Origin of the sequence: Hydrogenophaga sp. OTU3427 (genome assembly GCF_038440225.1) — a bacterium.
Taxonomy (GTDB): domain Bacteria; phylum Pseudomonadota; class Gammaproteobacteria; order Burkholderiales; family Burkholderiaceae_C; genus Hydrogenophaga.
On sequence record NZ_JASATI010000001.1, the window covers coordinates 113,019 to 166,979 of the forward strand.

Here is a 53,961-nt window from a genome sequence, read left to right on the forward strand (position 1 = left end):
CCAGCGCGTCGGCGATCTTCTTGCCCGGAAAGTCGTAGCGCACCAGCACCCAGGCCACGAGCAGGCCAAAGACCACGTTGACGGCGGCCGCGAACAGCGAGGCACCGAAGGTGAGCCGGTAGGACGCCAGCACACGCGGCGCGGTGACGGCCTCGACGAACTGGGGCCAGGTCAGCGAGAAGGTCTTGAGGACCAGCGCCGAGAGCGGGATCAGCACGATCAGGCTCAGGTAGAAGACCGTGTAGCCCAGCGTGAGGTTGAAGCCGGGCAGCACGCGCTTGGCCGCGCGCTTGCGCGGCGGCGCGTCCAGCGCCTCCGATCCGTGCAGGGCCAGGGTGACGGAAGACGACATTTATTTGCCCGCGGTGTAGAGCTTGTCGAACTGGCCGCCGTCGTTGAAGTGCACCTTCTGCGCTTCGGCCAGCGAGCCGAAGTAGTCGTTCACGGTGAACAGCTTCAGGGGCTTGAAGGCCTTGGCGTATTTCTTCAGCACGGCTTCGTTGCGCGGGCGGATGTTGTGCTTGGCGGCGATCTCCTGGCCCTCTTCCGAGTACAGGAAGTCGATGTAGGCCTTGGCTTCGGCGGCCGTGCCCTTCTTGTTCACGGTGCGCTCGACGATGGCCACCGGGTTCTCGGCCACGATGCTGGCGCTGGGGTGGATGGCGTCGACCTTGCCGGCGCCGAATTCGTTGTCCACCGACACCACCTCGGACTCGAAGGTCACCAGCACGTCACCGATGTTGCGTTGCAGAAAGATGCCGGTGGCATCGCGCCCGCCACGCGCCAGCACCGGCACGTTCTTGTAGAGCTTGCCCACGAACTCGGCGGCCTGGGCGTCGCTGCCGCCCTTGCTGCGCACATAGCCCCAGGCGGCCAGGTAGGCCATGCGGCCGTTGCCCCCGGTCTTGGGGTTGACCACCACCACCTGCACGCCAGGCTTGATCAGGTCGTCCCAGTCCTTGATGCCCTTGGGGTTGCCGTTGCGCACCAGGAACAGCATGGTCGAGGTGGTGGGCGACGCGCCATTCGGGAATTTCTGGCGCCAGTCCTTGGCCACCACGCCCTTGTCGGCCAGGAAGTCGACGTCGGTGGTGGTGTTGAAGGTCACGACATCGGCTTCCAGGCCGTCGGCCACGGCGCGCGCCTGGGCGCTGCTGCCGGCGTGCGACTGGTCGACCTTGATGTCCTTGCCCGTGGTTTTCTTGTGGTGGGCCACGAAGGCGGTGTTGAAGTCCTTGTAGAACTCGCGCGCCACGTCGTAGGACACGTTGAGCAAGGAGGTCTGGGCACCGGCCAGCGAAGAGGTGGCCAAGGCGAGGGCGGCGAGGGTCGCGCGCAGCGAGGAAACGGACATCGTGACTCCAGAGGGAATATCGGGGATGGAGCGATTCTGAAGACCTCCTTCCCAAAGGCAAACGACTTTGTTCTTGTTTCTTTATATCTAAATGGGCATAAAGAAAGCGGGCGGCCGTGGTGGCCGCCCGTGGTGTGACGTGCGCGGGGTTCAGAGCTTGGCGATGGACACCTCGGTCGACTTGACCAGCGCGACCACGTCGGAGCCGACCTTCAGGCCCAGGTCGTCAACGGAGCGGGTGGTGATGACCGAGGTGACGATGCCCCAGGGGGTTTCGACGTCGACCTCGGAGACGACGTCGCCGCGGATGATTTCCTTGACCTGGCCCTTGAACTGGTTGCGGACGTTGATGGCTTGGATGGACATGAAAAACTCCTTGAAAAAATCAGATGGCCCAGCGCAGGCCGCTGGCGGGGATGCCGGTCCAGGCGGTGTCGGGCACTGGCGGGTCGGTTTCGGGAATCTGCAGCACCCGGTCCAGGATGCGTTTCTCGATCGCGGCGAAGGCAGCGTCGCCGCGCGAGCGCGGACGTGCCAGCGGGATGCGCTCGTCCAGCGCGATCGCGCCGTCCTCGATCAGGATCACGCGGTCGGCCAGGGCCACGGCCTCCTGCACGTCGTGGGTGACCAGCAGGGCGGTGAAGCCGTGGCGCGTCCACAGGCCTTCGATCAGTTCGTGCATCTCGATGCGGGTCAGCGCGTCGAGGGCGCCCAGCGGCTCGTCGAGCAGCAGCAGCTGGGGCTGGTGCACCAGGGCGCGGGCCAGCGAGACGCGCTGGCGCTGGCCGCCCGACAGCCGCGCCGGCCAGTCCTCGAGGCGGTCGCCCAGGCCGACCTGGCCGAGCACCGCCTCGGCGTCCTGGCGGCGGGCCGACGGCAGGCCCAGGGCGACGTTGTCCACCACGCGCTTCCAGGGCAGCAGGCGCGCGTCCTGGAACATGATGCGGGTGTCCTCGTGCAGGCCCTTGACGTCCTGGCCGTCCAGCAGAAGCTGTCCGCTGGTGGCGGCTTCGAGCCCGGCCACCAGGCGCAGCAGCGTGCTTTTGCCGCAGCCGCTGCGGCCCACGATGGCGACGAATTCGCCCGGCTCGATGACGAGGTCGTTGTGGCGCAGCACTTCGCGCCGGCCGTAGTGTTTGCTCAGGCGCTGCAGCTGCAGGCGCACGCCGCGTTGTGTGTCTTGTGTCATGGTGTGTTCCTCACTTGGCCTGGTATCCGGGGTGCCAGCGCAGCCAGTAGCGTTCAAGGGAGCGGGCAAAAATGTCCGCGAACTTGCCCAAAGCGGCGTAGAGCAGGATGCCCACCAGCACGATGTCGGTCTGCAGGAATTCGCGCGCGTTCATGGTCAGGTAGCCGATGCCGGCCTGGGCCGAGATGGTCTCGGCCACGATCAGGATCACCCACATCAGGCCCAGCGAGAACCGCAGGCCCACCAGGATGGAGGACAGGGCGCCGGGCAGGATGATCTGGGTGTAGAGGCCCCAGCGGCTCAGACCGTAGGTGCGGCCCATCTCGATCAGGCCGGGGTCGACGTTGCGGATGCCGTGGAAGGTGTTGAGGTAGATGGGGAAGAACACCGCCACCGAGATCAGGAACAGCTTGGCCGCCTCGTCGATGCCGAACCACAGGATGACCAGCGGGATCAGCGCCAGGGCGGGGATGTTGCGCACCATCTGCACCGAGGAGTCGAGCAGGGTCTCGAAGAAGCGCACCGAGCCGGTCAGCAGGCCCAGCAGCAGGCCCAGGCCGCCACCGATGGCCAGGCCGGCCAGGGCGCGACCCGCGCTGACCTTGACGTGGGTCCAGAGTTCACCCGACACGGCCAGGGCCCAGAAAGCCTTGATGACCTCCAGCGGTGCGGGCAGCACGCGCGAGGACAGCCAGCCGTTGCTGGAAGCCAGTTGCCAGCCCGCGATCAGCGCCACCGGCACCAGCCAGGGCAGCAGGCGCTGGCCCAGTTGCGCCAGCAGGCCGGCCCACTGCACGCGAGGGAGGGAGAGGAATCCCCAGCCTGGCGCCTCGATGACGTCGGGCACCGGGGTGGTCTGCAGTTCACGCACGGACGTGTTCATGGTGTGGGTCTTTCAGCTTTGCGACACGCGGGGTGCGTAGGTGTTGGCGACGATCTCGCCGAAGGGTCCGTTGACGGCCTGGCCGGGCAGCTTGTCGCGCAGCTTCAGCGGCAGCAGCGGGAACACCAGTTCGGCGAAGCGGTAGGCTTCCTCCAGGTGCGGGTAGCCCGACAGCACGAAGCTGTCCAGGCCCAGGTCGGCGTATGCCTGGATGCGCGCGGCCACGGTCTGGGGATCGCCCACCAGGGCGGTGCCGGCGCCGCCGCGCACCAGACCCACGCCGGCCCACAGGTTGGGGCTGATCTCCAGGTCGGCGCGAGAGCGTCTCTTTCCGTTGCCGTGCAGTGCGGCCATGCGGCGCTGGCCTTCCGAGTCCATGCGCGAGAAGGCGGCCTGGGCACGGACCACGGTGTCGTCGTCGAGCTTGCCGATCAGGCGCTCGGCGGCCTGCCAGGCCTCATCCTCGGTCTCGCGCACGATCACGTGCAGGCGGATGCCGAACCTCACGGTGCGGCCGTGGCGTGCCGCGCGGGCGCGCACGTCGGCCACCTTCTTGGCGACCTCGGCCGGCGGCTCGCCCCAGGTCAGGTAGGTCTCCACCTGTTCCGCCGCCAACTCGTGCGCCGCTTCGGACGAACCGCCGAAGTAGACCGGCGGGTGGGGCTGCTGCACCGAGGGGTAGAGCAGGCGCGCACCCTTGACCTGCAGGTGTTGGCCATCGAAGTCGAAGGCCTCGCCGGTGTGGCTGCGCGCGATGATCTCGCGCCAGATGCGGATGAACTCGGCCGACTGTTCGTAGCGCTGGGCGTGGTCCAGGAAGACGCCGTCGCCTTCGAGTTCGGTCTGGTCGCCGCCGGTGACGAGGTTGATCAGCAGGCGCCCGCCCGAAAGGCGGTCGAAGGTGGCCGCCATGCGTGCGGCCAGCGACGGCTGGTGCAGGCCGGGGCGCACGGCCACCAGGAACTTCAGGCGCTGCGTGACCGGCAGCAGGCTGGCGGCCACCACCCAGGGGTCTTCGCAGGAGCGGCCGGTGGGGATGAGCACGCCCTCGTAGCCCAGGCTGTCGGCCGCTTGCGCGACCTGCTTGAGGTAGTCGTGGCTGACCTGGCGGGCGCCTTCGCTGGTGCCGAGGTAGCGGCTGTCGCCGTGGGTGGGGATGAACCAGAAGATGTTCATGGCGTGTTCTCAGGCCAGGCGGCCGGCGGCGGCGTCCAGCACGTTGATTTTTTTCGGGATCAGCTTGAGCTCGAAGAAGGTGTCGGCGATGACCTGCTGCTCCTGCAGGATGGCGCGGGTGATGGGCGTGGTGCCGTAGACGGTGCGGGCGACCGATTTGTCGACCACCGGCTTGGGCAGGCCCCACAGGGCCGCCAGTTCCTTGGCGGCGGCATCGCGGTGGGCGGCGGCCCACTGGTCGACCTTGTTGAGTTCGTCGATGACGAGCTTGATGACGTCGTCGTTGCGGTTGGCGTAGTCCAGCGAGGAAAAGTAGTAGCCCCGGTTGTTGACCACGCCCTGGGCGTCGGCCAGCAGGCGCGCGTCCAGCGTGACCTCGGCCGCGGCCAGGAAGGGGTCCCAGATCACCCAGGCGTCGACCGAGCCCTTTTCGAAGGCGGCGCGGGCATCGGCCGGCGGCAGGAAGACCGACTGAACGTCCGCGTATTTCAGGCCGTGCTTCTCCAGCAGCTTGGCCAGGAAATACTGCACGTTGGAGCCCTTGTTGTAGGCCACCTTCTTGCCCTTGAGGTCGGCCACGGTCTTGATGGCGGAATCCTTGGGCACCAGCACGGCTTCCAGCGCGGGGCGCGGCTGGGTGGCGGCCACATAGGCCAGCGGTGCACCGGCGGCCTGGGCAAAGATGGGCGGCGCCTCGCCCACGTCGCCGAAGTCGATGGAGCCGACGTTGAGCGCTTCGAGCTGCACCGGGCCGGCGGTGAATTCGGTCCAGCTGACCTTCACGCCCAGCGGCGCCAGGCGCTGCTCCAGCGTGCCCCGGCCCTTGAGGACCGAGAGCAGGCCTTTCTGGTTGCCGATGCGCAGCACGCGGCCGGTTTGTGCGGGGGCGGGAAACGCGGCCAGGCCGGCGGTGGCCGCCACGGTGGCGGCCGCGGCGGCGCGGGTGACGAATTGGCGGCGGTTGATGGAGGAATGCGACATGGAGAACTCCTGGATGGGGCAAAAGCGGGCCCGACGCAGCCCGGCAGGGGCGGCGTTGGACAACGGGTGTGTGTGGAGGGTGTGTGTGGACTCAGCGCGTGGCGGGGGCGCCCGCGCTGGCCAGCCGTGTGGCGTCGTGCCGCCAGACGATGTCGGCCACCTGCACCGGCTTGGGGATCAGGCCCAGGCGCTGGAAGGCGTCGGCCACGCGCTGCTGGTCCGCCACGGTGGCCGGGCTCAGCGGCGCCACCGGCGACGGCGGGCGGCGCTGCAGGAACAGGCTGACCACGCCGGCGTCCAGGCCGCTGAAGTCGGCGATCAGCTTGATCGCCTGCGGTCGCTGGGTTTGCACGAAACGGTCGGCGCGGCTCAGTTCCTCCAGCAGCACCTTGAGGGTGGGGCCGTGTTCGGTGGCGAAGGGGCGCGAGGCCAGGTAGAAGGCGTTGTTGCTGGCCAGCTCGCGGCCGGTGGCCAGCGCACGGGGGCGCAGGGACAGCTCGGTGGCGGCGTAGAACGGGTCCCAGATGGCCCAGGCGTCCACGCTCCTGCGCTCGAAGGCGGCGCGGGCGTCGGCCGGTGTCAGGTAGATGGGCTGGATGTCGTTCCAGGATAAGCCGGCCTTGTCCACCGCGCGCACCAGCAGGTAGTGGGCGCTCGAACCTTTCTGGACGGCGATCTTGCGGCCTTTGAGGTCGGCCAGCGTCTTCAGCGGCGAATCCGCCAGCACCAGCACGGCCGAGCTGTCGGGCTTGGGCGGCTCGGCGCCCACGTAGAGCAGGTCCTTGCCGGCGGCCTGGGCGAACACCGGCGGCGAGTCGCCGGTGAGGCCGAATTCCAGGCTGCCGACCGACAGGGCTTCCAGCAGCTGCGGGCCGGCCGGGAATTCCAGCCAGCTCACCTTGGTGTGTGGCAGCCGCTGTTCCAGCCAGCCGGACTGCTTGACGATGACGAGGTTGGCGGCCGACTTCTGGTAGCCGATGCGCAGCAACTCGGGCGCCTTGGCCTGGGCGTAGCTGGGCGCCGGCAGCAGCAGCAGGGCCAGCCCCAGGGCCGCGATGGCCGCGGCCAGCAGGCGCCAGATCCAGCGTTCGATGCGTTCGTCCAGCAAGGCCTGGGATGGCAGGTGGGTGTCTTCGAATTCGGGTGCGACGTGGGGTGTGGTCATGGCGTTTCTCCAGAGGACATCAGCAGCAGGGGGCAACAGCTGCCCTGGCCGCACGGGTGGCGCGGCCTGTGTGAGCGGGGTTGGAGGGCGGAGGGCCCGGGGGCCCTCCGGTTCAGACGCTACATCGCACCTGGTTGAAGGGCACCGGGGCAAAGCCGGTGGCCGCCGGCAGGCGCAGGCCTTCGCTGAAGAGCAGGTTCACCGCGTCGTCGAGCCGGGTGTGGATTTCGTCGCCGATGGTGTAGCTGCCCAGCACGTCGCGTGGCACCTGGGTGTCGGTGGCGTAGACGCCGGGCAGGATGTGCCGGGCCGAGAGCGCCTGCAGCACCGGGCGCAGCGCGTAGTCCAGCGCCAGCATGTGGTGCGGGCTGCCGCCGGTGGCCAGCGGCAGCACCACCTTGCCTTTGAGCGCGGTCTGCGGCAGCAGGTCGAGAAAGACCTTGAGCAGGCCGCTGTAGGCGGCCTTGTAGACCGGCGTGGCCACGACCAGGGCCTGGGCCCGTGCGACCTGTGCCAGCGCGGCCTTGATGCCGGGGTGGCCGGTGTCGGCCAGCAGCAGGGCGTGTGGCGCGAGTTCGCGGATGTTCAGCCGTTCGATGGCGCCGTGCCGACGTTGCAGGCGTTCGGCGACGGCATCGAGCAGGGCCACCGAGCGCGAGGGTTCGGAGGGGCTGCCGGCGATCAGGAGAATGGACATGGCGGGGTGCGGGACGGTTGGCGGGAGGTGGCGTGGCGCGGTGTCACTTCTTGGTGTAGATCTGGTCGAAGCTGCCACCGTCGGCGAAGTGGATCTTGGTCGCCTTGTCCCAGCCGCCGAAGGCGTCGTCCAGCTTGAACAGGTTGATCTTGGGCAGCTGTTTCGCGTACTTGGCCTGCGCCTTGGCCGAGGTCGGGCGGTAGAAGTTCTTGCCGATGATGTCCTGCGCCTCTTCGCTGTAGAGGAACTTCAGGTATTCCTCGGCCACGGCGCGGGTGCCCTTCTTGTCCACGTTCTTGTCGACCAGGGTCACGGCCGGTTCGGCCAGGATGCTCAGCGAGGGGTAGATGAAGTCCACCTTGTTGCCGAATTCCTTTTCCAGCAGGTAGGCTTCGTTCTCCCAGGCGACCAGCACGTCGCCCTGGTTGCGTTGCGAGAACGTGATGGTGGAGCCGCGGGCACCGGTGTCGAGCACCGGCACGTTGTTGTAGAGCTTGGCGACGAAGTCCTTGGCCTTGTCGTCACCGCCGTACTTGCGCTTGGCGAATTCCCAGGCGGCCAGGTAGTTCCAGCGGGCGCCACCCGAGGTCTTGGGGTTGGGCGTGATGACCTTGACGTCCGGACGGATCAGGTCGTCCCAGTCCTTGATGTTCTTGGGGTTGCCGGCGCGCGTGACCAGCACGATGGTGGAGGTGTAGGGCGAGCTGTTCAGGGGCAGGCGCTTCTGCCAGTCCTTGGGGATCCAGTTGCCGTTGCTGTGCAGCGCGTCGGTGTCACCGGCCAGGGCCAGGGTGGCGACGTCGGCGTCCAGGCCGTCGATGATGGAGCGGGCCTGCTTGCCCGAGCCGCCGTGCGACTGCTTGACGGTCACATCCTGGCCGGTCTTGGTCTTCCAGTGTTTGGTGAAGGCGGCGTTGTACTCAACGTAGAGTTCGCGCGTCGGGTCGTAGGACACGTTGAGCAGGGTGACCTGCTGGGCCAGCGCGGCGGTGGCCAGGCTGGTGCCCAGGGCGGCGGTGCTCAGGAAGCGGAGGGTCTGGCGGCGGGAGATCATGGAAAACATCCTTATCAGGAACATCAGGTGTTCGCATGATCTGGACATTTCCTCATTAACGGAACCAATCCTTTTTTGGTTGTTTATTACGGAATCATCTGAAGAAAAAGGCCTTGTTGCACAAGGGCTTGAGCGACCTTTTGTGGATCGTCGACACCTGCTCAGACCGCCACGACGCGGTTCTTGCCGCTTCGCTTGGCCAGGTACATGCCCTGGTCGGCGCGTTTGATGGCGTCGGCGCCCCCCTCGTCGGCCAGCAGTTGGGCCACGCCGGCGCTGAAGGTGATCAGCAGGCGCTCGTTGCCTTCGAGGAAAAACCGCTTGGTCAGCTCGCGCTGCAGCCGCGCCATGGCCTCCACGCCCTGGTCGAGCGTGGTGTCGGGCAAAACGATCACGAATTCCTCGCCGCCGTAGCGGGCCACCGTGTCCTGTGGGCGCAGCACCTGCCGCGCCACGTGGGCCAGGTGCACCAGGGCGGCGTCGCCGGTGTCGTGGCCGTGGGCGTCGTTGATCTTCTTGAAGTCGTCGAGGTCGAGCAGGGCCACGCACATGGGCGTGTCCATGCGCCGCGAGCGCGCCAGCTCGCGCTTGAGGTCTTCGTCCAGGCCCTTGCGGTTGAGGGCGCCGGTCAGGGGGTCGTGGCGCATCTGGGCGCTGGCGTGGTCCAGCTGCTGCTGCAGACGCAACACCTCGGCGTCGGTGTGTTCGGCCTTCTTGCGCAGTTCTCGCAACTCGTCGCTGGCCCGTTGCGCATCGGTGGCCATGGAGCGGGTGGCCGCGATGGCCTCCTGCAGCACCGGCGCGATGTCGCTCAGCGTGCCGGCCGACTCGAGCTGTCTGGCACAGCGGTCCAGCTTCTGGGTGAAGTCGCTGCTGTTTTCCGTCATGCGGCCGAGCCGCTCGATGAAGCCGGCCAGCATCTCCTTCATGTCCTGTTGCGCCGCCAGCGTCTGGGCCTTCACCTCGGCCTGCTTGTGGATCACGTCGCGCAGGCGGCTTTGCACCTCCTCCAGGCGCTTGAGCACCAGGGGCGGCTGGGTGGCGCTCTTGAGGGCCTCCACCTGGCCGTGCAGCCAGCGGTCGTCCAGGCTCAGCTCGGCGATGTTCTCAAACACCAGGTTGAGCAGGTTGAGCAGGGTGTTCTTGATCGCGCCCTGTTCCTCGGCCGAGAACGAGAGCCGGTAGCTGAAGTTGCCCAGCATGACCTTGAGCACCGCCGGGTCGCAGTCGGGTTGGCGCAGGTACTGGATCAGTTTGTCCGCCAGTTCGTTGACGCGCTGGTCCTCGTTGCCCACGGCGGGCAGGGTGTTGTCCACCAGACGGGCGATCTGTTCGAGCAGATCGGGCGCGATGCCGGCGCCTTCCTGCACCACGCCGGACCCCAACACCGGCCGGGCCGCGATCCCGCCCGGCTGCGCGGGCGGTTGGGGCACGCTGGCGTAGTCCACCAGGGCCTTTTCCAAACCGGCCCAGTTGCACTGGCTGACCGCTTTTTCCACCTGCAACTGCACCCGCCTCTGCGCTGGCGTGGCGGTGGGCAGGGCCGCCGCCAGGGCCATCATCTGCTCGGTGGGGAAGGGCCGTGCCGGGCGTGTGCCGGCGATTTCGTGCCAGATGCGCTGGTAGTTGTCGGGCGTGGGCGGCAGCTTGCGGGCCGTCAATTGCCTGACGGTTTCGCGGGCCAGGTCGGTGGGGGTGCGGGTGTCCATGGCGTGTTGGGGCGAGCGGTGGGGCGTTCAGTCGCCCATCACCACGCCCTCGCGGCGCGGGTCGGCGCCGCCCCACCAGATGGCCTGTCCATGGGCCTGGCCCCGGGCAATGCCTTGCAGGCCACTGGTCATGTTCATTTCGCGCACCTCGTGGCCGCGGGCCTTGAGGGCCTCGACGGTGGCGGCCGGGAAGCGTTTTTCCTCCAGCAGCGTGGGCGCGCCGGTGGCGCCGAAGTTGGGCAGGTCGATGGCTTGTTGGGGCAGCAGGCCCCAGTTGAGCACGCCGTGCAGGGTCTTGGCGGTGTAGTGGATGATCAGCGCGCCACCGGGGCTGCCGGCGCTCATGACCAGTTGGCCGCTGTCCTTGTCGAACACCAGCGAGGGCGACATGGACGAACGCGGGCGTTTGCCCGGCTGCACGCGGTTGGCGATGGGTTGTCCGTCGGCACCGGTGGGCGCGAAGCTGAAGTCCGTCAGCTCGTTGTTGAGCAGGAAGCCCTGGACCATCTGGCGCGCGCCGAAGGCGTCCTCGATGGTGGTGGTCATGGCCAGCGCGTTGCCCCGGCCGTCGACGATGCTGATGTGGCTGGTGCCGTACTCGGGCTGCTCGGGCATGGGCGCGTGGGCCGTCTTCGCGCCACCCGGGTTGCCGGGCTGGGCCGCCTTGTTGGCCTGCGGGCCGATCAGTCGCGCCCGTTGTGTCAGGTAGGCGGGGTCGAGCAGGCTCATCCAGCTGCCCGCTGGCGGGGCCACGAAGTCGGGGTCGGCCACGTACTGGGCGCGGTCGGCGAAGGCCAGGCGCGATGCCTCGGCGTAGCTGTGCAGCCAGTCGGCCGAAGGCAGGCCGTCCTGCAGCGGCAGTTGGGCCGCTGGTGTGCGGGCCAGGATCCCCAGGATTTGACCGACCGCGATCGCTCCCGAGCTGGGCGGCGGAAAACCGCAGACGCGGAAGTCGCGCCGGGGTTGGCCGGCCCCCGCGAGGTCGTGGCACAGGGCTTCGCGCTCCTTGGGGGCGTAGCCGGCCAGGTCGGCCAGGCTGAGCTGGCCCGGGTTGGTCGGGTGGCGCCTCACCTTGTCGACGATGGCCTGGGCCACCGGGCCTTCGTGCAGTGCCCGCGACCCTTGCCGGGCGATGGCATCGAGCACCTGGGCCAGCTCCGGGTTCCTGAGCACATGGCCCACCGGGTGGGGCGTGCCGTCGGCGCGGTAGAAGTAGGCCGCCGCCGTGGGGTCCTTCTTGAGGTGCGGTTCGGCGGCCAGCAAGGTGTGCAGCCGCGGGCTGACCGGGAAGCCCTGGGTGGCCAGCGTGATGGCTGGCTGGAACAGCGCCGCCCAGGGCAGCTTGCCGTGCTTCTGGTGCGCCATTTCCAGCATGCGCACGGTGCCGGGCACCCCCACCGAGCGGCCACCGACCACGGCGTCGTGAAACACCATGGGTTTGCCGTCGGCCGTCAGGAACAGCCTGTCATCGGCTGCGGCGGGCGCGGTCTCGCGGCCATCGTAGGCCGCCGTGGTGCGGCCATCGTGGTGCAGCAGAAAGGCGCCGCCACCGATGCCACTGGACTGGGGCTCGACCAGGGTCAGCACCATCTGCACCGCGATGGCGGCGTCGACCGCGCTGCCGCCGGCCTTCAGGATCTGATAGCCGGCGTCGGTGGCCAGCGGGTTGGCGGCCGCCACCGCAAAGGAGCGGGTTGCCCAGCCCGGCTTTTCGGTGTAGCCCGAGGCCGCTTCGGGCTGCCGGGGCACCTGGTAGGTGAACGGGCCGGGCCCGCTGGCACAGGCGGCCAGCAGCAAGGCGGCCGATGTGGTGGCACTGCACGCGGTCAGACGGCGCAACAGCGTGATCGGGTGGACGGGCATGTGGTTTTCCTCCTCGGAAAACCATCATAAACCGCAGATCACCCGTTGGTGCAGCGGCCCTGGTGTCAGCGGGGCGCCAGGCGGATGGCGCCGTCCAGGCGGATCACCTCGCCGTTGAGCATGTCGTTCTCGATGATGTGCTTGACCAGCTTGGCGTAGTCGCTGGGCGTGCCCAGGCGGCTGGGGAAGGGCACGCCGGCGGCCAGGGCGTCCTGCACCTCCTGCGGCATGGAGAACAGCATGGGCGTGCCGAAGATGCCAGGCGCGATGGTCATGTTGCGGATGCCGTTGCGCGCCAGGTCGCGCGCGATGGGCAGGGTCATGCCCACCACGCCGCCCTTGCTGGCGGCGTAGGCGGCCTGGCCGATCTGGCCGTCGTAGGCCGCCACGCTGGCGGTGCTGATCAGCACGCCGCGTTCGCCGGTGGCCTCGGGCTCGTTCTTGCACATGGCGTCGGCGGCCAGGCGGATCATGTTGAAGCTGCCCACCAGGTTGACCATGATGGTCTTGGTGTAGACGGCCAGTGCGTGCGGGCCGCTCTTGCCCACGGTCTTCTCGGCCGGCGCGATGCCGGCGCAGTTGACCAGGCCCATGAGCTTGCCCAGCGAGGTGGCCAGCGCCACGGCGGCCTGGCCGTCGGCCTCGTTGCTCACGTCACACTTGATGAAGGCGCCGCCGATGGCCTGGGCCACGGCCTCTCCCTTGTCGGCCTGCATGTCGGCGACCACGACCTTGGCGCCGTGGGCGGCCAACATGCGCGCCGTGCCTTCGCCCAGGCCCGATGCGCCGCCGGTGACGATGAATACCTTGCCTGCGATGTCCATGGAATGCTCCTCTGTGTGGATGGGTTGATGTGACGTTTACGTAAACGTCAATTATCACGCATGCGCCTGGCCCTGGCGCCCTGGCCTGGCAACGGCTTGGCCGACACAACTGTCAAAATACTGTTAATATGTACAGTATCAACCACTGAGCGAGGCCTTATGACCATCAAAGCCATTTTCCGCAAGCTGACCGGCCGGGGCGGCGCCCTGAACAACGCGAAGACGACCCGCGAGATCTGTGTGCTCAACGTGGTGGCCGCGAGCGCGCAGGTGTCCGTGTACGAACTGGACTGAGCGCCATCCAGGCGCCGGCGCATCAGCCGCGCGCCGCCTGCAGCAGGCCTTCCATGAAGGCCTTGTGCAAAGGGGTTTCCACCGCCTCGAGTCGCCGGATCACGCCCACGCTGCCTTCGCGCAGGTAGGGCAGGGGCAGGGGCACCAACTGGTGGTTCTTGTGGAAGCTCTCCATCAGGCGCCCCGACATCGGGGCCACCAGGTCGCCGTCCTGCAGCATCGAGAGGATGACCAGCGTGGAGCCCGACTCGACGCGGTAGCGCGGGGTCGGCTGGCCGGCCAGCGCCAGCTCGTGTTCCAGCTCCCGCCGTATCGGGCTGGTCTTGGGCGGGGTGATCCACGGGTAGCGCATGACATCGGCCCAGGCCAGCTTGCGCTTGCGTGCCAGCGGGTGCTGGGGGCCCACCACGATGCGGATGTGCTCGGGGTAGAGCAGGTCGCAGCGCAGGCCGGGCTCCAGCCGCGCCTGGTCGGTGCGTGTCACCACGAAGTCCATGCGCCCTTCGAGCAACTGTGGCATCAGCAGGTCCAGCCGGTCCTCGACCAGGCGCAGGAAGGCATCGGGGTGGCGTTTGCCCAGCAGGTGCGCCGCGCGCGGCACCACGCCCGTGGCCACGGTGGGCGTGGTGCCCACCACCAGGTTGCCGGTGATGCCGTTGCTCAGCAGCCGTATGGTGGTCTGGGTGCGGTCCAGCTCCCCGATGATGGCGCGCGCATGCTGCACCAGCGCGGCACAGTAGTCGGTCGGCTCCAGGCCGCGCGGGCCGCGCTTGAACAGCTTGACGTTGAGGTCTTCCTCCAGCTCCCCCAGCCACTTGGACAGGCCGGGCTGTGTCACCCCCATGCGGGCCGCCGTGTGGCTCACGTTGCGGTTCTCGTACAGGGCCACCAGCAGGTAGAGCTGGCGCATGCGCAGCCGTTGGGTCCATTCCATCCGCTTTATTCCACCTTGACGTTGGCGGCTTTCACCACCTCGGCGTATTTCTTGAGATCGGCCTGAATCTGGGTGCCGAACTCGGCCGGCGTGTTGCCCGCGGCGGCGATGCCCAGCGAGGCCAGCCGCTCCTTCACGTCCGGCGACTGCACAACGGCGTGGATCTCGCGCTGCAGCCGCTCGACGATGGGCCGGGGCGTGGCTGCGGGCGCCAGGATGCCGACCCAGGAACTGGATTCAAAGCCCGGCACGCCGGCCTCGGCCACGGTGGGCACGTTGGGCAGGGACGGCAGGCGGGTGGCGCTGGACACCGCGATCGGATGGAGCTTGCCTTGTGTCACGAAGGGATAGGCGCCGGCCACCGCCGTGTAGAGCATGGGCAGGGTGCCCCCGACCACGTCGCTCATGGCCTGGCCGCCCCCCTTGTAGGGGATGTGCACGAAGTGGGCGCCGGTGCGTTGCTTGAGCAGTTCGCCCGCCAGGTGGGGCGTGCTGCCGGTGCCGGCGCTGCCGTAGGACACGCCACCGGGCTGCGCCTTGGAGTAGGCCACCAGCTCGTTGAAGTTTTTCACCGGCACGCTCGGGTGGGTGACGATGATCAGCACGGCATCGCCGATCTTGCTCACCGGCGCCAGGTCCTTGAGGGTATCGAAGGGCACCTTGGCATAGACATGCGGGTTGATCACCAGCGTGCCGTCGAAACCCAGCACCAGGGTGTAGCCGTCGGGCGCGGCGGTGGCCGCCATCTGGGTGCCGATGTTGCCCGAGGCGCCCGGCTTGTTGTCCACCACCACCTGCTGACCCAGGCGCTGGCCCAGTTTTTCGGCCACGATGCGCGCGCTGGTGTCGGTCACGCCACCGGGCGCGAAGGGCACGATCAGGCGGATCGGCTTGCTGGGGTAGTCCTGCGCGGCCGCCGGCAGCGCAGCGGCGGCCAGTGTGGTCAGCGCCAGGGCGAGCAGGGCGCGGCGTGGGGTGGTGTGCATGGTGTGTCTCCGTGGTTGTGGTGAAGCATCCGGGCAGGCTGGGCATCAGCCCGTGGCGGCGCGCGCCTTGTCGCGCTGGCGGCGCAACCAGGTGATGGCGCGTCCGCCCAGCGGGCGCTGCAGCTGGGTCTCGGCGAAGTCGATGGCGTCGAGCAGGCCGTCCAGGCGGATGCCGGTGGCGAAGCCGCTGCGTTCGGCCATCAGCACCAGGTCTTCGGTGGCCACGTTGCCAGCGGCGCCGGGGGCGAACGGGCAGCCGCCGATGCCGCCCACGCTGGCGTCGAAGCGCCGTATGCCGGCCTCCAGCGCGGCCCAGGCGTTGGCCACGCCCATGCCTCGCGTGTCGTGGAAGTGCACCGCCAGCTGGTCGCGGGGCACGGCCTGCGCGATGGCGGCCAGGCGCTGCTTGACCATGCCGGGCGAGGCCGAGCCGATGGTGTCGGCGATGACCACCTCACCCGCGCCCGCGCCGTGCATGCGCAGCGCCAGCGTCACCACGGTGTCCAGCGCGGTCTCGCCCTCGAATGGGCAATCAAAGGCCACGGCCACGTAGGCGCGGGTGCGCAGGCCCAGGGCCTGCGCCGCCCGCAGCGTTTGTTCGCTGACCTCGGTGGCCTGCCGCAGGCCCATGTTGATGTTCTTCTGGTTCATGGTTTCGGTGGCCGAGAGCACCACCGCGATCTCGCGCGCGCCGGCCGCGTGGGCGCGCTCCAGGCCCTTGAGGTTGGGCACCAGCACCGAGGTGCGCAACGCGGGCAGCCGGGAGGCGATCAGCGGCACCAGCTCGGCGGCGTCGGCCATCTGCGGCACCGCCTTGGGCGACACGAAACTGGTGGCCTCCACGCTTTGCACGCCGGCCGCGGCCAGCAGCTGGATCAGCCGCAGCTTGGCGGCGGTGTCCACCGCGACCTGCTGGTTCTGCAGGCCGTCGCGGGGGGAGACGTCGGTGATGTGTATCTGTTCCATGCGGGGCTCCGGCCTTCAGGCGATGGCGCCTTCGGCCTGCAGGCGGGCCAGCCGCTCGGCGCCATAACCGACCAGGCCGGCCAGCACCTGCTGCGTGTGTTCGCCCAGGCCGGGGGGCGCCGTGAAGGCGCGGGCCTGCGCGCCCGACAGCTTCATCGGGTTGCCCGGCATCTGCACGGTTTCACCGGTCTTGAGCCGCACGTCCACCACCATGTCGCGGGCGCGCACCTGGCGGTCGTCCAGCGCCTGCTGGAAGTTGTTGACCGGGCCACAGGGAATGCGGGCCTTCTGCAGTTCCGCCTGCCAGTGGGCGGTGGGCTGGGTCCTGAACTTCTCGGTGATCAGGGCATCGATGCGCGGTTTGGACGCCAGTCGCGCGGGCTGCTTCTTGAACGCGGGGTCCATGAGCTCGGGGATGCCGGCGAACTCGGCAAAACGTTCAAAGAAGGGATCGCCGATACAGGCCAGGATGATGTGCCCGTCGGCCGTGGGGTAGCTGTTGTAGGGCACGTGCACGAAGTGGCTGTTGCCTATGCCTTCGGGCACGTGGCCCGACATCAGGTACATGGTGGCCATGTAGTTGAGCATGGAGACCTGCGCGTCCAGCATGGACACGTCCACGTGCTGGCCCAGGCCGGTGCGTTCGCGTTCGGCGATGGCCGCCAGCACGCCCATGGTGCCGAAGATGCCGCCGCCGAGATCGCCAATCGGGATGCCGCTGCGTGTGGGGCCGGTCTCGGGCGTGCCGGTGATGGACATGCCCCCGCCCATGGCCTGTACCACCTGGTCGAAGGCGGGGCGCTGGGTCTCCGGGCCGGTTTCGCCGAAGCCGGTGACCGAGCAGGTGATGATGCGCGGGTTGACCCGGGACAGCGTGGCGTGGTCTATGCCCAGGCGCTTGGGTACGCCGACGCTGAAGTTGTCGTAGACCACGTCGGCGTGGCGCACGAGGTCGAGGAAGACCGCCCGTCCGGCTTCGCTCTTGAGGTCGATGCACACGCTCTGCTTGTTGCGGTTGAGCGTGAGGTAGTAGGCCCCCATGCCGTGGCGCGAATAGTCGGGGTCGTGTTCCAGCAGGCGGCGTGTGCCCTCGCCGGTGCCGGGCGGCTCGACCTTGATGGTGCGCGCGCCCAGGTCGGCCAGCATCATGGTGCCGTAGGGGCCGGAGAGCATGTGGGTGAGGTCGAGAACGGTGATGTGTTCGAGGGCCATGGTCTTGCGTGTCGGTGGAGGGCGTCGGGTCAGGGCAGGGCGGCCTGCAGTTGCGCCAGCGTCATCACGTCGGCGTACTTGGCGTTGAGGTCGAAGAGGTTGGCCTCGTGGGGCTGCGGGTGGCGGTCGCCGCAAGCGTCGGCGACCACCACCGGAATGAAGCCGTGCTGCAGCGCGTCGACACCGCTGGCGCGCACGCAGCCGCTGGTGCTCATGCCGGCCAGCAGCACGCAGTCCACGCCCTGCGCGCGCAGCGTGCTGGCCAGCGAGGTGCCGAAGAAGGCACTGGCGTACTGCTTGGTGACCACCGGCTCGCCGGTGCCGGGCGCCAGGGCGGGCACCACCTCGCCGAGGGGGTTGCCGGCGCAGAAGACCTGGAGCGCGGGCACCTTGCGGAAGAAGATCCCGCCGTCCAGGCCGTCGGCGCGGTACTCGACCCGGGTGTGGCAGATCAGCAGACCGCGTGCCCGTGCCCACCGCAGCAGCGCCTCGGCCAGGGCGATGACCTCCGGCCGGTTGGCGAACAGCGGCGAGCCGGGCACGAAGTAGGCCTGCGCGAAATCGATCATCACCAGTGCCTGGCAGTTGCCGAAGCCGAGACGCTGGCCGAAGGCGCCGTGGCCATAGTTGGTTTGCAGGGATTCAGGGCTGGACATGGGGACGGCCTCCGAGCAGGGTGTGTTTGGCGGCGTGGATGTGGCTGCCCATGACACAGCGCGCCCAGGCGCCGTCGTGGGCGCGGAAGGCCTCGATCAGCTCCCGGTGGTGGCCGAAGCTGCGCGCCAGCTGGGCACCGGTGTAGCGGCGGAAGGTCTGCTGGACGATGGGGACCTCGATCGCGTTGGACAACATGGCGACCAGGCGCTCGTTCTGGCTGGCCTGGGCGATGAGGCCGTGGAACTCGCGGTTCAGCGGGCCGATGCGGGCGGTGTTGGTGGCATCGGTGTCGGCGCCGTGCGACTCGATGCCGTCCTGCAGCCGCTCCAGCGTGGCGATGTCGGCGGCGCCGATGCGCTCGGCGGCCAGGCCGGCGATCTCGCTTTCGATCAGCGCCCGCAGGTCGAAGATCTCGCGCACCTGACCCGCCGTCCATTCGCGCACCACGGTGCCGCTGTTGGGCTTGAACAGCGCAAAACCGTCGGCCACCAGCTGGCGCATGGCTTCGCGCACCGGTGTGCGCGAGGCGTTGAACTCGGCCGCGACATGCTGTTCGGTGATGCGGGCGCCGGGCGCGTAATGCCCGTCAATGATCTGTGCCTTGATGGCGGCGTAGATGCGGGAGGCAACGGTTTCCATCGACGATTTTCCAGGCCTTGATGGGTTTGATTGTATACATCAATACCAAAATAAGGGTAGAAATGCCCATGTTTTGGCCATTATCGAGTTTTAATGTCGACAATCGTGTTCCGATAAGGGTACGGAAAACCAATGCCCACGGTGGCGCGGGGCGCCGCCGGTTCAGGCGGGCGTGCCGGGGCGTGCTCGCGCGGTGCGCGCCTTGGCGGGCCTGCGCGGTGGTGCGTCGCCCCGCGCGAACATGGTCACGATGGCGGTCCTGAGCCACCGGTGCGCGGGCTCGGCGTCGCGGCGCTGGTGCCAGATGACACCCAGCGGCCGGATCGGCATCGGGATGGGTGGCTCCACCGAGACCAGCGAGCTGGCGTAGGGGCTCAGGTCCATCAACGAGGTGGGCAGCACGCCGATGCAGTCCGACTGGTCGATGACGGCGAGCGCCTGCGAATAGTGGTTGAGCGTCAGCACCAGGTTGCGCCGCAGGCCGTGGCCGGACAGCAGGTTGTCGTAAAGCGGTGTGTACATCCCCGGCAGGCGCACGTCGACGTGCCGGGCGTTGAGGAATTTCTGCAGCGTCAGGCGGCCCTTGGCCAGCTTGTGGTCCTTGCGCATCAGGCACGAGGAGTGGATCTGCCACAGCTCGTGGGTCCGGATGCCGCTGGCCTGGCTGGTGTCGTTGAGGTAGGCCCCGATGGCGAAGTCCACCCCCTCCTTGTCGAACATGGTCGGCAGGTTGGACACGCTGTACTGGACCAGGTCCAGGCGCAGGTGCGGGGCCTTCTGGCTCAGGAAGGCCGAGAGCCGCGGCATCACGCGTTCCACCGTGTAGTCGGACATTGCCACCGTCAATGATCCACTGTAGGTCAGGGGGTCGAAGGTGTCTGGCGAGACCGCCGTGCGCAGCGCGTCGAAGTGGGGCTGGATGACCGACCACATCTCCCTGGCCCGGGCCGTCGGGCGCACGCCGAACTGGGTCTTCTCGAACAGCGCATCGCCCAGCGACTGCCTCAGGCGGCTCAACGCGTTGCTGACCGCCGGCTGGGTGAGCGCCAGGCGGTCGGCCGCCCGGGTCACATTGCCTTCGGCCATGAGGGCGGCGAACACCCGCAGCAGGTTGAGGTCCAGCGTCCTGAAGTTGTCTTTCATGGGCGAGCCTGGCAAAGGTCGGTGGAAGAGGCCCAGTGTAGCGGGATCATTGATTTTGGTGATGAGACGATTCCATCAATCCATTAGACAAGGCCGGGCGCAGCCGCGACAGTGGCGTCCAGGCAGCAGGTCCGGGTGCGGTGCCCGGACGGTCAGCCCAGTTGGGGAACAAAAGTGTCAGTTCTGATTTTGCGTGGCGCCCGGGTGCTCGATATCGACCAGGGCGAACTCAGCGACCAGCGCGACGTGCTGGTCGAGGACGGCCGCATCCGCCGCATCAGCCGCGACCGCCTGGAGGCCGCCGGCGCCGAGGTGATCGACGTCGGCGGGCGCACCCTGATGCCCGGCCTGATCGACCTGCACGTGCACGTGACCGCGGTTCGCATGGACTTGGGCAGCCAGGTGCGCATGCCCAATGTGTTCGTGCTGCTGCGCTCGGTGCCCATCCTCGAAGGCATGCTGATGCGTGGCTTTACCTCGGTGCGCGATGCCGGTGGCGCGGAACGCGCCCTGGCCGAAGCGGTGGCCGACGGCCTGGCCAAGGGGCCGCGCCTGTTCGTGAGTGGCCGCGCCTTGTCGCAGACCGGCGGCCATGGGGACTTCCGGCCGCGCAGCGATCACCTGCCCATCGTCGACTCCTGCGCCTGCAGCTTCCGCATCGGCGCCATCGCCCGCGTGGTCGACGGCGTGGACGCGGTGCGCAAGGCGGTGCGCGAAGAGTTGCAGATGGGGGCCCACCAGATCAAGGTCATGGCCAGCGGCGGCGTGGCCTCGCCCGCCGATCCCATCGATGCCTATGGCTACTCCACCGACGAACTCAAGGCCATCGTGGCAGAGGCCGAGGGACGGCAGACCTATGTGATGGCCCACGCCTACACGCCCAAGGCCATCATCCGCGCGGTGGAATGTGGCATCCGCACCATCGAACACGGCAACCTGGTCGACGACGAGGCCGCCGCCGTGATGGCGCGCCACGGTGCCTTCGCGGTGCCCACCCTGGTCACCTACCGCGCGCTGGTCGAGCAGGGCCCCGCGCTGGGTCTGCCGCCCGACAGCGTGGCCAAGGCCCACGGTGTGCTGGACAGGGGCGTCAAGTCGCTGGAGATCCTGCAGAAGGCCGGCGTCAAAATCGGCTTTGGCAGCGACCTGCTGGGCGACACCCACTCGCGGCAGAGCGAGGAGTTCCTCATCCGCGCCGCCGTGCAGACGCCGCAGCAGGTGCTGGCCAGCGCCACCACCATCGCCGCCCAGGTGCTGCAGATGGAGGGCCAGCTCGGTGTCGTGCGCGAAGGCGCCATCGCCGACCTGCTGGTGGTCGAAGGCAACCCCCTGGACTCGGTGGAGTGCCTGGCACGGCCCGTGCAATCGCTCAAGCTCATCGTCAAGGACGGACAGGTGGTCAAACGCCAAGACCTCTGATTGCCGCCTGTTTTCTTTCAACTTCTCAAGGAAATCGCCATGTCCGCATTGAACCGCCGCCAACTGTTGGTCGCTGGAGCCACCAGTTCCCTGCTCGCCCACTGGCCCGCCCAGGCACAAACCACCGGCAGCTTCCGCATCGGTGCGCTCAACCCCATCACCGGCGCTGGCGCCAACTACGGCGGCGGCATGCAGAAGTCCATCCTGTTCGCGGCCGACGCCGTGAACGCGGCCGGTGGCGCCGCTGGCCGCAAGCTGGAGGTGTTCGCCGAGGACGACCAGACCACGCCCAACGCGGCGGTGCTGGCGGCCAAGAAGCTGATCGAGGTGAACAAGGTGCAGGCCATCCTGGGCACCTGGGCCTCGGGTGTGTCCCTGGCGGTGATGCCATTGACCAACGACGCCAACGCCATCCTCATGCACACGTCCGGCGCGGTGAGCCTGGCCGACGCGAAGACCAACGCCAAGCAGCTCGGCTTCCGCTACCAGGGCAGCTCCAAGCACCTGAGCAAGGCCTTCGTCAAGGCGGCGCAGAAGGAGGGCTTCAAGCGCCCGGCCGTGCTGGCGCTCAACAACCCGGCCACGGCGCCCCACGCCGAGGGTTTCCGCCGCGAATGGACGGCGGCCGGCGGCAGCCTGTCGGACTTCGTGCTCTACGAGCCCAACCGCACCAGCTACCGCTCCGAACTGCAGCAGGTGCTGCGTTCCCGGCCCGATGGCATCATCCTGTCCGGCTACGCGCCCGACGGCGTGATCATCATCCGCGACTGGTTCCAGACCGGCACCAAGATGAAGTGGGTGATGCCGGGTTTCGCGGCCAACACGCAGTTCATGAGCGCCCTGGGCCAGGAGGCCATCGAGGGCATCGTGGTGGTCGAGTCTGTGGTCAACGAAGGCGCCGCCGCCTACAAGCAGTTCGCCACCCAGTACGAAGCGGCGATGGGCAAGCCGGCGGCCAGCAACGTCTACGCCGCCATGTGTTTCGACATGGTCAACGTGCTGGCGCTCGCGGTGGAGGCCGCCGGCCCCAACGCCGACACCGCCACCATCGCCAAGAAGATCCACGAGGTCACCACCGGCGCCGGCCAGGCCGTGGGTTCCTTTGCCGAAGGCAAGGCCTTGCTCAAGCAGGGCAAGAAGATCAACTACGAAGGGGCGTCCTCGTCGATCGACTTCGACAACGAGAACGACGTCGATCCCACCTTCGCGGGTTTCATCATCAAGGCGGGCGTCTGGCAGAAGGCCTACCTCGTGAACCGCTGAAAAGGGATGGCCATGCAACTGGGTCTAGCCGATATCGCCAACCTGGCCTTGAACGGCATCGCTGAAGGGCTGCTGATCGCGCTGCCGGCGCTGGCCGTGACCCTGGTCTTCGGTGTGGCGCGTTTCCCCAATGCCGCCACGGGCGACCTGGTGTCGGTCGGTGGCTTTGGCGCCTTCGGGGCCTACAAGCTGTCGGGGGGCTCCTTCCTGGCCGCGGCACTGGGCGGCGTGGTCGCCGGCGTCGCGGTGGCCTGGATGTCCTGGCAACTGGTCTTCAAGCCGGTGGCCCGGCAAAGTGGCGTCACGCTGCTGCTGACCTCCATCGGCCTGGGCTTCCTGCTGCGCGCGTTGCTGGGTCTGGCGTTTGGCCACGAGCACAACATGTTCGAGATGCCCATGATGCGCGCCTGGACCTGGGGCGATGTCGCGCTCAATCCCATCGACGCGGTCGTCGGTGCCCTGTCGCTGCTGACCATGGCGGCGGTCTTTTTCCTGCTCTTCAAGACGCCGGCCGGGCGGGTGCTGCGCGCCATGGCCGACAACAACGACCTCGCCCGCGTGGTCGGCATCAACACGCGCCGCACCAACGCCCAGATGTGGGCCCTGGTCGGCGGGGTCTGTGGCATCGCCGGCCTGCTGGTGGGCATCAAGACCCTGGTGAGCCCCGAGGCCGGCGCCGAGCTGTTGCTGTCGGCCTTCGCGGCGGCGGTGGTCGGTGGCCTGGGCAACCCCCTGGGGGCCGTGGCCGGGGCGGTGCTGCTGGGGGCCTTCCAGGAGCTGTCCACGCCCTTCGTGGGCTTCACCTACAAGATCGCGCTGGCCTACGCCGTCATGCTGCTGGTGCTGCTGTGGCGCCCGCAAGGCCTGTTCAACCGCACCCAGGGAGTCCGCTGATGGAAGGCTATCTGCTCGCCATACTGATCACCACGCTGATCTATGTCCTGCTGGCGGTCGGTCTGGACTTCCAGTACGGTTTCACCGGCCTGATCAACTTCGGCTACGTCGGCTTTTTTGCCGTCGGGGCCTATGCCGCGGCCATCTGCAGCGTGCGGCTGCAGTGGCCACCCGCCGCCGGCTTTGCCCTGGCCATGGTGCTGCCCGCGCTGCTGGCCTGGCCGCTGGGGCGCATCGCGCTGCGGCTCAAGGACGACTACCTGGCCATCGTGACCCTGGGCTTCTCGGAGATCGTCCGGCTGGTGCTGATCAGCGAAAAAGAGCTGACCAACGGCGGCCAGGGCATTCCCGGCGTGCCGCGCCTGCTGGCGGTGTCGCCATCGAACTTTGTCAACGACCTGGCGCTGGCCGCGCTCATGGCCCTGGTCTGCGCGGGGGTGGTCTGGCTGCTGCGCCACGTCACCCGCAGCCCCTATGGCCGGCTGATCCAGGCCATCCGCGACGACGAAACCGCGCTGCTGGCGCTGGGCAAGAACCCGGCGCGCTTCAAGACCCAGGTGCTGATGCTGGGCGGCGCGGTCGGCGGCCTGGCCGGCGCTTTCTACGCCCACTACATCAGCCTGGTGACGCCCGATCAGTTCACGCCGGTCATCACCTTCTACGTGTGGATGGCCATCATCATGGGCGGCATCGGGCGTCTGCGCGGGGCTGTCGCCGGGGGCTTCCTGCTGGTGGCCTTCCTGGAGGGCTCGCGGGTCATCCGCGACGTCGTGCCGGGCATCTCGGAGGTCGCGATGTCCAGCGTGCGGCTGGCCGCGGTGGGCCTGGCCCTGATCCTGTTCATGCGTTTTGCGCCGCATGGCCTGTTCGGCCGCAAGCGTTGAGAGGGGGGAATCCATGAGCATCGAAGTACGCAATCTCACGCTGGCCTATGGCGAGTTCCGCGCGCTGGACGGCATGTCCGTCAGCATGCCGAGCAACAGCATCGTGGGACTGATCGGCCCCAACGGGGCGGGCAAGAGTTCGCTGTTCTCCGTCATCAGCGGCTTCATCCAGCCGCTGGAAGGCGAGGTCCGTTTCCTGGAGCAGAACCTGAGTGGCAAGGCCGCCTTCGAGCGCGCCCGCATGGGCATGTGCCGCACCTTCCAGGTGCCACGCGAATTCCGCCACCTGACGGTGCTGGAAAACATGATGGCGGCGCCGGGCGACCAGGCCGGCGAGTCCCTGTGGTCGCTGGTGTTCCGCCGCCGCCGGGTGGCGCAGGAGGAGCAGGCGCTGCGCGAGCGGGCCGAGAAATGGATGCGATTCCTGCGCCTGGACGCGGTGGCCGGCCAGCCCGCCGGGGCCCTGTCCGGTGGGCAGAAGAAGCTGCTGGAGCTGGGCCGCATCCTGATGCTGGAGCCGCGCTGTGTGCTGCTCGACGAGCCCTACGCGGGCGTCAACCCGGTGCTGATCGAGCAGATCTCGGAGCGGATCGCCGAGTTGCACGCGCAGGGCATCGGGTTTGTCATCGTCGAGCACAACCTGCACATGCTGGCCAAGCTGGCGTCCAGCCTGGTGGTGATGGACCGCGGCAAGCTGCTGGCCCAGGGCCGACCGGCCGAGGTCATGGCGGACGAGCGGGTCCGCGAAGCGTATATGGGAGCCTGACGTGACGGTATTGCATGTAGAGAACATCGGTGGCGGCTATTCGGAGGTGGACATCCTCAAAGGTGTCGAACTGCAGGTCTCGGCCGGCGAGATCGTCACCGTGGTGGGCACCAACGGTGCCGGCAAGTCCACCCTGATCAAGGCGGTGATGGGGCTGTTGCCGCGTCTGGCCGGGCGCATCCTGTGGGAAGGGCAGGACATCGCCCGCGCATCGACCGAGCGCCGGCTGACCATGGGCATCGGCTACGTGCCGCAGGTGGCCAACGTGTTCGCCAGCCTCACGGTGCACGACAACCTGCTGGTGGTGCAGGGTGTGCCGGAGGTCCGGCGGCGGGCGGCCGAGATGTTCGAGCTGTTTCCCGCGCTCCAGCCCATGGCGCAGCGCCGGGCCGGCGCACTGTCGGGCGGCGAGCGGCAGCAGCTGGCCTTTGCCATGGCCTTGATGTCGCGCCCCCGGCTGATCTGCCTGGACGAGCCGACGGCGGCGCTGTCGCCGGCCCTGGTCAAGACCGTGTTCGACCAGATCGTGCGCCTGCCCGAGCTGGGCTGTGCCGTGCTGATGGTGGAGCAGCGGGCCCGCGAAGCCCTGCAGATCAGCCAGCGCGGTTACATCATGGACCAGGGGCGGGTGGCGATGTCCGGGCCGGCGGCGGGCCTGCTCGACGACCCGCGCGCGGTGGAGCTGTACCTGGGGCACGAGGCATGAATCAACCGGTACCGGACACACGCCAGGGCCTGGAGCGCTTCGCCTGCGCCACCGAGGTGTGGCGGCGTGAAGGCCCGGGCGCGCTCTACCGCGAGGTCGAACGCGCCATGGACGAGCTCGTGGGCTACAAGCTGCTCACCATCCTGAAGCTGGAGGAAAGCCGGCTCCACCGCATGCACACCAACGACCTGGCCCGCTACCCGGTCGGCGGGCACAAGGACATCACCCACGACCGCTGGCTGACGGCCATGCTGCGCGATGGCGACCCCATCATCTCCGTTGATGAAGATGAGGTGCGGGCACGCTTCTTCGACCACGAGACGATTTTTGCCCTGGGCTGCGGATCGGCCATGAACATCCCCATCGTGGGACCGCGTGGCACCCTTGGCAGCCTCAACCTGCTGCACCAGGCGGGCTGGTTCACGCCCGAGCACGTGCTGGTGGCCAGGCCTTTCGCGCAACTGCTGGCGCTGGCCTGGTCCTGAGGCCCAAGGACTGAGGACCAAGGCGCGAGGCTCAGGGCTGGAGCTGCTGCTTCAGCACCCGGTGCAGGATCTTGCCCGTGGCGGTGCGGGGCATGTCGGCGTCGGCCATGAAGCGCACCGAGGTCGGGCACTTGAAGCCGGCCAGGCGCTGGCGGCACCAGTCGCGCAGTTCCTGGGCGGTGGCCGACTGCCCGGCGTGCAGCACCACCACGGCCAGCACCGCCTCGCCCCATTTGTCGTGGGGCACGCCGATCACCGCCACGTCTTTCACCTGGGGGTGGGCGCCCAGCACCCCCTCGACCTCCGAGGGGTAGATGTTCTCGCCGCCGCTGATGATCATGTTGCTCTTGCGGTCCACCAGCCAGATGTAGCCGTCGGCGTCGCGCCGCGCCATGTCGCCGACCGAGCACCATTCGCCGTCGAAGGCCTCGGCCGTTTTCTCCGGGTTGTTCCAGTAGCCATCGAACACGTAGGCGGTGCGCGAGAACAGCTCGCCCACCTCGCCGTCGGGCACTTCGTTGTGGTGTTCGTCCAGCAGGCGGATGGCGCCGCTGCCGGCCCATTCGCGCCCGACCGAGCCGAGCTTGACGATCTGCTCCTCGGGGCGCAGCAGGGTCACCCAGCCGGCCTCGGTCGATCCGTACAGCTCGTAGAGGCGACCATTGCGGAAGTGCTCGAGGATGGCCAGCTTGGTGTCCTTGCGGGCCGGTGCCGATGAGATCATGAGCTTGCCGACGGCGCTCACGTCGTGGCGCTGTTTCACCTCGTCGGGCAGCGCCAGCACCATGATGTAGTGGGTGGGCACCAGCGAGGTGAAGGTCACCTTGTCCTTCGCCAGCGTGGCCAGCAGGGCCTCGGGGTCGAAGCTGCGGCGGTCGTCGATGATGCAGGTCGCGCCCAGGTGGATGAAGGTGGTGCCGAAGTACAGCGAGTTGGCGTGACACAGGGGCATCACCAGCAAGGCCGTGTCGTCGCGGGTGAAGCCCATCTCCAGTGCCGTTGCCAGCGCGATCAGGGTGCTGCCACCATGGTTGCGGATGGCGCCCTTGGGGCGGCCCGTGGTGCCCGAGGTGTACATCAGCGCGCAGCGGTCCTCGGGGCGCACGCGTTCGAAGGGGTAAGCGGGGTCGCCCGACGCGATCAGCGCCTCAAAGGCCAGCCAGCCCGGGGCGGGGGGACCGTCCAGCACCACGCAGCGGCCGGGCGCCATCGGCAGGTCGGCGCGCAGCGCATCCACCGTGGCGCAGAAGTCGGACCCCGCGATCAGCGCGCTGACCTCGGCGTGGCCCAGGATGTAGGCGATTTCCGGGCCGGTGAGGCGGAAGTTCAGGGGCACGGCCACCAGGCCGGCGCGGGCCATGCCCACGTAGATTTCCATCCACTCCAGGCAGTTGTAGGCGATCACCGCCACGCGGTCCCCCGGGGCCAGGCCCAGGCCCCGCAGCCCGGCACCCAGCTTCGAGGCCCGTTCGTCCCATTCGGCAAAGCTCAGGGCGCGCCGCGAGTCGCGGGCGCCCAGCTTCCCGGGGGTCAGCCGGGCGTGGGTGGCGACGGCGTCGGCGATGGTGAGCAGGTGGCTCATGGCGGGTCTCCTGGTGGTGCGGATCGGGGTCCGGGTTCCGTTCGTCGGTCCGGTTTGGTTAATTCGAACTCTGAATTCAGAGTTCGAATATAGTAGCGACAAGCCTCCCGTTCCGGCACACGCTTCGCGAGCGCGCCGACGAACGGAGAGCCTTGCGCCCCACGACCCAGGAGACACCATGGCCGCACCTTCCATCGGCGAACAATCCGCCGCCGCCGTCATTGCCCGCTTTCTCAAACAGCGCGGCGTCCAGCGCGTCTACGGCCTCTGCGGCGGCCACATCATGCCGCTGTGGATGCGCCTGGACGCGGAGGGCATACGCATCGTTGATGTGCGTGACGAGCGGGCGGCCGTCTACATGGCCCATGCCGAGGCACAGCTCACCGGTCGCCTGGGTGTGGCCCTGGTCACCGCCGGGCCGGGCGTGACCAACGCCATGACCGGGATCGCCAACGCCCACGTGGCCCGCGCCCCGGTGCTGGTCCTGTCGGGCCTGCCGCCCAGCGCCCAGGAAAACCGTGGCGCCCTGCAGGACATCGTGCACACCGACCTGGTCCGCAGCATCACACGCTATGCCCGCACGGTGCGCCACCCGGACCTGGTGCTGCAGGAGCTGACCGAGGCCAGCGCCCGCGCGCTGGGCGAGGCGGGTGAACCCGGCCCGGTCTACCTGGATTTCCCGGTCGACACGCTGCGGGCCGATGTCGCCAGCGCCGTGCTGCTGCCCGAGCATTTCAACCCCACGCCGTTGTCCCCGCCAGCGCCGGCCGCGTCGGCCGTCGAAGCGGCCACGGAGTTGCTGTGGTCGGCCAAACGCCCGCTGTTCATCTCGGGCCGAGGGGCGCAAGGCGCTGGCGAGGCGCTGAGCGCGCTGCTCACCCGCCTGGGCGCGCCCTACCTGGACACCGGCGAGAGCCGGGGCCTGGTGGGCGACGGGCATCCCAGCGTCGTGGCGGCCATGCGCGGTGCGGTGATGGGCCAGGCGGATCTGATCGTCACGGTGGGCCGCCGGCTCGATTTCCAGCTCGCCTACGGCTCGCCGGCCGTGTTCGGCGAGGCCCGTTTCCTGCGCATCGCCGACTGCGCCGCCGAGCTGCGCGACAACCGGCGGGGCGCGGTCGAACTGCTGGCGTCGCCACGCCTGGCGCTCGAAGCCATCCTGCAGGCCGCCGGCGACCGCGTGCCCGCCACCGACACCGCCTGGGCCCGCGGCCTGCGCGAGCAGCACCTGCAGCGTTCGGACAAGCTGCTCGCCACCATGCGTGAGGCGCCCGCCGGCAGCGATGGCCTGATGCACCCGAACCGCGTGCTGGCGGCCTTGCGCGACGTGCTGCCCGCCGACGCGGTGGTGGTGGCCGACGGCGGCGATTTCCTGAGCTTTGCCCGCGTCGGCCTGCCCGCGTCCACCTACCTGGACCCCGGCTCGCTGGGCTGCATCGGCGTCGGCACGCCTTTTGGCGTGGCCGCCAGCCTGGCCTGCCCGGAGCGCACGGTGGTGGTGGCCACCGGGGATGGCGCCTTTGGCTTCAACGCCATGGAGATCGACACCGCCGTGCGCCATGGCGCGCCGCTGTTGGTGGTGGTGGCGAACAACGGCTCCTGGGCCATCGAGGTCCGCGACCAGCAGGAAACCCATGGCAAGGTGGTGGGCACCCACCTGCAGTTCGCCGACCACGCGGCCATGGCGCGGGCCTTCGGCATGCATGCGGAACGGGTGACCCGGCCCGAGGACCTGCCGGGCGCGATGGCGCGTGCCATGGCCCACCGCCCGGCCTTGCTGGACGTGGTGGTCACGCCCGAGGCCGCGTCGTCCGATGCCAAGTCGGGCCTGGCCTGGGTGCCCGACCTGCAGCCCCTGGCGGCCTGGGACGAGGCCGAGCGCCACTGGCGCCAGGGCGCCTGAGCGGCACCGGGCGGGTGGTCCGCTAGGATGTGGCACATGAGGCCGCTGTTATCCGCTCCCAGCCTTGTGGACCAGGTCCACAAGGCCATCCTGTCCGACATTGCCGATGGCAAGCTGCCGCCGGGCGCCCGCATCATCCAGGAGCAGATCGCCCAGGAGCTGGGCGTGTCGCGCCAGCCGGTCCAGCAGGCCCTGACCCTGCTGCGCAACCAGGGCGTGCTGCGCGACGCGCCGGGCCGTGGCCTGCAGGTGGCCGAGCTGGACCTCGAGCACGTGCGGCACATGTACGACGTGCGTGCCGTCATCGAAGGCCTGGCCTTCCGCAAGGCGGCCCAGACCAATGCCGTGACCGCCCAGGCCAAGGGACCGGCCTTCATCCGTGCCGGGCGTCAGGCGGTGGCCAGCGGGTCGGTCAGCGCCATGATCGAGGCCGACATGGCTTTTCACGACTTCGTCTATGGCCTGTCGGGCAACCCGATGGTGGCGCCGTCGATGGAGACCCACTGGACCAACACGCAGCGGGTGATGGGCGAGGTGCTGATGCGCGACAACAAGCCGCGCGACATCTGGGACCAGCACGAAGCGCTGCTGCAGGCGATCGCGGCCGGTGACGGCGAGCGCGCCGAGCAGCTGGCCCGCCAGCATATCCAGGAGGCGGCCGATTTCATGATCGCGCGCCTGGGCCACGAAAAAACCGCGACCTGAGCCGCGGGGCGTGCCAGTTCAGCCGGCCGTGGCCAGGGTGTTGTCGCGGGCCAGGGCGATGGCCTCGGCCAGCACGGCGCGGTCGCCCACGTGGTTGGCCAGGATCAGCACCAGCTTGGCCAGCATCATGTCGGCCTGCTCGTCGCTGAGGTCGCGCTGGGCGTTGATGAGTTCGGCGTAGAACACGTCGGGGTCGGCGATGTGGGCTTCTCGTTGGAGTGGCATGGCGTGTCTCGTGGGGGGTCAGTGCAGGGCCAGCGCGCGCGCCAGCGCGGCCTGGGCCAGCGTGGCGTCGAAGGCGCGCCAGCGCGCGGCCACGTGCTGGTCGGGGCGGATGAGGTAGACGGTGCCGGGCTGGCCATCGTAGCGCTCGGTGAGCACACCTTCGCGGTCGATGATGTCTTGGCCCACTTCCAGCACCTGGGCGGTGACACCGCCCACCGTCACCGGTGCGGCGGGACCGAAGCTCAGCAGCACGAAGCCCTGGCCCAGCTGGTTGAGCAGCCAGGCCGCGCGGCCACCCCGTTCGATGGGAGCGTCGGCGCAATTCGTGCCGGGGCGCATCTGACCCTGGAAGCTGTCGCGGTCGGGCGTGTTGAGCGAGGACGCAAGGTAGGGCGTGGGCGTGGACAGGCGCCCGCTGTTGACCAGCGGACGCGCGAAGGGCTCGGTGCGGGCCAGCTCCAGCACCGCGTTGCGCAGGCGCAGCGAGCTGCGGCTCTTGGGCGTGATGAAGTCGGTGGCGCGGGTCGAGTGGCCGATGTTGTCGTCGGCCGCGAAGGCGCGCTCCTCGTGGTACGTGTCCAGCAGCGCCAGCGGGGCGTCGCCGGCCAGCACGGCCTGGAGTTTCCAGCCCAGGTTGTCGCAGTCCTGCACGCCCGTGTTGGCACCGCGTGCGCCGAACGGCGAGACCTGGTGGGCCGCGTCGCCGGTGAAGATCACGCGGCCGTGGCGGAACTGGTCGATGCGGCGGCAGGCGAACTGGTAGACCGACACCCATTCGAGTTCGAACTCGACGTCGGCGCCCAGCATGGCCTGGATGCGCGGGATCACGTTCTCTGGCTTTTTCTCTTCCACCGGGTCGGCGTCCCAGCCCAGCTGGAAGTCGATGCGCCAGACGTTGTCGCATTCCTTGTGCAGCAACACGCTCTGGTGGCGGTGGAAGGGCGGGTCGAACCAGAACCAGCGTTCGGTCGGGAAATCGGCCTTCATCACCACGTCGGCGATCAGGAAACGGTCCTGGAAGAACTGGCCCGTGAAATCGGCCCCGGTCATGCGCCGGGTGTCGCTGTTGGCGCCGTCGGCGGCCACCACCCACTGGGCTTCCATCTTGAAGATGCCGTCCGGCGTCTTCACCGTGAGGGTGGCGTGGTCGGCGTGCTGCTCGATGGCCAGCAGCTTGTGTTTCCAGCGCAGATCCACCAGCGGTGAGTCCACGCAGGCCTGCACCAGCCGCTCCTCCAGGTGGTACTGCTGGTAGTTGATCATGGCCGGCATCTTGTGCTGCGTCTCGGGCAGCAGGTCGAAGCCGTAGGCCAGCGTGTCGCGGAAGAAGACCTTGCCGACCTTCCACTGCACGCCGGCTTCGGCAAAGGCCTCCCCCACGCCCAGGCGGTCCCAGATCTCCAGTGGGCGCTTGGCGTAGCAGACGGCCCGCGAGCCCACGCTGACGGTGTTGTTGTCGTCGATGATGACCGTCGACACGCCCCGGTGGGCCAGGTCCAGCGCCTGGGTCAGGCCGATGGGGCCGGCGCCGATGATGAGCACCGGATGGCGCTGGGGCACGCCGCTGCGCTGCTCCCCGCTCTGCACGTAGGCGTATTCGGGGTAGGTGTAGGTCTTCTGCATCTGAGGGCCTCGATTCAGTCCAGCTTGACGCCGATCTTGGTGATGACGGCACCCCACTTCTCGCGCTCGGCCCGGGCGTAGCTGGCCATGTGCTCGGGCGTGCCCGGCAGGGTTTCCAGGCCCATGGCCTGCATGCGGGCCTTGACCACGGTCTGGCCCAGCGCCTGCTGCAGCGCGCTGGCGAACCGGGCCGTGGCCTCGGGCGGTGTGCCGGTCGGCACCACCAGGCCTTGCCAGGCGTAGCCCTCGAAGCCCTTGATGCCCTGCTCGCTCACCGTGGGCACGTCGGCCATGGTGGGCACACGCGCCGGGCTGGCCACCGCGATGGCCTTGAGCTTCTTGCCGCTGATGAAAGGGTAGGCGGTGGCACTGTCCAGCCACATGGCGGGGATCTGGCCACCCACCACGTCCTGCACGCCCGGGGCGGCGCCCTTGTAGGGCACATGGGTCAGGCGCAGGCCGCTTTGTTCGCGGAACAGCTCACCCACCAGGTGGTGCGGGCTGCCCAGACCGGCCGAGCCCCAGGCGACCGGCTCCTTCTGCGCCTTGGCCCAGGTGGTGAAGTCGTGCAGGTTGTTCGCCGGCACGGTGTTGGAGACCACCAGGAACATGGGGAAACGCACCAGCAGGCCCACCGGCTGGAAGTCCTTTTCGGCGTTGTAGGTGAGCTTGGTGAACAGCGTCGGGTTGGCGGCCAGGGTGGCGAAGTCGGCGGTGAACAGGACGTTGCCGAGGTCGCGCGAGCGGGCCGTGTAGTCGGCGGCGATGTTGGTGCCGGCACCGGGCTTGTTGGTCACGATGATGGTGCGGCCCAGCTGCTTGGACATGGCCTCGGCGATGACGCGGGCGACCACGTCGGAGCCGCCGCCAGCGGCGTAGCCCACCACCCATTCGATGGGTTTGTCCTGCGCCTGGCCCGCGAGTGTGGTGGCGCCCAGGGCCAGGGCCAGCAGGGATTGGATGAAGGTCTTGCGTTGCATGGTTGTGTCTCCGGGGTGGATGAAAAAGGAGGCTCAGCCTTCCAGTGCGAGCCACATCTGGCGGTCGCGCTCGGCCGTCCAGATGCGCGGGTCGGGGTATTGCGTGGCCTCGTCATAGGCGCGGGTCACGTCGAAGGGCATGCAGTGGTTGAAGATGACCCAGTGGCCGTACTTGGGTTGCAGGGCGGCGAAGGTCTGCTCGTAGACCTGGCGCAGGTCCCGGCCCGCTGCCGCTCCAGCCTGGACGCTGGCATAGAGGTCGCGGATGAAGTCGCGCGTGCCGGCCAGGCCGGCCTGCACCTGCTCGGGCGTCTGCAGCGCGGCGCCGCGGCCGGGCACCAGTTTTTCGGGCTTGAGCGCCGCGATGTTGTCCAGCGTCTGTGGCCAGTCCTTGAAGTAGGCGTCGCCCGCGTAGGGCGTGGCGTCGAACTCGACCAGGTCGCCGCTGAAGAGAATCTTCTCGGACGGAATCCAGACCACGGTGTCGCCCTTGGTGTGGCCTCGGCCCAACTGGATCAGCTGCACTTCGAGCTGGCCCAGCCAGAGGCTCATGCGGCCCTCGAAGGTCAGGGTGGGCCAGGTCAGGCCGGCGGGCACGCTCTCGACGTTGCGGAACAAGCGCGGGAAGCGGCCGATCTCGCTGTCCTTGTCGAACTGGCCGCGCTCGACCACCAGGTCGTAGGTGTCGCGGCTGGCGATGATCTGCTCGCCGCCTTCGGCCATGTAGGCCGACGCCCCCAGCACCCGCACCGCGTGGTAGTGGCTCATGACCACGTACTTGATGGGTTTGTCGGTCACCTCGCGGATGCGGCGGATCACGTCCTGCGCCATCACCGGCGTGGCCTGGGTGTCGATCACCATGACCGCGTCGTCGCCAATGATGATGCCGGTGTTGGGGTCGCCCTCGGCCGTGTAGGCGTAGGCGTGTTCGGACAGGCGGTCGAAGCTGACCGTCTTTTCCTCGAGATCGGCGGCGGACGCGAAGGTCTTGGTGTTCATGGTGGGCTTCATTCCAAAATTTGACTATGAATAAATCGTTCGTCTAAAACGAATTAACGGATGGTAGTGAGAAAATTCGATAATGGCAAATTCATTTGCATAGGTGTAAACCCGTAGAATGGCAGAATCGCTCACCACCCACCCCATGCACACCCCTTCCTCCCTCCCTTCACCGCCGCTGGCCGCCCGTGCCGAAGACTTCGACGGCGAGGCCGACAGCGGCGCCGGCCGTGGTCCCCGGGGCATACAGAGCATTGAGGTCGGCAGCCAGTTGCTGAAGGCGCTGGCGCGCTCGGGCCGGGCCATGGCCCTGAAGGACCTGGCCCGCGCGGCCGACCTGACGCCAGCCAAGTCGCACCCCTACCTGGTGAGTTTTTGCAAGGTGGGCCTGATCGAGCAGGACCCCTTGAGCGGCCACTACGGGCTGGGCCCGCTGGCCATGCAGCTGGGCCTGATCAGCCTGCAGCAGATCGACCCGGTGCGCCTGGTGATCGCCGAATTGCCGGGGCTGGCGCTGCGTCTGGGCAACACGGTGTCGGCGGCGGTCTGGGGCGCCACCGGGCCGGTGATCATCCGGGTGGAGGACGGTCCGACGCCGGTGCGGGTATCCATGCGTCACGGCATGCCTGCCTCGTTGCGCACGACGGGCACCGGCAAGGTGTTCGCGGCCTTCCGCGAGCGCGCCGAAATCGAGGCCGCGCTGGCCGAAGAGGGCTTGCCCGGTGCGCTGGACGAGCCCGCCTTCGCGGCCGAACTGGCCGACATCCGGCGCGAGCGCATGGCTCGGGTCAAGGACGAGCTGCTGGTGGGGCTCAGTGCCCTGGCCGTGCCGGTGTTCGATGGCTTCGGCCGGCTGGTGCTGGCCATTGCGGCCATCGGCCCGAGCGCCTTGCTCGACCTGCGCACCGACAGCCCGCAGGCGCGTTCGCTGCGCGAGGTCGGCAACATGCTCTCCCAGCGCCTGGGACATGTGGAGCCCGTTCAAGCCGGCTGAGCGCGGACGAAAAAAAGCCCCGCGGTGAGCGGGGCTTGAAGGGATCCCTGAAATCCTATTTCGAAGAGATCCGAGGAGACAACCAGAAAATCCGGTGTGCCGTGACGGTGGATCAGCGCTTCTTGGCGGCCGTGGTCTTGGCGGCGTTGACAGCGGTGGTGGTCACGGTGTTGAAGTTGGCTTCGGCCATTTCAGCGGCTTGCTTGACGGCTTTCTGCACCGACTCCATGGCGTTGTTGGCGGCGGACACGGCGCTCTTCATCACGGCCACGGCGGTTTCGGAACCGGCGGGGGCGTTCTTGGCGGCGTTGTCGACCAGGTTCATGAACTTGGCCTGGGCTTCGGCGGCCTGGGCTTCAGCGGCCTTGCCGAATTCGGCGGAGGTGCCCGAAGCGATGTCGAACAGGTGGCGGCTGTAGGCCACGGTCTTTTCGGCCAGGGGCTGGAACAGGCTGGCTTGCAGGGTCAGCAGTTCCTGGGCGTCTTTCACGCTCAGCACGGCCTGGGTGCTGTTGGCGGTCTCGGCCAGGGCGGCCTTGGTGGCTTGCACGTTCAGCTCAACCAGCTTCTCGACGCCTTCGAAGGCCTTCTGGGTCAGGCCGAACAGGGTTTCGACGTTGGCTTTTTGAGCGGCGATGATTTGTTCTGCGGTCAGCATGGTCAGGACTCCTGAGGATGGTTGCAAATGAAGGGGCAGAGCGGCTGGACCTGGAGGCCTATGCTGCGCTGCAACATGGTTTGAATTATAGGAAGCTGCCGCCGATTTGCAAGCGTTTTTTGTTGCATTGCAACATTTTCGACGGCAGGCTCTAAATCGGTCGGATTTCATGTTCCAGACACAATGTGTGCCGTGAAAGCCTTTTACGCCGACCATTTCGTGTTGCCCCTGCCAACAGGCCACCGCTTTCCCATGGGCAAATACGCGGCCTTGCGCGAGCTGATCACGACCGAGTTGCCCGATGTGGAACTGCTGCAAGCCCTGCCCGCCAGCGATGGCGAACTGGCCCTGGTGCACACCCCGGGCTATGTGGCCGCAGTGACCGAAGGCCACCTCAGCGCGGCCGCCCAGCGCGAGATCGGTTTCCCTTGGAGCCCGGCCATGGTCGAGCGCGCCCGGCGTTCTGTTGGCGCCACCGTGCAGGCGGCGCGGGCGGCGCTCGACGGTGGCGGCGTGGCGGCCAATCTGGCTGGCGGCACCCACCATGCGTACGCCGACAAGGGCAGCGGATTCTGTGTGTTCAACGACGCGGCCGTGGCGGCCCGGCTGTTGCAGGCCGAATGGGGCCGCCAGCACGCGCGCAGCGGCCGTCCTGGCCTGCAGGTGGCGGTGATCGACCTCGATGTGCACCAGGGCAATGGCACGGCCAGCATCTTCCGCCACGATCCGTCGGTGTTCACGCTGTCGCTGCACGGCGAGAAGAACTTTCCCTTCCGCAAGGAGGACAGCGACCTGGACGTGCCCCTGCCGGACGGCTGTGGGGACGACGAGTACCTGCACGCGCTGGACCGGGCACTGGACGAGCTGGACCGGCGGGTGCAGCCGGGCCTGGTGTTCTACCTGGCCGGCGCCGACCCCCACGAGGGCGACCGCCTGGGTCGCATGAAACTGAGCTACGACGGGCTGGAGGCGCGCGACCGCCGTGTCTTCGATTGGGCCTGGCAGCGGCGCGTGCCGCTGGCCATGAGCATGGCCGGCGGCTATGGCCGCGACATCGCCACCACGGTGCAGGTGCAACGCAACACCTGGCAGGTGGCGGTGCACTACGCGCGGCGCTGGCACAATCGCCGACCATGACCGCTTCCGTCCCCGCCAAGCCCCAGCCCCAGGCCCGCAGCGCCTACCGGGTGTTCCGCACCATCGGCACGCGCTGGATGGACAACGACATCTATGGCCACGTCAACAACGTCGTTTATTACAGCTGGTTCGACACGGCGGTCAATGGCTGGCTGATCGAGCAGGGCGCGCTGGACATCCATGCCGGCGAGGTCATTGGGCTGGTGATCGAAACCCAGTGCAACTACTTCGCCCCGCTGGCCTTTCCGCAAGACGTGCACGCCGGCCTGCGCGTGGCCCACCTGGGGCGCTCCAGCGTGCGCTACGAGGTGGGCCTGTTCGCCGCCGATGGCGAACTGTGCGCCGCCGCCGGCCATTTCATCCATGTGTATGTGGACCGTGCCACGCGCCGGCCCGTGCCCCTGCCTGAACGGCTCAAACAAACCCTGGAGACCGCCCTGTGTCCATGAACCCGCCCGCGGCCGGCACCCACGCCGCCATCGATCCGGCCAGCGTCGACGCGGCCATCACCAGCCGCATGTCGGTGCGCGCCTTCCTGCCCAGGCCGGTGCCGCGCGAGACCATCGCCCACCTGCTTGAAGTGGCCAGCCGCGCGCCCTCGGGCACCAACACCCAGCCCTGGAAGGTCTATGTGCTGCAGGGTGCCAGCCGCGACGGCCTGGTGGACAAGGTCTGCGCCGCGCACGATGCCGGCCGCGCCGACCCGGCCCTGGCCGCCGCCCGCAAGCCCGCCTACGACTACTACCCCACGAACTGGGTCAGCCCCTACATCGACCGCCGGCGCGAGAACGGCTGGGGCCTCTATGGCCTGCTGGGCATCACCAAGGGCGACAAGGACAAGATGCACGCCCAGCACCAGCGCAACTTCCGCTTCTTCGATGCGCCGGTGGGCATCATGGTCACCATCGACAAGGTGCTGGGGCGCGGCTCGCTGGTGGACTGTGGCATGTTCCTGCAGAACATCATGGTGGCCGCGCGTGGCCACGGCCTGGACACCTGTCCGCAGGCGGCCTGGGTCGACTACACCGACATCGTGCTGCCCCACATCGGCGCTGGCGAGGGCGAGATGCTGGTCTGCGGCATGTCGCTGGGCTATGCCGATCCGGACGACAAGGTCAACGGTTTCCACACGCCGCGCGAGACGGTGGCGTCGTTCACCCGTTGGCTGGACTGATTTCATTTTTTTCATCACAAGGAACACACCATGATCACCACCCCTTCCGGCCTGCAATACGACGACACCGTCACCGGCACCGGCGACGTGGCCAAGGCGGGCAAGCGCGTCACCGTGCACTACACCGGCTGGCTTTACAACGACGGCGTGTTGGGCGCCAAGTTCGACTCCAGCAAGGACCGCAACGACCCCTTCGTGTTCCCGCTGGGTGCCGGCCACGTCATCAAGGGCTGGGACGAGGGTGTGCAGGGCATGGCCGTGGGCGGCACGCGCCGCCTGGTCATCCCGGCGGACCTGGGCTACGGCGCACGCGGCGCGGGCGGTGTGATTCCGCCCAACGCCACGCTGCTGTTCGAGGTCGAACTGCTGGCGGCCTGAGCCCGCGGCGCCGACGGCGTCACAAGAAGAACAAGCCGACCCCGTAGGTCGGTCATTCCCATCTGGAGGAGACGATGCGTCAGATCCGTTGGCCGCTGTTGCTGGCTGCCCTGTGTTTGCCCGGCCTGGCCGGGGCGGCCGACTTCGACGGTGCCGCCCTGTCCCCTGTGTGGGGCCTGCCCTTCGCCGGTCTGCTGCTGTCGATTGCGGTGGCGCCGCTGCTGGCGCCGCTCTTCTGGCACCACCATTTCGGCAAGGTCTCGGCGGCGTGGGCATTGGCCTTTCTGCTGCCCTTCGCGGCCTGGGCCGGGGTCGGCGTGGCCTCGCAAAGCCTGGTCCATGCGCTGCTGGCCGAGTACATCCCCTTCGTCATCCTGCTGACCGCGCTGTTCACCGTTTCGGGGGGCATCTACATCCGCGGCAACCTGCATGGCAGCCCGGGACTCAACACCGCCATCCTGGGCCTGGGCGCGGTGCTGGCCAGCTTCATGGGCACCACGGGCGCGTCCATGCTCCTGATCCGGCCGTTGCTGCGCGCCAACGACAACCGCCGGCACAAGGCTCATGCCGTGGTCTTCTTCATCTTCATCGTCTCCAATGCCGGCGGCTCGCTCACCCCGCTGGGTGATCCACCGCTGTTCCTGGGCTTTCTCAAGGGGGTGGATTTCTTCTGGACCATCTCCCACATCTTTCCCGAGACCTTGTTCCTCGTGGGCGCGTTGCTGGCCATCTTCTTCGCGCTGGACAGCTGGTTCTACCACCGCCGAGACGAGTGCCTGCCAGCCGACCCGACGCCGGACACCCGCGGCATCGGTTTCGACGGCAGCGTCAATTTCCTGCTGCTGGGCGCCGTGGTCGGCCTGGTGCTGCTCAGCGGTTTCTGGAAGTCGGACGTATTGATCCACATCCACGGCACGGACGTCGGCCTGCCCGGCCTGGTGCGCGACGTCGGCCTGATCGGCGTCACCCTGCTGTCGCTCAAGCTCACGCCCACCCAGGTGCACGTGGACAACCAGTTTGCCTGGGCGCCCATGGCCGAGGTGGCCAAGCTGTTCGCCGGCATCTTCCTGACCATCATCCCCGTGATCGCCATGCTCAAGGCCGGCGCCAACGGACCGTTTGGTGCCGTCATCGCCGCCGTTACCCGGTCCGATGGCTCGCCCGACCCTGCAGCCTACTTCTGGGCCACCGGTGCCTTGAGCTCCTTCCTCGACAACGCCCCGACCTACCTGGTGTTCTTCAACACCGCCGGGGGCGACCCGCAGGTGCTCATGACCACCCTGGCTCCCACCCTGGCCGCGATCTCGGCCGGCGCGGTCTTCATGGGCGCCAACACCTACATCGGCAACGCCCCCAACCTCATGGTCAAGGCCATCGCCGAAGACCGCGGCGTTGGCATGCCCAGCTTCTTTGGCTACATGCTGTGGTCGGGCGCGGTGCTGATCCCGCTGTTCGCCCTCATCACCGTCATCTGGTTCCGCTGAACAGGTCTCCCACGATCACAAGGCTCTGACATGACCCGACCCGCCATCCTGGTAGCCCGCCCCGTCTTTCCGCAAGTGATCGAGCTGCTGCGACAGCACTTCGAGGTCGACCACCACGCGGGCGACAACGGCCTGCCGCCGGCCGAGCTGATCGCGCGCCTGCAGGGCAAGGTCGGCGCCCTGACCACGGGCAGTGAACGCATCGACGCGGCCCTGCTCGACGCCTGCCCGCAGCTGCGCATCGTGGCCAACATGGCGGTCGGCTTCAACAACTTCGACGTCCCGGCCATGAGCGCCCGGCGGGTCCTGGGCACCAACACCCCCGATGTGTTGACCGAGACCACGGCCGACTTCGGTTTCGCGCTGCTCATGGCCACCGCCCGGCGCGTCACCGAAAGCGAACATTTCCTGCGTGCCGGCCTGTGGACACAGTGGCGCTACGACATGTTTGCCGGCGCCGAGGTCCACGGCAGCACGCTGGGCATCCTGGGCATGGGCCGCATCGGCCAGGGCATCGCCCGGCGCGGCGCCCATGGTTTTGGCATGAAGGTGATCTACCACAACCGCTCGCGCCTCTCCCCCGAGCTGGAGGCCGGCTGTGGGGCACGCTACGTCGACAAGGCCGAGCTGCTCGCCCAGGCCGACCACCTGGTGCTGGTGCTGCCCTACAGCGCCAGCTCGCACCACGCCATCGGTGCGGCCGAGATCGCGCAGATGAAGCCCACGGCCACGCTGATCAACATCGCCCGCGGCGGCATCGTGGACGACGCCGCCCTGGCCGTGGCCCTGCGCGAACGCCGCATTGCCGCCGCCGGCCTGGACGTGTTCGAAGGCGAACCCACCGTCCACCCCGATCTGCTGACCGTGCCCAACGTGGTGCTGACCCCCCACATCGCCAGCGCCACCGTGGCCACCCGGCTGGCCATGGCGCGCCTGGCGGCCGACAACCTGGTCAGCTATCTCACCCGGGGCCAGGCCCTGACGCCGGTCAACCCGCAGGCGCTGGCCCCGTAAAACCCTTTGTGGCGGACGTTTTTGGGAACCTTTCCCTTAGCACTCGCTCTCAGGGAGTGCTAATATTTGAACTGTCCCAAGAGGACATGCCATAGAAAGGTGTGGAAATGACCGTTTCTGCCAATCCGAGCCTGAACACCAACGCCGTCGCGCTGAGCAAGCCCTGGGCCACTGCCCTGGTGTTGCCGCCCCTGGGCAACCTGGACGCCTACATTTCGGCCGTCAACCGCCTGCCCATGCTCACGCTGCAAGAGGAGCAGACCTACGCCCGCCAGCTCAAGGACGAGAACAACCTGGAAGCCGCTGGCAAGCTGGTGATGTCGCACCTGCGCCTGGTGGTGTCGGTGTCGCGCCAGTACCTGGGCTACGGCCTGCCCCATGGCGACCTGATCCAGGAGGGCAACGTGGGCCTGATGAAGGCCGTCAAGCGCTTCGATCCCGAACAGGGCGTGCGCTTGGTCAGCTACGCGCTGCACTGGATCAAGGCCGAGATCCACGAATACATCCTGAAGAACTGGCGCATGGTCAAGGTGGCCACCACCAAGGCGCAGCGCAAGCTGTTCTTCAACCTGCGCTCCATGAAGCAGGGCTTCAAGACCGACGCCGCCGAGGCCGACCTGGCCACCCACCGCGAAACGCTCAACGAGAGCGAAATCGGTGTGGTGGCGCGTGAGCTGAACGTCAAGCGCGAAGAAGTGATGGAAATGGAACGTCGGTTGTCGGGCGGTGACGTGGTGCTGGACCCCACGCCCAACGACGACGGCGAGGAAGCCTACGGCCCCATCGCCTACCTGTCGGACGCCACCCACGAGCCCACCGCCGTGCTGGAAAACCAGCACCGCGACCGCCTGGCCACGGACGGCATCGCCCACGCGATGTCGCAGCTGGACGACCGTTCGCGCCGCATCGTGGCGGAACGCTGGCTCAAGGTCAACGACGACGGGTCGGGCGGCATGACGCTGCACGAACTGGCGGCCGAGTACGGCGTCAGCGCCGAGCGGGTGCGCCAGATCGAGGTGGCGGCCATGAAGAAGATGCGCGCAGCGCTGGCCGAATACGCCTGAAGCGGGTTGCCGTTCCATGAAAAAGGCCACGCACCGCGTGGCCTTTTTGCTGGGCGCGCAGGCCTCAGCCCTCGCGGCGCAGTGCCGGGAACAGGATGATGTCGCGGATGCTGGCGCTGTCGGTCAGCAGCATCATCAGTCGGTCGATGCCGATGCCACAACCGCCGGCGGGCGGCATGCCGTGTTCCAGCGCGCGGATGTAGTCGGCGTCGTAGAACATGGCCTCGTCATCGCCGCCGTCCTTGGCCGTCACCTGGGCCTGGAAGCGGGCGGCCTGGTCCTCGGCGTCGTTGAGCTCCGAGAAGCCGTTGCCGAACTCGCGGCCGGTGATGTAGAGCTCGAAGCGTTCGGTCACCTCGGGGCGGTCGTCGTTGGCGCGGGCCAGCGGCGAAATTTCCGTCGGGTGTTCCATGATGAAGGTCGGCTGCCAGAGTTTTTCCTCCACCGTCTCCTCGAAGTACATCACCTGCAGGCTGGCCAGGCTGCGGGTGGACAGCTTGTCCTTTTCCTCGTTTTTCCCCAGCTTGCGCAGCTCGTTGATCAGCCAGCTGCGGCTGTCCACGTGGTCGCCCGCTTCGGTGTGCTTGAGGATGGCTTCGCGTATGGTCAGGCGGGCGAAGGGCTGGGTCAGGTCCACCGGCTGGCCCTGGTAGCTCAGCTGCTGGGTGCCGCAGGTGCGCTGGGCCACGTCGCGGATCAGCGCCTCGGTGTAGTCCATCAGGTCGCGGTAGTTCCAGTAGGCCGCGTAGAACTCCATCATGGTGAACTCGGGGTTGTGGCGCACCGAGATGCCTTCGTTGCGGAAGTTTCGGTTGATCTCGAACACGCGCTCGAAGCCGCCCACGATCAGGCGCTTGAGGTAGAGCTCGGGCGCGATGCGCAGGAACATCTGCTGGTCCAGCGCGTTGTGGTGGGTCTCGAAGGGCTTGGCGTTGGCACCGCCGGGAATGGGGTGCAGCATGGGCGTTTCCACCTCCAGGAAGCCGTGCTGGACCATGAACTCGCGCAGGTGGGTGACACCCTGGCTGCGCGCCATGAAGCGCTTGCGGGTGGTCTCGTCGGTCATCAGGTCGACGTAGCGCTGGCGGTACTTGACCTCCTGGTCGTGCACGCCGTGGAACTTGTCGGGCATGGGGCGCAGGCTCTTGGTGAGCAGGCGCACGCTGTCGGCCTGGATGGTCAGTTCCCCGGTGCGGGTCTTGAAGACCGTGCCCTCGGCGGCCACGATGTCGCCCAGGTCCCAGTGCTTGAAGGCGGCGTGGGCTTCCTCGCCCACGCTGTCGTTGCCCAGGTAGATCTGGATGCGGCCGGCCGAGGGGCCGAAGGAGGCGTCCTGCAGGGTGGCGAAGCTGGCCTTGCCCATCACCCGCTTGAGCATCATGCGCCCGGCCACGCTGGCGCGCACCTTGAGTGGCTCCAGTTCTTCCTTGCCCATGGCGTCATAGCGCTCGAACAGGTCCTGCGCCCGGTCGGCCGGCTTGAAGTCGTTGGGGAAGGCGGGCGCGCCGCCGGCCTGCTGCTGCTCGCGCAGCGCCTTGAGTTTCTCGCGACGCTCGGCGATCAACTGGTTGTCTTCGGCGACGGCGGTGTGGGAGTGAGCGGCAGGGGTGTTCATGTTGGCAATGAAAAAAGGGCTGCGCACCGCTGTGCGCAACCCTCTATTCTAGTTTTTTGCTGCAAACCTATTCGACGTGCAGTTGGCCGCCGCGCCGGGCCGCCCCAAGCAAGGCCGGCCCCCCCTGGGGGGCAGCGACCCGCGCAGCGGCGGAGCGTGGGGGCGCTATGTCATTCACCAAGGTACGCGGCTCTCACCTTGGGGTCGTCCAGCATGTCCTTGCCGATGCCGTTCATGGTGATCTCGCCCGAGTCCATGACGTAGCCGCGGTCGGCGATCTGCAGGGCGCGGCGGGCGTTCTGCTCCACCAGCAGGATGGTCACCCCCTGGGCAGCGACGTCGCGCACGACCTCGAAGATCTTGTCGACCATGATGGGCGACAGGCCCATGGAGGGCTCGTCGAGCAGCAGCACCTTGGGCTGGCTCATCAGCGCGCGGCCCATGGCCAGCATCTGCTGTTCGCCGCCCGACATGGTGCCGGCCAGCTGGTCCTTGCGCTCGCGCAGGCGCGGGAAGATGGTGAACATGCGCTCGATGTCGGCGGCGATGCCGGCCTTGTCGGAGCGGATGTAGGCGCCCATCTGCAGGTTTTCAGTGATGGTCATGCGGGTGAACACACCGCGGCCTTCGGGCACCATGACCAGGCCTTCGCGCACCAGGTCCCAGGAGCCCTTGCCCTTGATGCTCTTGCCCAGGTATTCGATGTCGCCACCTTCCATGGCCAGGGTGCCGGTGACCGCCTTCATGGTGGTGGTTTTGCCGGCGCCGTTGGAGCCGATCAGGGTCACGAGTTCTTTCTCGCGCACTTCCAGGTCGACGCCCTTGACGGCCTTGATGCCGCCGTACGCGACCTTCAGGCCGCTGACTTTGAGTAGGGTTTGTGCCATGTTCTTCTCGCTCAATGTCCGCCGGTGCCCAGGTAGGCTTCAATGACTTTGGGGTTCTTCTGCACTTCGGCCGGGGTGCCGCTGGCCAGTTGTTTGCCGTAGTCGAGCACGGTCAGGCGGTCGCACAGGCCCATCACCAGCTTGACGTCGTGTTCGATCAGCAGGATGGTGCGTTTGTCGTTGCGGATGCGGTCGATCAGCTCGCGCAGCAGCACCTTTTCGGTGGCGTTCATGCCGGCGGCAGGTTCGTCCAGCGCAATCAGCTGCGGGTCGGTCGCCAGGGCGCGGGCGATTTCCAGGCGGCGCTGGTCGCCGTAGCTCAGGGTGCGGGCCTTGTAGTCGGCGTATTTGGCGATGCCCACGTACTCCAGCAGCTCCATGGCACGGTCGGCAATCGCTTTTTCCTCGGCCTTGAAGCCGGGGGTGCGCAGCACGGCGCCGATCAGGCCCGAGTGGGTGCGCACGTGGCGGCCGACCATCACGTTTTCCAGCGCCGTCATCTCGGCGAACAGGCGGATGTTCTGGAAGGTGCGGGCGATGCCCGCTTTCGCGACCTCGTGCACCGCGCTGGGGGTGTAGGGCTTGCCGGCCAGCTCGAAGGTGCCGCTGTCGGGCGTGTACAGCCCCGTCAGCACGTTGAAGAAGGTGGTCTTGCCGGCGCCGTTGGGGCCGATCAGGCCGTAGACCTGGCCGCGCTGGATCTCGATGCCGACGTCGCTCAGGGCCTGCAGGCCGCCGAAACGCTTGGAGACGCCGGCCACTTTCAGAATGGTGTCTGTCATGCTTGTGCCTTGTTCTGTTGCACGTCTTATTTGCTGAGCGATTTGCCGTGTTCCGGTGCGGGCCACAGGCCCCGTGGACGCAGCAGCATGATGATGATCATGGCCAGGGCCACCAGCAGCTGGCGCAGGATTTCGGGGGCCAGGCGGCCGTCGGTCAGGGCCTGCAGCGGCGTGGCCACGTGGCGCAGCACCTCGGGCAGGCCGGCCAGCAGCAGCGCGCCCAGGATCACGCCGGGGATGTGGCCGATTCCGCCCAGCACCACCATGGCGACGATCATGACCGACTCCATCAGCGAGAAGGACTCGGGCGACACAAAGCCCTGGAAGGACGCGAACAGCACGCCCGAGAGGCCGCCGAAGGAGGCGCCCATGCCGAAGGCCAGCAGCTTGAGGTTGCGGGTGTTCAGGCCCATGGCCTTGGCGGCGATCTCGTCTTCGCGCACGGCCATCCAGGCGCGCCCGATGCGCGAGCGCTCCAAGCGGTAGCAGATGATGACCGACAGCACGACCAGGAACAGGAACAGGTAGTAGTAGAGCGTGACCGGCTGGATGGTGAAGTCGCCGATCACCAGGCGTTTGCCCAGGTTGACGCCGAAGATGGAGATGGAGTCGATCTGGCTCAGGCCCTTGGGTCCGTTGGTGATGTTCACCGGGCGGTCCATGTTGAGCATGAAGATGCGGATGATTTCACCGAAGCCCAGTGTCACGATGGCCAGGTAGTCGCCGCGCAGCTTGAGGGTGGGTGCCCCCAGGATGACGCCGACCACGCCGGCCACCACCGCCGCGAAGATCATCAGCAGCCAGATGTTGTAGTGCAGGCCGTTGGGGAAGGCGGTCTTGATGGCCGGGAAGGCATCGGCCAGGTGGGGCGAGCCCAGCAGACCCATGATGTAGGCGCCGACCGCGAAGAAGGCGACGTAGCCCAGGTCGAGCAGGCCGGCGTAACCGACCACGATGTTCAGGCCCAGCGCCAGCAGCACGAACAGCAGCGCCATGTCGATGATGCGCACCCAGGCGTTGCCGAAGGTCTGCAGGAACAGCGGCAGCACCAGCAGGGCCACGGCCGCGATCAGGAAGGTGAAGAGCTTGCCTTGTTTCGAATTCATCATGATGTGATTTCCTTCTGGTTCAGGCGCGGTCGGCCACACGTTCGCCCAGCAGGCCCGAGGGGCGCAGGGTGAGGACGACGGCCAGCACGATGAAGGCGAAGATGTCGGTGTACTGGCTGCCCAGGAAACCGCCCGTGAGCTGGCCCAGGTAGCCGGCGCCCAGCGATTCGATCAGGCCCAGCGAGATGCCGCCGACCACCGCGCCGGCCAGGTTGCCGATGCCGCCGAAGACCGCCGCCACGAAGGCCTTGAGACCAGGCATGAAGCCCATGGAGTGTTGCACGGTGCCGTAATTGGCGGCCCACATGACGCCGGCGATGGCGGCCAGCATGGCGCCGATGATGAAGGTGGCCGAGATCACCATGTCGGGCTTGATGCCCATCAGGCCCGCCACGCGCGGGTTTTCGGCGGTGGCCCGCATGGCGCGGCCCAGGTTGGTCTTGTTGACCATGTACATCAGGCCGGCCAGCACCACGGCGGTGGTGCCCAGGATGAAGACCTGCGTGACCGAGATCACCGCACCGCCCAGGTGCAGGGGCTCGGTCGGCAGCATGGACGGGTAGGACTTGGGGTTGGGCTTCCAGATGATCATGGCCAGTGTCTGCAGCAGGATGGACATGCCCATCGCGGTGATCAGCGGTGCCAGCCGTGGCGAGTTGCGCAGCGGCCGGTAGGCCAGCTTTTCGATGGTGTAGTTGAGCAGCGCGCACACGACCATGGCGATCAGCAGCGCCAGCAGCAGGATCAGCCAGCCGGGCGCGCCGGGCATGGACTCGCGCATGCCGACGATGATGGTCCAGCTGGTGAGTGCGCCCACCATCAGCACATCGCCGTGGGCAAAGTTGATGAGGCCGATGATGCCGTACACCATGGTGTAGCCCAGGGCCACCAGCGCGTACATACTGCCGAGAACCAGACCATTGATGATCTGCTGCAGCAAGGTTTCCATTCAGGTTTCTCCGGTGTGGACAGAAAACATGGGGTTCGTGACCCCAAGCCTGGTGAGGTAGCAAAAAACCCGCCAGCCGGCTTCGGGGCTTTGGGCGCCCGGTACCGCTGCGGGTGAGAGTGGGCGGGATTGTAGTGATCTGTTACCGGTCGCCCTATGCGTGTATGCCCCTAGAAGTCCGGGTTAACCCGTAATTTTGGAGGTTTTCACCTAGGTCCTGATGCAAATTGCGTCGATCATTAGTTTTTTGAATACTGGAGCTCAGCCTCCACCCCGGGCCTGCGCGTTGCGCTCGGCCAACTGGCGCAGTTTTTCGGCGATCCGTATCTCCAGCCCGCGTTCGACCGGCCGGTAGAAGCCCGGCGGCGCCATGCCCTCGGGCAGGTAGGTCTCGCCAGCGGCAAAGCCATCGGCCTCGTCGTGGGCGTAGCGGTAGCCCTGGCCGTGGTTCAGGTCCTTCATCAGTTGGGTGGGCGCATTGCGCAGGTGCATGGGCACCGGCCGGCTGCCGTCCTTCTTGACGAGGGCCTTGGCCTCGTTGTAGGCCTTGTAGACCGCGTTGGACTTGGGCGCCACGGCCAGGTAGACCACACATTCGGCCAGGGCCAGTTCGCCCTCGGGGCTGCCCAGGCGCTCGTAGACCTCGGCCGCGTCCAGGCTCATCCGCAGGGCGCGCGGATCGGCCAGGCCGATGTCCTCGGCCGCCATGCGCACCAGGCGCCGGGCCATGTAGCGCGGATCGGCGCCCCCGTCGAGCATGCGCACCAGCCAGTAGAGGGCGGCGTCGGGGTCGGAGCCGCGCACGCTTTTGTGCAGGGCGGAGATGGTGTCGTAGAACTGGTCGCCACCCTTGTCGTAGCGGCGCAGGCGTTCGCCCAGCACCTTGAGCAGCCAGTCGTCGGTGATCTCGGGTTGGCGTTGCACGCGTGCCGCCACCGCCAACGTCTCCAGCGTGCCCAGCAGGCGGCGCGCATCACCATCCGCGTAGGCCAGCAGGCGCTGCTCGGCCTCGGCCTGCAGGGGCGGCACGGCGTCGATGGCGCGTGCCTGGGTCACGATCTGGCGCAGGTCGTCCTCGGTCAGCGGCTGCAGCACGTAGACGGCGGCGCGCGAGAGCAGGGCGCTGTTGACCTCGAAGGAGGGGTTTTCGGTGGTGGCGCCGATGAAGGTGAACAGCCCGCTTTCCACATGCGGCAGAAAGGCGTCCTGCTGGCTCTTGTTGAAGCGGTGCACCTCGTCCACGAACACGATGGTGCGGCGCTGCTCCAGGCCGTCACGCGCCAACAGGGCCTGCTCGACGGCTTCGCGGATGTCCTTCACGCCCCCCAGCACGGCGCTGATGGCGATGAACCGGGCGTCGAAGGCATCGGCCATCAGGCGGGCGATGGTGGTCTTGCCCACCCCCGGCGGCCCCCAGAGGATGCAGCTGTGAGGCTGACCCGACTCGAAGGCGATGCGCAGCGGCATGCCCTCGCCCAGCAGGTGCTGCTGGCCCACCACCTCCCCCAGCGTGCGGGGGCGCAGGCGTTCGGGCAGGGGGGCGTGAGCGTGTGGCGGCATGCGTGTCAGGGGCGTTGGGTGTGGGCAGGCACCATTGTGGCGCAGCCCACAGGGGCATTCGGGGCGGTGGCTTAGGATGTGGGATGGCCGCGCGGTGGTGCGTGGCGCAAACCGGAGATGAGGATGGTGTTGCGTGTGGTCAGGCTGGGCAGCCCCCGGGCGCCCGATGAGGGGACCCGCATCGGCACGGTGCGGCGCCCGCCGCGTGGTGTGCCCAAGGCGGCCTACGCGTCGCAGGACTGGTTCGATGTCTGGTTCCCCAACCTCGCGCCCAGCGCCGAGACCATGAAGCTGGGGCAGGCGGCGCAGACGCCCGCCCAGTGGGCCGCCTTCGCACGGCGCTACCGGGCCGAGATGGCCGCGCCCGAGCACAGCCACGCGTTGCAGTTGCTGGCCACGCTGTCGCGGCAGGCGAATCTGTCGGTGGGCTGTTATTGCGAGGACGAGGCCCGCTGCCACCGCTCGGTCCTGCGGGTGTTGTTGCAGGACAAGGGCGCCGTGCTGGCGCCGCCCGCGCCCGGGCAGGACGGGGAGTGATGCCAGCGTGACCGATACCGTGTTGCCCCGGCGCTTGACGCCCCGCGCCCGCCGCGTCGTGCAGGCCGTGTTGTACGAAACCCTGGCGGTGTTGCTTGTCACGCCGGCCCTGATGTGGCTGTTCCAGCGCTCGCCCGGCTCGGCACTGGGCCTGAGTGTGGCCATGTCGGCCGTGGCCCTGGCTTGGAACTACGGCTTCAACTTCATGTTCGAGCGCTGGGAGGCCGTCCAGGCCGTGCGCGGCCGTTCGCTGGCGCGCCGGGTGGCCCATGGCATCGGATTTGAAGGCGGGCTGGTCCTGTGGCTGGTGCCCCTGATGGCCTGGTGGCTGGATATCTCCTTGTGGCACGCCTTCGTGGCGGACCTGGGCATACTGGCGTTTTTCCTCGTCTACACCGTGGTCTTCACGTGGGTGTTCGACCGCGTGTTTGGCCTGCCCGAGTCGGCCGCCGCGCCGCGCGCCGATTGAGCCCATTGACCGCCATGGCCGATATCACCGTCTATCACATCCCGGTCTGCCCCTTCTGCCAGCGCCTGGAGATCCTGCTGGCGCTCAAGGGCTTGCCCGACCGCGTGCGCTTCGTGGTCATCGACATCACCCAGCCCCGCCCCGAGTGGCTGCTGGCCAAGACCCGTGGCACCACCGCGCTGCCGGTGCTTGAGACCGCCGATGGGCGCATCCTCAAGGAAAGCCTGGTCATCCTGCAGTACCTGGAAGACCTGTTCCCCGAGCCCGCCGTGGCGCAGCGCGACCCCTACCGCCGCGCGGTCGAGGGCATGTTGTGCCGCCTGGAGGGCGACTTCGTCAGCCAGGGCTACAGCTATGTGATGAACCAGGACCCGGCGCGGCGCGAGGCCTTGCGCGAAGCCATGCTGCGGCAGTACGCCCGGCTCGACGACTTCCTGCGGCAGCACGCGCCCGACAGCACCTACCTGTTCGAGGACTTCGGTTGGGCCGAGGTGGTTTTCACGCCCTTCTTCATGCGCTTCTGGTTCCTCGATTACTACGAGGATTTCGAGTTGCCCGACGAACCGGCGTACGCGCGTGCGCGCCGCTGGCGCGAGGCCTGCCTGGCCCATTCGTCTGCCCAGCAGGTCAGCCGGGAGGAGATCGTCAAGCTCTACCACGACTACGCCCACGGCGCGGGCAACGGCGGCCTGCTGCCCGGGCGCACACGTTCGTCGTTCGCCTTCGAGCCCGACTGGCGCGTCCGCCCCTGGCCGCCGCGCAACAAATACGAACACCACGCCACCGACGCCGAACTGGGGCTGCTGGCATGACACAGGACCTGTTTCGCGCCGACAGCTACCTGCAGCGGTGCAGCGCCCAGGTGCTGGCTGTGAGCGACATCGGCGTGGTGCTGGACCGCACGGTGTTCTACCCGCTGGGCGGGGGCCAGGCCGGTGACGCCGGGCAACTGTTGCTGGACGACGGCAGTGTGCTGACCGTGGCCGACACCCGCAAGGCCAAGGACGCCGAAGGCCGGCCCACGGCCGACATCTTGCACGTGCCGGCACCCGGCCAGCAGGCGCTGCTGGCCCGGTTGCGGCCGGGCACGGCGGTGACGGCGCAGATCGACTGGCCGCGCCGCCTGCGCCTGATGCGTTTTCACACCACCACCCACCTGCTGTGCCACCTGGTCGCGCAGCCGGTGGACGGCTGCTCCATCACGCCGGATTACGCGCGGCTGGACTTCCACATGACCGACCCGCTGGACAAGGACGCGCTGACCCAGGGCATCGCCGCCCTGGTGGCCGCCGCCCACCCGGTGGCGGTGGGTGCCATCAGCGACGCTGAGCTGGACGCCAACCCCGCACTGGTGAAAAGCATGAGCGTGTCGCCGCCGCGCGGCAGCGGGGTGGTGCGCACCATCCGCATCGGTGACCAGGACCTGATCGACCTGCAACCGTGTGGCGGCACCCACGTGACCAACACCGCCGAGATCGGCGCCGTGGTGGTGACCAAGCTCGAAAAGAAAAGCGCCATGACGCGGCGCGTGGTACTGGGGTTCGCGTGAGGCACGCCGCCTGGTGCCTGCTGGCGGCGCTGGTGTTCCCCGTGGTGGCACACACCCAGCCGGCCCAACCTATCCCAGCCGACATCCACCTGGTGTGGATGGGCGGCGACGACTGTCCGCCCTGCAAAGCCTGGCGCACGGCCGAGCTGCCCCAGTTGTTGGCGGCCGAAGAATTCAAGGGTGTGCGCTTCAGCTACGTGGTCAAACCGATTCGCGCGTCCGTGCCGCCTGCGGCGCAACTGCCGTCCGAGGTCCGGCCGCTCAAGGACGCGCTGGACCGCGCCAGCGGCGGGCGCAGCGGATCGCCGCAGGCCGCCCTGGTGGTCAACGGCCAGGTCTACGACTACTACGTCAGCGTCCGTTCGGCCGAAACGGTGCTGGAGATGATCGGCGCCGTGCGCGGCGAGTGGCGCTACCCGCTGCCGCGCTGCCTGCAGATGGCGGCCAAGGGCCGCCAATGTGCGCAGCCGGTGCCCTGAAGGCGCACGCTCTTATTGCCGGACCACGTCCACGCCGGCCGGCGGCGTGAAGCGGAAACGCTCGGCCGCGATGCGGCCATTCACGTCCATGGCGCCAAAACGCAGCACCGAACGCTGGCCGAAGCTGTCCAGCATGTCCAGCACCGCGAGCTGACCCTGCTTGAAGCCCAGCTGCACCGACTGCAGCTGCGCGTCGCGGCCCCGGGGCGTGGCCAACACCCATTCCAGGCCGTCGCGGTCGGGCGCGTTGGACAGGGTGAACACGGCCGACAAGGCCTTGAGGTCGGGGGCCGAGGCGATCAGCGCGGCCGGCGTGTTGCCCAGCACTTCGGCCTGCTTGCGCGCCGCCACCTGATTGAGGTCGACATCGTGCAACCACAGCGTCTGGCCGTCGGCCACGATCAGTTGCTCAAAGGGCTTGGTGTACTGAAAGCGGAAACGGTCCGGGCGGAGGAATTCGAAGCTGCCGCTGGAGGTCTTGCTGCGCGCCACGGTCTCGCCCTGGCGCAGCGGTGATGTGACGGTTTGCGTGAAGCTGGTCTGGCCGCTCTGGGTGCCACGCAGGAACTGCTCCAGCGCCTGCAGGCCATCGGCACGGACGGCGCCACACAGCAAGGCCAAGCCGAGCACGGAAGATTTCAACAGGAGATGCATGTGTGTCTGAGTGCCAGGCGGCGCCATGGGTTCCCTGGCGTGACCGCCTGTTTCAATCGTCGTTGCCGCCACGGGCCGCCACCAGGATGTCGCGCTGGCCGCTGCTGGTCAGTGCGCTCACCAGGCCGGCCTTCTCCATGTCTTCGAGCAGGCGGGCCGAGCGGTTGTAGCCGATCTTGAGCTTGCGCTGCACGTAGGAGATGCTGGCCTTGCGGTCTTGCAGCACCACGGCCACGGCCTGGTCGTACATCGGGTCTTTTTCACCACCGCTGTCGCCGCCGCCGCCGCCTTCGCCGAAGAGGTCACCGCCTTCGCCCTCCGTGGCGCCGCCGTCGAGCAGGCCGTCCACGTAGTTGGGTTCGCCGCCTTGCTCCTTGAGGTAGGCCACCACGCGGTGCACCTCATCGTCGCTGACGAAGGCGCCGTGCACCCGCACCGGGAAACCGGTGCCGCTGGGCATGTAGAGCATGTCGCCCATGCCCAGCAGGGCCTCGGCGCCCATCTGGTCGAGGATGGTGCGGCTGTCGATCTTGCTGCTGACCTGGAAGGACAGGCGGGTCGGGATGTTGGCCTTGATCAGGCCCGTGATCACGTCCACGCTGGGTCGCTGGGTGGCCAGCACCAGGTGGATGCCGGCGGCGCGGGCCTTTTGCGCCAGGCGGGCGATCAGCTCCTCGATCTTCTTGCCCACCACCATCATCAGGTCGGCCAGCTCGTCGATCACCACCACGATGTAGGGCAGGCGTTCCAGCGGCTCGGGTTGCTCGGGCGTGAGGCTGAACGGGTTGCCGATGTGTTCGCCGCGCGCCGTGGCCTCGTCGATCTTGGTGTTGAAGCCGGCCAGGTTGCGCACGCCCATCTTGCTCATGAGCTTGTAGCGCTTCTCCATCTCGCCCACGCACCAGTTCAGGCCGTGCGCGGCCTGCTTCATGTCGGTGACCACCGGGGCCAGCAGGTGCGGGATGCCCTCGTAGACGCTCATTTCCAGCATCTTGGGGTCGATCAGCAGCAGGCGCACGTCCTTGGCGTCGGCCTTGTAGAGCAGGCTCAAGATCATGGCGTTGATGCCCACCGACTTGCCCGAACCGGTGGTGCCGGCCACCAGGCAGTGGGGCATCTTGGCAAGATCGGCCACCACCGGCTGGCCGCCGATGTCCTTGCCCAGGCCCATGGTCAGCAGGCTTTTGGCTTCGTGGTAGACCTGCGAGCCCAGGATTTCGCTGAGCTTGATCATCTGGCGCTTGGCGTTGGGCAGTTCCAGCGCCATCAGGTTCTTGCCGGGGATGGTTTCGATCACGCGGATGGACA

57 protein-coding genes (2 of these 57 running past the window's edge) are annotated in these 53,961 nt (G+C 67.9%); 23 read left to right on the top strand and 34 right to left on the bottom strand.

Annotation, left to right across the window (positions count from 1 at the left end; translation table 11 throughout):
- The 13 genes from cysT to AAHB17_RS00550 all read right to left on the bottom strand — a co-directional run.
- On the bottom strand, positions 1-352 hold the 5' end (the start) of the coding sequence (gene cysT, locus AAHB17_RS00490; protein WP_342128444.1) for a sulfate ABC transporter permease subunit CysT. It extends 539 nt beyond the left edge of the window; 352 of the gene's 891 nt are visible here — the first part of the coding sequence; the start codon lies at positions 350-352; its stop codon lies beyond the left edge, outside the window.
- Positions 353-1,354: a sulfate ABC transporter substrate-binding protein gene (locus AAHB17_RS00495; RefSeq protein ID WP_342128445.1), complete on the bottom strand. Its 1,002-nt coding sequence runs from the start codon at positions 1,352-1,354 to the stop codon at positions 353-355.
- A 150-nt stretch (positions 1,355-1,504) separates the two neighbouring features.
- Entirely contained in the window at positions 1,505-1,720 is a 216-nt protein-coding gene (locus AAHB17_RS00500; protein WP_342128446.1) for a TOBE domain-containing protein, read from the bottom strand.
- Between the two features lie 19 nt (positions 1,721-1,739).
- Positions 1,740-2,543 carry an ATP-binding cassette domain-containing protein gene (locus AAHB17_RS00505; protein ID WP_342128447.1) on the bottom strand — a complete coding sequence of 268 codons (804 nt, stop codon included), beginning with the start codon at positions 2,541-2,543 and terminating at the stop codon, positions 1,740-1,742.
- A gap of 10 nt (positions 2,544-2,553) precedes the next feature.
- Positions 2,554-3,426 carry an aliphatic sulfonate ABC transporter permease SsuC gene (gene ssuC, locus AAHB17_RS00510; protein WP_342128448.1) on the bottom strand — a complete coding sequence of 291 codons (873 nt, stop codon included), beginning with the start codon at positions 3,424-3,426 and terminating at the stop codon, positions 2,554-2,556.
- A 12-nt stretch (positions 3,427-3,438) separates the two neighbouring features.
- Positions 3,439-4,602: an FMNH2-dependent alkanesulfonate monooxygenase gene (gene ssuD / locus AAHB17_RS00515; RefSeq protein ID WP_342128449.1), complete on the bottom strand. Its 1,164-nt coding sequence runs from the start codon at positions 4,600-4,602 to the stop codon at positions 3,439-3,441.
- Between the two features lie 9 nt (positions 4,603-4,611).
- On the bottom strand, positions 4,612-5,583 hold the full coding sequence (locus tag AAHB17_RS00520; protein WP_342128450.1) for a sulfonate ABC transporter substrate-binding protein: 972 nt from the start codon (positions 5,581-5,583) through the stop codon (positions 4,612-4,614).
- A 91-nt stretch (positions 5,584-5,674) separates the two neighbouring features.
- Positions 5,675-6,748, bottom strand: coding sequence for an aliphatic sulfonate ABC transporter substrate-binding protein (locus AAHB17_RS00525; protein WP_342128451.1), 1,074 nt, complete (start codon positions 6,746-6,748; stop codon positions 5,675-5,677).
- A gap of 112 nt (positions 6,749-6,860) precedes the next feature.
- Entirely contained in the window at positions 6,861-7,445 is a 585-nt protein-coding gene (ssuE, locus tag AAHB17_RS00530) for an NADPH-dependent FMN reductase (RefSeq protein WP_342128452.1), read from the bottom strand.
- Positions 7,446-7,488: 43 nt separating this feature from the next.
- The gene (locus AAHB17_RS00535; protein WP_342128453.1) at positions 7,489-8,499 is read right to left on the bottom strand and encodes a sulfate ABC transporter substrate-binding protein; all 1,011 of its coding nucleotides are present in this window, start codon (positions 8,497-8,499) and stop codon (positions 7,489-7,491) included.
- A 161-nt stretch (positions 8,500-8,660) separates the two neighbouring features.
- Positions 8,661-10,208 carry a GGDEF domain-containing protein gene (locus AAHB17_RS00540; protein ID WP_342128454.1) on the bottom strand — a complete coding sequence of 516 codons (1,548 nt, stop codon included), beginning with the start codon at positions 10,206-10,208 and terminating at the stop codon, positions 8,661-8,663.
- A 27-nt stretch (positions 10,209-10,235) separates the two neighbouring features.
- Positions 10,236-12,071 (bottom strand): gamma-glutamyltransferase family protein, encoded by a 1,836-nt coding sequence (locus AAHB17_RS00545; RefSeq protein WP_342128455.1) that lies wholly within the window; start codon positions 12,069-12,071, stop codon positions 10,236-10,238.
- A gap of 65 nt (positions 12,072-12,136) precedes the next feature.
- Positions 12,137-12,895 (bottom strand): 3-hydroxyacyl-CoA dehydrogenase, encoded by a 759-nt coding sequence (locus AAHB17_RS00550; RefSeq protein WP_342128456.1) that lies wholly within the window; start codon positions 12,893-12,895, stop codon positions 12,137-12,139.
- A 159-nt stretch (positions 12,896-13,054) separates the two neighbouring features.
- Between AAHB17_RS00550 and AAHB17_RS00555 the strand changes: the two genes are divergently transcribed.
- On the top strand, positions 13,055-13,189 hold the full coding sequence (locus AAHB17_RS00555; RefSeq protein ID WP_342128457.1) for a hypothetical protein: 135 nt from the start codon (positions 13,055-13,057) through the stop codon (positions 13,187-13,189).
- Between the two features lie 22 nt (positions 13,190-13,211).
- Here AAHB17_RS00555 and AAHB17_RS00560 read toward each other — a convergent pair whose 3' ends face one another.
- The 7 genes from AAHB17_RS00560 to AAHB17_RS00590 all read right to left on the bottom strand — a co-directional run bounded on the left by AAHB17_RS00560 (position 13,212) and on the right by AAHB17_RS00590 (position 19,726).
- Positions 13,212-14,123, bottom strand: a complete 912-nt coding sequence (locus AAHB17_RS00560) for a LysR family transcriptional regulator (protein ID WP_342128458.1) — start codon at positions 14,121-14,123, stop codon at positions 13,212-13,214.
- A 5-nt stretch (positions 14,124-14,128) separates the two neighbouring features.
- Positions 14,129-15,109 (bottom strand): Bug family tripartite tricarboxylate transporter substrate binding protein, encoded by a 981-nt coding sequence (locus AAHB17_RS00565; RefSeq protein ID WP_342128459.1) that lies wholly within the window; start codon positions 15,107-15,109, stop codon positions 14,129-14,131.
- 45 nt (positions 15,110-15,154) lie between these two features.
- A complete protein-coding gene (locus tag AAHB17_RS00570) occupies positions 15,155-16,075 on the bottom strand; it encodes a hydroxymethylglutaryl-CoA lyase (RefSeq protein WP_342128460.1) in 921 nt (306 codons plus the stop codon).
- A 15-nt stretch (positions 16,076-16,090) separates the two neighbouring features.
- Entirely contained in the window at positions 16,091-17,287 is a 1,197-nt protein-coding gene (locus AAHB17_RS00575) for a CaiB/BaiF CoA transferase family protein (protein WP_342128461.1), read from the bottom strand.
- Positions 17,288-17,316: 29 nt separating this feature from the next.
- Complete coding sequence (locus AAHB17_RS00580) at positions 17,317-17,943, bottom strand: isochorismatase family protein (RefSeq protein ID WP_342128462.1); 627 nt, start codon at positions 17,941-17,943, stop codon at positions 17,317-17,319.
- On the bottom strand, positions 17,930-18,583 hold the full coding sequence (locus AAHB17_RS00585; protein WP_342128463.1) for a GntR family transcriptional regulator: 654 nt from the start codon (positions 18,581-18,583) through the stop codon (positions 17,930-17,932). The genes AAHB17_RS00580 and AAHB17_RS00585 overlap by 14 nt, the downstream gene beginning before the upstream one ends.
- Before the next feature lie 162 nt (positions 18,584-18,745).
- Positions 18,746-19,726 (bottom strand): LysR family transcriptional regulator, encoded by a 981-nt coding sequence (locus AAHB17_RS00590; RefSeq protein WP_342128464.1) that lies wholly within the window; start codon positions 19,724-19,726, stop codon positions 18,746-18,748.
- Positions 19,727-19,900: 174 nt separating this feature from the next.
- Between AAHB17_RS00590 and AAHB17_RS00595 the strand changes: the two genes are divergently transcribed.
- The 7 genes from AAHB17_RS00595 to AAHB17_RS00625 are packed head-to-tail and all read left to right on the top strand — an operon-like array spanning position 19,901 to position 26,143.
- Positions 19,901-21,145 carry a metal-dependent hydrolase family protein gene (locus tag AAHB17_RS00595; protein WP_342128465.1) on the top strand — a complete coding sequence of 415 codons (1,245 nt, stop codon included), beginning with the start codon at positions 19,901-19,903 and terminating at the stop codon, positions 21,143-21,145.
- A 39-nt stretch (positions 21,146-21,184) separates the two neighbouring features.
- The gene (locus tag AAHB17_RS00600) at positions 21,185-22,408 is read left to right on the top strand and encodes an ABC transporter substrate-binding protein (protein ID WP_342128466.1); all 1,224 of its coding nucleotides are present in this window, start codon (positions 21,185-21,187) and stop codon (positions 22,406-22,408) included.
- A gap of 12 nt (positions 22,409-22,420) precedes the next feature.
- Complete coding sequence (locus AAHB17_RS00605; RefSeq protein WP_342128467.1) at positions 22,421-23,302, top strand: branched-chain amino acid ABC transporter permease; 882 nt, start codon at positions 22,421-22,423, stop codon at positions 23,300-23,302.
- Positions 23,302-24,186 (top strand): branched-chain amino acid ABC transporter permease, encoded by an 885-nt coding sequence (locus tag AAHB17_RS00610; protein WP_342128468.1) that lies wholly within the window; start codon positions 23,302-23,304, stop codon positions 24,184-24,186. Before AAHB17_RS00605 ends, AAHB17_RS00610 begins: the two co-directional genes overlap by 1 nt.
- Positions 24,187-24,199: 13 nt before the next feature.
- Positions 24,200-24,952: an ABC transporter ATP-binding protein gene (locus AAHB17_RS00615; RefSeq protein WP_342128469.1), complete on the top strand. Its 753-nt coding sequence runs from the start codon at positions 24,200-24,202 to the stop codon at positions 24,950-24,952.
- Between the two features lies 1 nt (position 24,953).
- Positions 24,954-25,658, top strand: coding sequence for an ABC transporter ATP-binding protein (locus tag AAHB17_RS00620; RefSeq protein WP_342128470.1), 705 nt, complete (start codon positions 24,954-24,956; stop codon positions 25,656-25,658).
- On the top strand, positions 25,655-26,143 hold the full coding sequence (locus AAHB17_RS00625) for a GAF domain-containing protein (RefSeq protein ID WP_342128471.1): 489 nt from the start codon (positions 25,655-25,657) through the stop codon (positions 26,141-26,143). The genes AAHB17_RS00620 and AAHB17_RS00625 overlap by 4 nt, the downstream gene beginning before the upstream one ends.
- Before the next feature lie 31 nt (positions 26,144-26,174).
- Here AAHB17_RS00625 and AAHB17_RS00630 read toward each other — a convergent pair whose 3' ends face one another.
- Complete coding sequence (locus tag AAHB17_RS00630; RefSeq protein WP_342128472.1) at positions 26,175-27,725, bottom strand: class I adenylate-forming enzyme family protein; 1,551 nt, start codon at positions 27,723-27,725, stop codon at positions 26,175-26,177.
- A 178-nt stretch (positions 27,726-27,903) separates the two neighbouring features.
- On the opposite strand from AAHB17_RS00630, the gene AAHB17_RS00635 reads away from it, so the two are divergent.
- On the top strand, positions 27,904-29,628 hold the full coding sequence (locus tag AAHB17_RS00635; RefSeq protein ID WP_342128473.1) for a thiamine pyrophosphate-binding protein: 1,725 nt from the start codon (positions 27,904-27,906) through the stop codon (positions 29,626-29,628).
- A 36-nt stretch (positions 29,629-29,664) separates the two neighbouring features.
- On the top strand, positions 29,665-30,333 hold the full coding sequence (locus AAHB17_RS00640; RefSeq protein WP_342128474.1) for a GntR family transcriptional regulator: 669 nt from the start codon (positions 29,665-29,667) through the stop codon (positions 30,331-30,333).
- A gap of 18 nt (positions 30,334-30,351) precedes the next feature.
- On the opposite strand, the gene AAHB17_RS00645 is transcribed toward AAHB17_RS00640, so the two are convergent.
- Genes AAHB17_RS00645 through AAHB17_RS00660 form a run of 4 tightly spaced genes read right to left on the bottom strand, consistent with a single transcriptional unit; the run spans position 30,352 to position 34,160 of the window.
- On the bottom strand, positions 30,352-30,558 hold the full coding sequence (locus tag AAHB17_RS00645; RefSeq protein WP_342128475.1) for a DUF2783 domain-containing protein: 207 nt from the start codon (positions 30,556-30,558) through the stop codon (positions 30,352-30,354).
- Positions 30,559-30,576: 18 nt separating this feature from the next.
- Positions 30,577-32,181, bottom strand: coding sequence for an FAD-dependent oxidoreductase (locus AAHB17_RS00650; protein ID WP_342128476.1), 1,605 nt, complete (start codon positions 32,179-32,181; stop codon positions 30,577-30,579).
- A gap of 14 nt (positions 32,182-32,195) precedes the next feature.
- Positions 32,196-33,161 carry a Bug family tripartite tricarboxylate transporter substrate binding protein gene (locus AAHB17_RS00655; protein ID WP_342128477.1) on the bottom strand — a complete coding sequence of 322 codons (966 nt, stop codon included), beginning with the start codon at positions 33,159-33,161 and terminating at the stop codon, positions 32,196-32,198.
- 33 nt (positions 33,162-33,194) lie between these two features.
- Positions 33,195-34,160 (bottom strand): MBL fold metallo-hydrolase, encoded by a 966-nt coding sequence (locus AAHB17_RS00660; protein ID WP_342128478.1) that lies wholly within the window; start codon positions 34,158-34,160, stop codon positions 33,195-33,197.
- A 145-nt stretch (positions 34,161-34,305) separates the two neighbouring features.
- Here AAHB17_RS00660 and AAHB17_RS00665 point away from each other — a divergent pair, with 145 nt between their 5' ends.
- Positions 34,306-35,154, top strand: a complete 849-nt coding sequence (locus tag AAHB17_RS00665) for an IclR family transcriptional regulator (protein WP_342128479.1) — start codon at positions 34,306-34,308, stop codon at positions 35,152-35,154.
- A 112-nt stretch (positions 35,155-35,266) separates the two neighbouring features.
- Here AAHB17_RS00665 and phaP read toward each other — a convergent pair whose 3' ends face one another.
- A complete protein-coding gene (gene phaP / locus AAHB17_RS00670) occupies positions 35,267-35,812 on the bottom strand; it encodes a TIGR01841 family phasin (RefSeq protein ID WP_342128480.1) in 546 nt (181 codons plus the stop codon).
- A gap of 183 nt (positions 35,813-35,995) precedes the next feature.
- On the opposite strand from phaP, the gene AAHB17_RS00675 reads away from it, so the two are divergent.
- From AAHB17_RS00675 to rpoH, 7 genes are all read left to right on the top strand, one after another.
- Positions 35,996-36,949 (top strand): histone deacetylase family protein, encoded by a 954-nt coding sequence (locus AAHB17_RS00675; RefSeq protein ID WP_342128481.1) that lies wholly within the window; start codon positions 35,996-35,998, stop codon positions 36,947-36,949.
- Complete coding sequence (locus AAHB17_RS00680; RefSeq protein WP_342128482.1) at positions 36,946-37,398, top strand: acyl-CoA thioesterase; 453 nt, start codon at positions 36,946-36,948, stop codon at positions 37,396-37,398. The genes AAHB17_RS00675 and AAHB17_RS00680 overlap by 4 nt, the downstream gene beginning before the upstream one ends.
- Entirely contained in the window at positions 37,395-38,123 is a 729-nt protein-coding gene (locus tag AAHB17_RS00685; protein ID WP_342128483.1) for a nitroreductase, read from the top strand. Before AAHB17_RS00680 ends, AAHB17_RS00685 begins: the two co-directional genes overlap by 4 nt.
- 30 nt (positions 38,124-38,153) lie before the next feature.
- Complete coding sequence (locus AAHB17_RS00690) at positions 38,154-38,501, top strand: FKBP-type peptidyl-prolyl cis-trans isomerase (RefSeq protein WP_342128484.1); 348 nt, start codon at positions 38,154-38,156, stop codon at positions 38,499-38,501.
- A gap of 74 nt (positions 38,502-38,575) precedes the next feature.
- Complete coding sequence (locus AAHB17_RS00695; RefSeq protein ID WP_342128485.1) at positions 38,576-39,985, top strand: sodium:proton antiporter; 1,410 nt, start codon at positions 38,576-38,578, stop codon at positions 39,983-39,985.
- Positions 39,986-40,015: 30 nt separating this feature from the next.
- Positions 40,016-40,999, top strand: coding sequence for a 2-hydroxyacid dehydrogenase (locus AAHB17_RS00700; protein ID WP_342128486.1), 984 nt, complete (start codon positions 40,016-40,018; stop codon positions 40,997-40,999).
- A gap of 107 nt (positions 41,000-41,106) precedes the next feature.
- Positions 41,107-42,063 (top strand): RNA polymerase sigma factor RpoH, encoded by a 957-nt coding sequence (gene rpoH, locus AAHB17_RS00705; RefSeq protein WP_342128487.1) that lies wholly within the window; start codon positions 41,107-41,109, stop codon positions 42,061-42,063.
- Between the two features lie 64 nt (positions 42,064-42,127).
- Here the strand turns inward: rpoH and lysS are convergent, their stop codons facing one another.
- The 6 genes from lysS to AAHB17_RS00735 all read right to left on the bottom strand — a co-directional run bounded on the left by lysS (position 42,128) and on the right by AAHB17_RS00735 (position 48,965).
- Positions 42,128-43,678: a lysine--tRNA ligase gene (gene lysS, locus AAHB17_RS00710; protein ID WP_342128488.1), complete on the bottom strand. Its 1,551-nt coding sequence runs from the start codon at positions 43,676-43,678 to the stop codon at positions 42,128-42,130.
- Between the two features lie 170 nt (positions 43,679-43,848).
- Positions 43,849-44,565, bottom strand: a complete 717-nt coding sequence (locus tag AAHB17_RS00715; protein ID WP_446719540.1) for an ABC transporter ATP-binding protein — start codon at positions 44,563-44,565, stop codon at positions 43,849-43,851.
- A gap of 11 nt (positions 44,566-44,576) precedes the next feature.
- Positions 44,577-45,347, bottom strand: a complete 771-nt coding sequence (locus AAHB17_RS00720) for an ABC transporter ATP-binding protein (protein WP_342128490.1) — start codon at positions 45,345-45,347, stop codon at positions 44,577-44,579.
- 26 nt (positions 45,348-45,373) lie between these two features.
- Entirely contained in the window at positions 45,374-46,453 is a 1,080-nt protein-coding gene (locus AAHB17_RS00725) for a branched-chain amino acid ABC transporter permease (RefSeq protein WP_342128581.1), read from the bottom strand.
- A gap of 22 nt (positions 46,454-46,475) precedes the next feature.
- Positions 46,476-47,405: a branched-chain amino acid ABC transporter permease gene (locus tag AAHB17_RS00730; RefSeq protein ID WP_342128491.1), complete on the bottom strand. Its 930-nt coding sequence runs from the start codon at positions 47,403-47,405 to the stop codon at positions 46,476-46,478.
- 261 nt (positions 47,406-47,666) lie between these two features.
- The gene (locus AAHB17_RS00735; RefSeq protein ID WP_342128492.1) at positions 47,667-48,965 is read right to left on the bottom strand and encodes a replication-associated recombination protein A; all 1,299 of its coding nucleotides are present in this window, start codon (positions 48,963-48,965) and stop codon (positions 47,667-47,669) included.
- A gap of 123 nt (positions 48,966-49,088) precedes the next feature.
- Between AAHB17_RS00735 and AAHB17_RS00740 the strand changes: the two genes are divergently transcribed.
- From AAHB17_RS00740 to AAHB17_RS00760, 5 genes are read left to right on the top strand one after another with little or no spacing between them, the layout of a single operon-like run.
- Entirely contained in the window at positions 49,089-49,502 is a 414-nt protein-coding gene (locus AAHB17_RS00740; protein WP_342128493.1) for a DUF488 domain-containing protein, read from the top strand.
- A 7-nt stretch (positions 49,503-49,509) separates the two neighbouring features.
- Complete coding sequence (locus AAHB17_RS00745; protein ID WP_342128494.1) at positions 49,510-49,971, top strand: PACE efflux transporter; 462 nt, start codon at positions 49,510-49,512, stop codon at positions 49,969-49,971.
- Positions 49,972-49,985: 14 nt separating this feature from the next.
- Positions 49,986-50,783 carry a glutathione S-transferase family protein gene (locus tag AAHB17_RS00750; protein WP_342128495.1) on the top strand — a complete coding sequence of 266 codons (798 nt, stop codon included), beginning with the start codon at positions 49,986-49,988 and terminating at the stop codon, positions 50,781-50,783.
- Positions 50,780-51,520 carry an alanyl-tRNA editing protein gene (locus AAHB17_RS00755; RefSeq protein ID WP_342128496.1) on the top strand — a complete coding sequence of 247 codons (741 nt, stop codon included), beginning with the start codon at positions 50,780-50,782 and terminating at the stop codon, positions 51,518-51,520. The genes AAHB17_RS00750 and AAHB17_RS00755 overlap by 4 nt, the downstream gene beginning before the upstream one ends.
- Positions 51,517-51,999 carry a hypothetical protein gene (locus tag AAHB17_RS00760; RefSeq protein ID WP_342128497.1) on the top strand — a complete coding sequence of 161 codons (483 nt, stop codon included), beginning with the start codon at positions 51,517-51,519 and terminating at the stop codon, positions 51,997-51,999. The genes AAHB17_RS00755 and AAHB17_RS00760 overlap by 4 nt, the downstream gene beginning before the upstream one ends.
- A 12-nt stretch (positions 52,000-52,011) precedes the next feature.
- Here AAHB17_RS00760 and lolA read toward each other — a convergent pair whose 3' ends face one another.
- Together lolA and AAHB17_RS00770 are read right to left on the bottom strand one after the other, a co-directional pair.
- Complete coding sequence (lolA, locus tag AAHB17_RS00765) at positions 52,012-52,653, bottom strand: outer membrane lipoprotein chaperone LolA (protein WP_342128498.1); 642 nt, start codon at positions 52,651-52,653, stop codon at positions 52,012-52,014.
- A gap of 52 nt (positions 52,654-52,705) precedes the next feature.
- A protein-coding gene (locus AAHB17_RS00770) for a DNA translocase FtsK (RefSeq protein ID WP_342128499.1) crosses the window boundary here: on the bottom strand, positions 52,706-53,961 show its 3' portion. 1,120 nt of this gene lie beyond the right edge of the window; the window shows 1,256 of its 2,376 coding nt (coding positions 1,121-2,376); its start codon lies beyond the right edge, outside the window — the gene reads right to left on this strand; it ends in the stop codon at positions 52,706-52,708.

What these genes read in the sequence shown, in the direction of transcription:
- AAHB17_RS00570 (WP_342128460.1), bottom strand. Translation starts at nt 16,075, where the DNA reads ATGGAACAGATACACATCACCGACGTCTCCCCCCGCGACGGCCTGCAG.
- AAHB17_RS00630 (WP_342128472.1), bottom strand. Translation starts at nt 27,725, where the DNA reads ATGAGCCACCTGCTCACCATCGCCGACGCCGTCGCCACCCACGCCCGG.
- AAHB17_RS00680 (WP_342128482.1), top strand. Translation starts at nt 36,946, where the DNA reads ATGACCGCTTCCGTCCCCGCCAAGCCCCAGCCCCAGGCCCGCAGCGCC.
- AAHB17_RS00675 (WP_342128481.1), top strand. Translation starts at nt 35,996, where the DNA reads ATGTGTGCCGTGAAAGCCTTTTACGCCGACCATTTCGTGTTGCCCCTG.
- AAHB17_RS00655 (WP_342128477.1), bottom strand. Translation starts at nt 33,161, where the DNA reads ATGCAACGCAAGACCTTCATCCAATCCCTGCTGGCCCTGGCCCTGGGC.
- AAHB17_RS00650 (WP_342128476.1), bottom strand. Translation starts at nt 32,181, where the DNA reads ATGCAGAAGACCTACACCTACCCCGAATACGCCTACGTGCAGAGCGGG.
- AAHB17_RS00685 (WP_342128483.1), top strand. Translation starts at nt 37,395, where the DNA reads ATGAACCCGCCCGCGGCCGGCACCCACGCCGCCATCGATCCGGCCAGC.
- AAHB17_RS00585 (WP_342128463.1), bottom strand. Translation starts at nt 18,583, where the DNA reads ATGGAAACCGTTGCCTCCCGCATCTACGCCGCCATCAAGGCACAGATC.
- AAHB17_RS00575 (WP_342128461.1), bottom strand. Translation starts at nt 17,287, where the DNA reads ATGGCCCTCGAACACATCACCGTTCTCGACCTCACCCACATGCTCTCC.
- AAHB17_RS00505 (WP_342128447.1), bottom strand. Translation starts at nt 2,543, where the DNA reads ATGACACAAGACACACAACGCGGCGTGCGCCTGCAGCTGCAGCGCCTG.
- AAHB17_RS00560 (WP_342128458.1), bottom strand. Translation starts at nt 14,123, where the DNA reads ATGGAATGGACCCAACGGCTGCGCATGCGCCAGCTCTACCTGCTGGTG.
- rpoH (WP_342128487.1), top strand. Translation starts at nt 41,107, where the DNA reads ATGACCGTTTCTGCCAATCCGAGCCTGAACACCAACGCCGTCGCGCTG.
- AAHB17_RS00565 (WP_342128459.1), bottom strand. Translation starts at nt 15,109, where the DNA reads ATGCACACCACCCCACGCCGCGCCCTGCTCGCCCTGGCGCTGACCACA.
- AAHB17_RS00525 (WP_342128451.1), bottom strand. Translation starts at nt 6,748, where the DNA reads ATGACCACACCCCACGTCGCACCCGAATTCGAAGACACCCACCTGCCA.
- AAHB17_RS00580 (WP_342128462.1), bottom strand. Translation starts at nt 17,943, where the DNA reads ATGTCCAGCCCTGAATCCCTGCAAACCAACTATGGCCACGGCGCCTTC.
- AAHB17_RS00545 (WP_342128455.1), bottom strand. Translation starts at nt 12,071, where the DNA reads ATGCCCGTCCACCCGATCACGCTGTTGCGCCGTCTGACCGCGTGCAGT.
- AAHB17_RS00725 (WP_342128581.1), bottom strand. Translation starts at nt 46,453, where the DNA reads ATGAATTCGAAACAAGGCAAGCTCTTCACCTTCCTGATCGCGGCCGTG.
- AAHB17_RS00660 (WP_342128478.1), bottom strand. Translation starts at nt 34,160, where the DNA reads ATGAACACCAAGACCTTCGCGTCCGCCGCCGATCTCGAGGAAAAGACG.
- AAHB17_RS00610 (WP_342128468.1), top strand. Translation starts at nt 23,302, where the DNA reads ATGGAAGGCTATCTGCTCGCCATACTGATCACCACGCTGATCTATGTC.
- AAHB17_RS00755 (WP_342128496.1), top strand. Translation starts at nt 50,780, where the DNA reads ATGACACAGGACCTGTTTCGCGCCGACAGCTACCTGCAGCGGTGCAGC.
- AAHB17_RS00600 (WP_342128466.1), top strand. Translation starts at nt 21,185, where the DNA reads ATGTCCGCATTGAACCGCCGCCAACTGTTGGTCGCTGGAGCCACCAGT.
- lolA (WP_342128498.1), bottom strand. Translation starts at nt 52,653, where the DNA reads ATGCATCTCCTGTTGAAATCTTCCGTGCTCGGCTTGGCCTTGCTGTGT.
- ssuE (WP_342128452.1), bottom strand. Translation starts at nt 7,445, where the DNA reads ATGTCCATTCTCCTGATCGCCGGCAGCCCCTCCGAACCCTCGCGCTCG.
- AAHB17_RS00695 (WP_342128485.1), top strand. Translation starts at nt 38,576, where the DNA reads ATGCGTCAGATCCGTTGGCCGCTGTTGCTGGCTGCCCTGTGTTTGCCC.
- AAHB17_RS00700 (WP_342128486.1), top strand. Translation starts at nt 40,016, where the DNA reads ATGACCCGACCCGCCATCCTGGTAGCCCGCCCCGTCTTTCCGCAAGTG.
- AAHB17_RS00720 (WP_342128490.1), bottom strand. Translation starts at nt 45,347, where the DNA reads ATGACAGACACCATTCTGAAAGTGGCCGGCGTCTCCAAGCGTTTCGGC.
- ssuD (WP_342128449.1), bottom strand. Translation starts at nt 4,602, where the DNA reads ATGAACATCTTCTGGTTCATCCCCACCCACGGCGACAGCCGCTACCTC.
- AAHB17_RS00645 (WP_342128475.1), bottom strand. Translation starts at nt 30,558, where the DNA reads ATGCCACTCCAACGAGAAGCCCACATCGCCGACCCCGACGTGTTCTAC.
- AAHB17_RS00540 (WP_342128454.1), bottom strand. Translation starts at nt 10,208, where the DNA reads ATGGACACCCGCACCCCCACCGACCTGGCCCGCGAAACCGTCAGGCAA.
- AAHB17_RS00640 (WP_342128474.1), top strand. Translation starts at nt 29,665, where the DNA reads ATGAGGCCGCTGTTATCCGCTCCCAGCCTTGTGGACCAGGTCCACAAG.
- AAHB17_RS00735 (WP_342128492.1), bottom strand. Translation starts at nt 48,965, where the DNA reads ATGCCGCCACACGCTCACGCCCCCCTGCCCGAACGCCTGCGCCCCCGC.
- AAHB17_RS00520 (WP_342128450.1), bottom strand. Translation starts at nt 5,583, where the DNA reads ATGTCGCATTCCTCCATCAACCGCCGCCAATTCGTCACCCGCGCCGCC.
- AAHB17_RS00615 (WP_342128469.1), top strand. Translation starts at nt 24,200, where the DNA reads ATGAGCATCGAAGTACGCAATCTCACGCTGGCCTATGGCGAGTTCCGC.
- AAHB17_RS00590 (WP_342128464.1), bottom strand. Translation starts at nt 19,726, where the DNA reads ATGAAAGACAACTTCAGGACGCTGGACCTCAACCTGCTGCGGGTGTTC.
- AAHB17_RS00605 (WP_342128467.1), top strand. Translation starts at nt 22,421, where the DNA reads ATGCAACTGGGTCTAGCCGATATCGCCAACCTGGCCTTGAACGGCATC.
- AAHB17_RS00625 (WP_342128471.1), top strand. Translation starts at nt 25,655, where the DNA reads ATGAATCAACCGGTACCGGACACACGCCAGGGCCTGGAGCGCTTCGCC.
- AAHB17_RS00495 (WP_342128445.1), bottom strand. Translation starts at nt 1,354, where the DNA reads ATGTCCGTTTCCTCGCTGCGCGCGACCCTCGCCGCCCTCGCCTTGGCC.
- AAHB17_RS00555 (WP_342128457.1), top strand. Translation starts at nt 13,055, where the DNA reads ATGACCATCAAAGCCATTTTCCGCAAGCTGACCGGCCGGGGCGGCGCC.
- phaP (WP_342128480.1), bottom strand. Translation starts at nt 35,812, where the DNA reads ATGCTGACCGCAGAACAAATCATCGCCGCTCAAAAAGCCAACGTCGAA.
- AAHB17_RS00715 (WP_446719540.1), bottom strand. Translation starts at nt 44,565, where the DNA reads ATGGCACAAACCCTACTCAAAGTCAGCGGCCTGAAGGTCGCGTACGGC.
- AAHB17_RS00750 (WP_342128495.1), top strand. Translation starts at nt 49,986, where the DNA reads ATGGCCGATATCACCGTCTATCACATCCCGGTCTGCCCCTTCTGCCAG.
- lysS (WP_342128488.1), bottom strand. Translation starts at nt 43,678, where the DNA reads ATGAACACCCCTGCCGCTCACTCCCACACCGCCGTCGCCGAAGACAAC.
- AAHB17_RS00535 (WP_342128453.1), bottom strand. Translation starts at nt 8,499, where the DNA reads ATGATCTCCCGCCGCCAGACCCTCCGCTTCCTGAGCACCGCCGCCCTG.
- AAHB17_RS00690 (WP_342128484.1), top strand. Translation starts at nt 38,154, where the DNA reads ATGATCACCACCCCTTCCGGCCTGCAATACGACGACACCGTCACCGGC.
- AAHB17_RS00730 (WP_342128491.1), bottom strand. Translation starts at nt 47,405, where the DNA reads ATGGAAACCTTGCTGCAGCAGATCATCAATGGTCTGGTTCTCGGCAGT.
- AAHB17_RS00740 (WP_342128493.1), top strand. Translation starts at nt 49,089, where the DNA reads ATGGTGTTGCGTGTGGTCAGGCTGGGCAGCCCCCGGGCGCCCGATGAG.
- AAHB17_RS00635 (WP_342128473.1), top strand. Translation starts at nt 27,904, where the DNA reads ATGGCCGCACCTTCCATCGGCGAACAATCCGCCGCCGCCGTCATTGCC.
- AAHB17_RS00550 (WP_342128456.1), bottom strand. Translation starts at nt 12,895, where the DNA reads ATGGACATCGCAGGCAAGGTATTCATCGTCACCGGCGGCGCATCGGGC.
- ssuC (WP_342128448.1), bottom strand. Translation starts at nt 3,426, where the DNA reads ATGAACACGTCCGTGCGTGAACTGCAGACCACCCCGGTGCCCGACGTC.
- AAHB17_RS00500 (WP_342128446.1), bottom strand. Translation starts at nt 1,720, where the DNA reads ATGTCCATCCAAGCCATCAACGTCCGCAACCAGTTCAAGGGCCAGGTC.
- AAHB17_RS00665 (WP_342128479.1), top strand. Translation starts at nt 34,306, where the DNA reads ATGCACACCCCTTCCTCCCTCCCTTCACCGCCGCTGGCCGCCCGTGCC.